Annotated in this window: 40 protein-coding genes (2 of these 40 cut by a window edge); 18 read left to right on the forward strand and 22 right to left on the reverse strand. The window is 49.0% G+C overall.

Annotated features, from left to right (window positions below):
- Window positions 1-298: the 5' portion of a transcription elongation factor GreA gene (gene greA, locus ACYVJM_RS27555; protein ID WP_461151439.1), read on the reverse strand. The gene continues 176 nt to the left of window position 1, outside the view; 298 of the gene's 474 nt are visible here — the first part of the coding sequence; the start codon lies at window positions 296-298; its stop codon lies beyond the left edge, outside the window.
- Between the two features lie 311 nt (window positions 299-609).
- Here greA and fmt point away from each other — a divergent pair, with 311 nt between their 5' ends.
- The 3 genes from fmt to ACYVJM_RS27570 all read left to right on the forward strand — a co-directional run bounded on the left by fmt (window position 610) and on the right by ACYVJM_RS27570 (window position 3,137).
- The gene (gene fmt / locus ACYVJM_RS27560; protein WP_461151440.1) at window positions 610-1,536 is read left to right on the forward strand and encodes a methionyl-tRNA formyltransferase; all 927 of its coding nucleotides are present in this window, start codon (window positions 610-612) and stop codon (window positions 1,534-1,536) included.
- Window positions 1,537-1,573: 37 nt separating this feature from the next.
- A complete protein-coding gene (locus tag ACYVJM_RS27565; RefSeq protein WP_461151441.1) occupies window positions 1,574-2,569 on the forward strand; it encodes a polysaccharide deacetylase family protein in 996 nt (331 codons plus the stop codon).
- A gap of 76 nt (window positions 2,570-2,645) precedes the next feature.
- Complete coding sequence (locus ACYVJM_RS27570) at window positions 2,646-3,137, forward strand: dihydrofolate reductase (protein ID WP_461151442.1); 492 nt, start codon at window positions 2,646-2,648, stop codon at window positions 3,135-3,137.
- A gap of 45 nt (window positions 3,138-3,182) precedes the next feature.
- Here ACYVJM_RS27570 and ACYVJM_RS27575 read toward each other — a convergent pair whose 3' ends face one another.
- Window positions 3,183-3,950 carry an MBL fold metallo-hydrolase gene (locus ACYVJM_RS27575; protein ID WP_461151443.1) on the reverse strand — a complete coding sequence of 256 codons (768 nt, stop codon included), beginning with the start codon at window positions 3,948-3,950 and terminating at the stop codon, window positions 3,183-3,185.
- 69 nt (window positions 3,951-4,019) lie between these two features.
- Between ACYVJM_RS27575 and ACYVJM_RS27580 the strand changes: the two genes are divergently transcribed.
- From ACYVJM_RS27580 to ACYVJM_RS27600, 5 genes are all read left to right on the forward strand, one after another.
- The gene (locus ACYVJM_RS27580; RefSeq protein ID WP_461151444.1) at window positions 4,020-5,510 is read left to right on the forward strand and encodes a sugar ABC transporter ATP-binding protein; all 1,491 of its coding nucleotides are present in this window, start codon (window positions 4,020-4,022) and stop codon (window positions 5,508-5,510) included.
- A gap of 21 nt (window positions 5,511-5,531) precedes the next feature.
- Window positions 5,532-6,518: an ABC transporter permease gene (locus ACYVJM_RS27585; protein WP_461151445.1), complete on the forward strand. Its 987-nt coding sequence runs from the start codon at window positions 5,532-5,534 to the stop codon at window positions 6,516-6,518.
- A gap of 48 nt (window positions 6,519-6,566) precedes the next feature.
- Window positions 6,567-7,520 carry a sugar ABC transporter substrate-binding protein gene (locus ACYVJM_RS27590; protein WP_461151446.1) on the forward strand — a complete coding sequence of 318 codons (954 nt, stop codon included), beginning with the start codon at window positions 6,567-6,569 and terminating at the stop codon, window positions 7,518-7,520.
- Window positions 7,521-7,666: 146 nt separating this feature from the next.
- Complete coding sequence (locus ACYVJM_RS27595) at window positions 7,667-10,843, forward strand: DUF1553 domain-containing protein (protein WP_461151447.1); 3,177 nt, start codon at window positions 7,667-7,669, stop codon at window positions 10,841-10,843.
- 99 nt (window positions 10,844-10,942) lie between these two features.
- Complete coding sequence (locus ACYVJM_RS27600; protein WP_461151448.1) at window positions 10,943-12,391, forward strand: DUF1501 domain-containing protein; 1,449 nt, start codon at window positions 10,943-10,945, stop codon at window positions 12,389-12,391.
- Window positions 12,392-12,512: 121 nt separating this feature from the next.
- Here the strand turns inward: ACYVJM_RS27600 and ACYVJM_RS27605 are convergent, their stop codons facing one another.
- The 5 genes from ACYVJM_RS27605 to ACYVJM_RS27625 form a co-directional block, all read right to left on the reverse strand.
- A complete protein-coding gene (locus ACYVJM_RS27605; protein ID WP_461151449.1) occupies window positions 12,513-14,309 on the reverse strand; it encodes an ABC transporter ATP-binding protein in 1,797 nt (598 codons plus the stop codon).
- 157 nt (window positions 14,310-14,466) lie between these two features.
- Complete coding sequence (locus ACYVJM_RS27610; RefSeq protein ID WP_461151450.1) at window positions 14,467-18,672, reverse strand: PAS domain S-box protein; 4,206 nt, start codon at window positions 18,670-18,672, stop codon at window positions 14,467-14,469.
- A gap of 35 nt (window positions 18,673-18,707) precedes the next feature.
- Entirely contained in the window at window positions 18,708-19,805 is a 1,098-nt protein-coding gene (locus ACYVJM_RS27615) for a hybrid sensor histidine kinase/response regulator (protein ID WP_461151451.1), read from the reverse strand.
- A gap of 18 nt (window positions 19,806-19,823) precedes the next feature.
- A complete protein-coding gene (locus ACYVJM_RS27620) occupies window positions 19,824-23,633 on the reverse strand; it encodes a sensor histidine kinase (protein ID WP_461151452.1) in 3,810 nt (1,269 codons plus the stop codon).
- A 157-nt stretch (window positions 23,634-23,790) separates the two neighbouring features.
- Complete coding sequence (locus ACYVJM_RS27625; RefSeq protein WP_461151453.1) at window positions 23,791-24,531, reverse strand: response regulator; 741 nt, start codon at window positions 24,529-24,531, stop codon at window positions 23,791-23,793.
- Between the two features lie 622 nt (window positions 24,532-25,153).
- On the opposite strand from ACYVJM_RS27625, the gene ACYVJM_RS27630 reads away from it, so the two are divergent.
- The 7 genes from ACYVJM_RS27630 (at window position 25,154) to ACYVJM_RS27660 (ending at window position 34,222) form a co-directional block, all read left to right on the forward strand.
- The gene (locus ACYVJM_RS27630; protein ID WP_461151454.1) at window positions 25,154-26,737 is read left to right on the forward strand and encodes a hybrid sensor histidine kinase/response regulator; all 1,584 of its coding nucleotides are present in this window, start codon (window positions 25,154-25,156) and stop codon (window positions 26,735-26,737) included.
- A 29-nt stretch (window positions 26,738-26,766) separates the two neighbouring features.
- Window positions 26,767-30,372, forward strand: coding sequence for a response regulator (locus tag ACYVJM_RS27635; protein ID WP_461151455.1), 3,606 nt, complete (start codon window positions 26,767-26,769; stop codon window positions 30,370-30,372).
- A gap of 120 nt (window positions 30,373-30,492) precedes the next feature.
- Window positions 30,493-30,870, forward strand: coding sequence for a response regulator (locus ACYVJM_RS27640; RefSeq protein ID WP_461151456.1), 378 nt, complete (start codon window positions 30,493-30,495; stop codon window positions 30,868-30,870).
- Complete coding sequence (locus ACYVJM_RS27645; protein WP_461151457.1) at window positions 30,867-31,676, forward strand: CheR family methyltransferase; 810 nt, start codon at window positions 30,867-30,869, stop codon at window positions 31,674-31,676. Before ACYVJM_RS27640 ends, ACYVJM_RS27645 begins: the two co-directional genes overlap by 4 nt.
- Entirely contained in the window at window positions 31,658-32,266 is a 609-nt protein-coding gene (locus tag ACYVJM_RS27650; protein ID WP_461151458.1) for a chemotaxis protein CheB, read from the forward strand. Before ACYVJM_RS27645 ends, ACYVJM_RS27650 begins: the two co-directional genes overlap by 19 nt.
- 137 nt (window positions 32,267-32,403) lie before the next feature.
- Window positions 32,404-33,867, forward strand: coding sequence for a flavin-containing monooxygenase (locus ACYVJM_RS27655; RefSeq protein ID WP_461151459.1), 1,464 nt, complete (start codon window positions 32,404-32,406; stop codon window positions 33,865-33,867).
- Window positions 33,868-34,057: 190 nt separating this feature from the next.
- On the forward strand, window positions 34,058-34,222 hold the full coding sequence (locus tag ACYVJM_RS27660) for a hypothetical protein (RefSeq protein WP_461151460.1): 165 nt from the start codon (window positions 34,058-34,060) through the stop codon (window positions 34,220-34,222).
- 287 nt (window positions 34,223-34,509) lie between these two features.
- On the opposite strand, the gene ACYVJM_RS27665 is transcribed toward ACYVJM_RS27660, so the two are convergent.
- From ACYVJM_RS27665 to ACYVJM_RS27685, 5 genes are all read right to left on the reverse strand, one after another.
- The gene (locus ACYVJM_RS27665) at window positions 34,510-36,879 is read right to left on the reverse strand and encodes a right-handed parallel beta-helix repeat-containing protein (protein ID WP_461151461.1); all 2,370 of its coding nucleotides are present in this window, start codon (window positions 36,877-36,879) and stop codon (window positions 34,510-34,512) included.
- Entirely contained in the window at window positions 36,876-38,330 is a 1,455-nt protein-coding gene (locus ACYVJM_RS27670; protein ID WP_461151462.1) for a RagB/SusD family nutrient uptake outer membrane protein, read from the reverse strand. The genes ACYVJM_RS27665 and ACYVJM_RS27670 overlap by 4 nt, the downstream gene beginning before the upstream one ends.
- Window positions 38,331-38,348: 18 nt before the next feature.
- The gene (locus ACYVJM_RS27675; protein WP_461151463.1) at window positions 38,349-41,711 is read right to left on the reverse strand and encodes a TonB-dependent receptor; all 3,363 of its coding nucleotides are present in this window, start codon (window positions 41,709-41,711) and stop codon (window positions 38,349-38,351) included.
- A gap of 358 nt (window positions 41,712-42,069) precedes the next feature.
- Window positions 42,070-43,167: a FecR family protein gene (locus ACYVJM_RS27680; RefSeq protein WP_461151464.1), complete on the reverse strand. Its 1,098-nt coding sequence runs from the start codon at window positions 43,165-43,167 to the stop codon at window positions 42,070-42,072.
- A 76-nt stretch (window positions 43,168-43,243) separates the two neighbouring features.
- Window positions 43,244-43,867 carry an RNA polymerase sigma factor gene (locus ACYVJM_RS27685; RefSeq protein WP_461151465.1) on the reverse strand — a complete coding sequence of 208 codons (624 nt, stop codon included), beginning with the start codon at window positions 43,865-43,867 and terminating at the stop codon, window positions 43,244-43,246.
- 298 nt (window positions 43,868-44,165) lie between these two features.
- On the opposite strand from ACYVJM_RS27685, the gene ACYVJM_RS27690 reads away from it, so the two are divergent.
- A complete protein-coding gene (locus ACYVJM_RS27690; protein WP_461151466.1) occupies window positions 44,166-44,498 on the forward strand; it encodes an alpha/beta fold hydrolase in 333 nt (110 codons plus the stop codon).
- A gap of 528 nt (window positions 44,499-45,026) precedes the next feature.
- Here ACYVJM_RS27690 and ACYVJM_RS27695 read toward each other — a convergent pair.
- The 4 genes from ACYVJM_RS27695 to ACYVJM_RS27710 all read right to left on the reverse strand — a co-directional run bounded on the left by ACYVJM_RS27695 (window position 45,027) and on the right by ACYVJM_RS27710 (window position 48,891).
- The gene (locus ACYVJM_RS27695; protein ID WP_461151467.1) at window positions 45,027-46,271 is read right to left on the reverse strand and encodes an RNA polymerase sigma factor; all 1,245 of its coding nucleotides are present in this window, start codon (window positions 46,269-46,271) and stop codon (window positions 45,027-45,029) included.
- Window positions 46,272-46,610: a YciI family protein gene (locus tag ACYVJM_RS27700; protein WP_461151468.1), complete on the reverse strand. Its 339-nt coding sequence runs from the start codon at window positions 46,608-46,610 to the stop codon at window positions 46,272-46,274.
- 1,164 nt (window positions 46,611-47,774) lie between these two features.
- Complete coding sequence (locus tag ACYVJM_RS27705) at window positions 47,775-48,065, reverse strand: hypothetical protein (RefSeq protein ID WP_461151469.1); 291 nt, start codon at window positions 48,063-48,065, stop codon at window positions 47,775-47,777.
- Window positions 48,066-48,564: 499 nt separating this feature from the next.
- Entirely contained in the window at window positions 48,565-48,891 is a 327-nt protein-coding gene (locus tag ACYVJM_RS27710) for a sensor histidine kinase (RefSeq protein WP_461151470.1), read from the reverse strand.
- 412 nt (window positions 48,892-49,303) lie between these two features.
- On the opposite strand from ACYVJM_RS27710, the gene ACYVJM_RS27715 reads away from it, so the two are divergent.
- The gene (locus ACYVJM_RS27715) at window positions 49,304-49,678 is read left to right on the forward strand and encodes a PAS domain-containing protein (protein ID WP_461151490.1); all 375 of its coding nucleotides are present in this window, start codon (window positions 49,304-49,306) and stop codon (window positions 49,676-49,678) included.
- A 170-nt stretch (window positions 49,679-49,848) separates the two neighbouring features.
- Complete coding sequence (locus tag ACYVJM_RS27720; protein WP_461151471.1) at window positions 49,849-50,697, forward strand: NHL repeat-containing protein; 849 nt, start codon at window positions 49,849-49,851, stop codon at window positions 50,695-50,697.
- 179 nt (window positions 50,698-50,876) lie between these two features.
- Here ACYVJM_RS27720 and ACYVJM_RS27725 read toward each other — a convergent pair whose 3' ends face one another.
- The 6 genes from ACYVJM_RS27725 to ACYVJM_RS27750 form a co-directional block, all read right to left on the reverse strand.
- Window positions 50,877-52,100, reverse strand: a complete 1,224-nt coding sequence (locus tag ACYVJM_RS27725) for a PQQ-dependent sugar dehydrogenase (protein ID WP_461151472.1) — start codon at window positions 52,098-52,100, stop codon at window positions 50,877-50,879.
- Window positions 52,101-52,338: 238 nt separating this feature from the next.
- Entirely contained in the window at window positions 52,339-54,057 is a 1,719-nt protein-coding gene (locus ACYVJM_RS27730; protein WP_461151473.1) for a GMC oxidoreductase, read from the reverse strand.
- A 41-nt stretch (window positions 54,058-54,098) separates the two neighbouring features.
- Window positions 54,099-54,638 (reverse strand): gluconate 2-dehydrogenase subunit 3 family protein, encoded by a 540-nt coding sequence (locus ACYVJM_RS27735; protein WP_461151474.1) that lies wholly within the window; start codon window positions 54,636-54,638, stop codon window positions 54,099-54,101.
- A 509-nt stretch (window positions 54,639-55,147) separates the two neighbouring features.
- Window positions 55,148-55,573 carry a response regulator gene (locus ACYVJM_RS27740; protein WP_461151475.1) on the reverse strand — a complete coding sequence of 142 codons (426 nt, stop codon included), beginning with the start codon at window positions 55,571-55,573 and terminating at the stop codon, window positions 55,148-55,150.
- Window positions 55,574-55,925: 352 nt separating this feature from the next.
- Complete coding sequence (locus ACYVJM_RS27745; RefSeq protein WP_461151476.1) at window positions 55,926-57,014, reverse strand: hypothetical protein; 1,089 nt, start codon at window positions 57,012-57,014, stop codon at window positions 55,926-55,928.
- A gap of 23 nt (window positions 57,015-57,037) precedes the next feature.
- On the reverse strand, window positions 57,038-57,671 hold the 3' portion of the coding sequence (locus tag ACYVJM_RS27750) for a hypothetical protein (protein ID WP_461151477.1). 1,667 nt of this gene lie beyond the right edge of the window; the window shows 634 of its 2,301 coding nt (coding positions 1,668-2,301); the start codon falls outside the window, past its right edge; its stop codon occupies window positions 57,038-57,040.

Raw genomic sequence — 57,671 nt, forward strand, 5'->3', positions numbered from 1 at the left:
CACTCTTTTTATTCTTGATCTTCACTTTCGACAACACCGATACCTGCGAGGCATCAATGGTAGATTCGTCCAGAACGCGGGCGTTCGACAGTACCTCTTCCAGTTTCGATATTTTCAATTCGTGTAACCCCTGTGCATCTTTTGCCGCATCGTACTCGGCGTTTTCGCTGAGGTCTCCTTTATCGCGGGCTTCGGCAATCTGATGGGCAATTGCGGCCCGACCTTTTGTTTTCAACTCAACCAATTCAGCTTTCAGCCGGTTGAGTCCTTCTTCTGTGTAATAAGAAATCTTTGCCATAATGTAGTCGTACTTACTCGTTATTCGTATTTATTGGTGTGCTCCTTAAAAACAAAAAGAACGGTACACCGACCGTTCTGCAACCAAATTGGTTTTCTTTGCAGACGCGTCAGAGTCGCCGTCGGGTTTCCGAAGCGCTCGGTTCAGGGATGTAGAAAATTATTCGTTGCATAGGCTAAGCCGGCTGCAGGCCAGTCATCTTCTGTTGAAACGTGTAAGAAGCGTTGCTTCTTGTGATACAAAAGTAAAAATACTTCCCGGCTATATCAATACATAGCCGGTTGTCTTCGTAAAAACTGATTTACCGAAACATGCCACAACCTCTTCGCATTATATTCATGGGCACACCCGATTTTGCGGTTGCCAGTCTTCAACGGCTTCTGGGTGCCGGTTTTCAGGTCGTTGCCGTCGTTACCGCTCCCGATCGACCTTCAGGGCGTGGACTCCAGTTGACGCCATCTCCGGTAAAGAAAGCCGCCGAAGCCGCCAATTTACCGGTCCTTCAACCTGAAAAACTCAGGGACCCGGCTTTCCTGGAACAACTCGCCGGCTACCGGGCCGATTTGCAAGTCGTCGTTGCCTTTCGGATGCTGCCGGAAGTGGTTTGGGCGATGCCAACCATCGGAACATTTAATCTGCATGGCTCCCTGTTGCCGCAGTATCGCGGAGCCGCCCCTATTAACTGGGCGATCATCAATGGAGAGACCGAAACCGGCGTGACGACCTTTTTTATTGAGAAAGAAATTGATACGGGGCAGATGATCTTTCAGGATTATGAACCTATCTATCCGGACGATACCGCCGGAACGGTACATGACCGGTTGATGGAGCGGGGCGCGAATCTGGTCGTAAAAACGGTTCATGCCATTGAAGCGGGTGACTATCCCCGCACGCACCAGCCCGTGGCCGATGACCTGAAACCGGCACCCAAGCTCAGCCGCGAAACCACCGAAATCAACTGGAACCAACCCGTTATTCAGATTCGCAACTTCGTGCGTGGCCTGTCGCCCTACCCTACTGCCTGGACGAAGATCAACGGGAAGGTTTTCAAAATATACGCGGTCTCCGTGGCGAATGAGTCACCATTTGCGGCCGAACAACCCGGTGATGCCTTCTCCGACAACAAGAAAATTATTCTGGTTCGGGCGGCCGATGGCTGGCTGCAAGTCGACGCGCTGCAGGCAGAAGGCAAACGGCGCATGACCGCCGAGGAGTTTTTGCGGGGGAATAAACTGTGAGTTTCGAATTATTATTAAGTACCTAAACCATCCATACATGAAACTATTCCTATACTGCCTTTTGCTAACAACCCTCAGCCACTTGACCAGCTACGCTCAAACGGAGACCTACGCCGAGAAGCTGGGCTTCCCCAAAGGAAAGAAAGTCGTCATTTTCCATGTCGATGATGCCGGAATGAGTTACGAATCGAATGTAGGAACGATAAACGCGCTCGATAAAGGCATTGCCAGTTCAACCAGCGTCATGATGCCCTGCGGCTGGGTTCCGCATTTTTTCGAGTACGTCAAAAAGCATCCGACCGCCGATGTGGGTGTTCACCTGACGTTAACATCGGAGTGGAACGGTTATCGGTGGTCGCCATTGGTGGGTCGCGACAAAGCGCCCGGCTTATACGATGAACAGGGAGCTTTCTGGCATTCGGTCGAACAGGTCGTCCAGCACGCGTCGGCGGATGAAGTTGAAGCAGAGATTCGGGCGCAGCTGGCTCGCTACCGTGCATTTGGCGTACAACCTACGCACATGGACTCACACATGGGGACGCTCTTCGACCCGAAATTCATTACGCGCTACGCCAAAGTAGCCATCGAAGAAAAAATCCCGGTTCTGTTTCCGGCGGGTCACGCTACTCTGATCTTCAAAGCCAATAATGTGCCGGCCCCTATGCAGCAACTGGCACATCAAGTTGGCAAACAGCTATGGGATGCGGGCCTGCCCGTTATGGACGACCTCGATGGCACAAGTTACGGCTGGACGCTACCCGCCGGAACACCCGTTACCGATGCGGCTATTCAGAAACATAAAACGCAGAAGTTCATTGAACTGCTCACGTCAACAAAGCCCGGCCTGACGTACATAATTATGCACTGTACGGCCCCAAGCCCTACCTTTGACCAGATAAGCGGCTCCGGGCAGTCCCGTAACGGCGATATGCTGGCTATGATGGACCCTGCTCTGAAAGCGTTCGTCGACAAAGAAGGGATTATCATTACCACCTGGCGCGAGCTACTGGAGCGACGCCAAAAAGTTCATTGAGTGTACTTGGTAATGCTGTAGTACGTTTCGTTAAACTTCCACTACACCATTTCCAAGTACACCTACTTCACCAGCTATGAAAATCAGTTTAATTGCTGCCGTTGCACAGAACGGCGTTATTGGCCGGGACAACGATTTGCCCTGGCATCTGCCCGACGACTTTGCCTTTTTCAAGCGTAAGACCAGCCACCATCCCATTATTATGGGCCGCAAATCGCTGGAAGCACTCGGCAAACCGCTGCCCAACCGCACGAATATTGTACTTACCCGCAATACGGAGTTTTCGGCTGCGGGCGTAACCGTTGTCCATACGCTGGATGCGGCTATTGCCGAAGCGAAAGCCATCAATCAAACCGAGATTTACGTTATTGGTGGCGCCGAGATTTACAAAATGGCCTTACCCATCGCGACCACCCTTTACCTGACGGAGATCCATCATGATTTTGAGGGTGACGCTCATTTCCCCCCGTTCGATAAAAGCGAATGGAAGGAGGTCAGTCGGCGTCCGCACCCCGCCGACGAACGCCACGCCGTACCATTTGACTTCGTCGAGTACGAGAGGGGTTAAGGAGTTTGGCGGTAGTTGGCACGGGCGAATGCCCGCGCCAGCCTCCTACGCGCAAACAGCGTAAACAGGGGTTTCTTCGAAACGGGAGGCTACAATCACCTCCGTTGTGTCTCGGTGCAGGGTGAACAAGTCCTTTGTGAGTTGGGGGCAGTTGTTGTCTTTTGAGAGGTGCGACAACAGCACGTGGCTCATAAAGGCGGGCTTGTGCGTTCTGAAAAGGTCCAGCGCCTGCTGGTTGGACAAATGCCCTTTACCACCCCGAATTCTATTCTTCAGAAAGTACGGGTATCGCCCTTTTTCCAGCATTTCCTCATCGTAATTCGCTTCCAGAAATGCCGCGTGGCACTGCTTAAAATGATGAATCAGGTGTTCGCAGGGGGCGCCAATATCGGTGAACACTCCCACTTTCGTATCCCGCCCGGCAATCAGAAAGCTGTGCGGATCGGAGGCATCGTGGTGCTTGGGAAACGCCGTGATGCATAGCTCACCAATCCAGACCGGCTCGTAGCCCCGCAACGGACGAAGCGGGAAACCCTTTTGTGGCAATCCGGAATTAGTAAGCGTTCCGGGGGTAATAAAAACGGGTATTTGGTGTTTTTTGGCCAGTTGGGGAATGCCCCGTATATGGTCGCTGTGTTCGTGAGAAACAAAGATGGCTTTAACGGTTTGCAGAGATAAGCCAAGCCGCTCCATTCGCCGTTCGGTTTCCCGACAGGAGATACCGGCGTCGATCAAAACAGCTTCCCGCTCATTGCCAACATAATAACAATTCCCGTTGCTGCCCGAATTCAATGAGGTGATGAACAATTGCATATTACCACAAAGTAAGGGTAAAAATTGACATAATCTGCCTTGTACGCTCAGAAGCGGCCAATGGTTATTATGTCTACCGATCAGGATTATATACTTCGCGTATCAGAACTTACGAAATCGTTTTCGGGGGTGAAGGCGCTGGATAACGTCCGACTAAACCTACGTAAAGGCGAAGTCCACGCGCTGATGGGCGAAAACGGGGCGGGGAAGTCCACCTTCATGAAGCTGCTCATTGGCTTGCTGACACCCGATTCCGGCGAAATCGTTTTTAAAGGCGAGGCCCTGAAAACCGGTAACGTTAACGATATCCTGAAGAAGGGTATCTCCATGATTCACCAGGAAATTCTTGCCGTTCCGGAGCTAACCGTTGCGCAGAACATCTTTCTGGGTCGGGAAACGAGTAACCGTTTGTTTGGCTGGCTCGACGACCGGCAGCAAATAAAACAAGCGGGTGATCTGCTGACACAACTGGGTCTCACCATCAGCCCCGGTACGCCCATGAAGCACCTCAGTGTGGCCGAAATGCAGATGGTTGAGATCGCCAAAGCCATTTCCAACGATGCCAGCGTCATCATCATGGATGAGCCCACTTCTGCCCTATCCGATAAAGAGGTCGCCACCCTCTTTAGACTCATCAATGACCTAACTCGAAAAGGAGTTGCCATTATCTACATCTCCCACAAGATGGACGAGATATTTACCATTGCCGACACCATTACGGTGTTGAGAGACGGTAAATACATCGTTACCAAACCGGCGTCGGAGCTTGACACGAATCAGCTGATCGCCCTCATGGTGGGCCGCGAGATAAATACCCTTTTCCCCGACAATATCAGTCCTATAGGCGCTGAAGTACTGTCGGTTAAGCACCTTAGCCAGCCCGGCAAATTCACTGACATCAGCTTTGCGGTTCACGCGGGCGAAGTATTGGGCCTTGCGGGACTGATGGGAGCCGGAAGAACCGAAATTGCCCGCGCTATTTTTGGACTGGACGGCTTCAGCCATGGCGCGGTGTACGTGAAAAGCGAAAAAGTCCATATACAATCGCCAGCCGACGCCATCCGACACGGCATCGGCTACGTGAGCGAAGATCGCAAAGCGCTCGGCTTTATCCCCCAACTGTCGGTAAAGGAAAACATCACCCTGTCGAGCTTACGCGGCTTTTTTACCCAGCCCAAACAGGAAACCGAAACGGCCCTGTCGCTGATGGGCGATTTGCGGATCAAGGCAAACGGCCCCAATCAGCCCGTTACTTACCTGAGTGGCGGCAATCAGCAAAAAGTCGTCATCGGCAAGGTGCTGCTGACCAAACCGGCGGTCGTTATTCTCGATGAACCAACGCGGGGCATCGACATTGGGGCTAAAGCTGAAATCTATAAGTTAATCAACCGGTTAACCGCCGATGGCATCGCCGTTGTCCTGATTTCGTCTGAACTTCCCGAAATTCTGGGTCTGTGCGACCGCATACTTGTGCTGTCGCAAGGTCGGCAAACGGCTATGCTCTCCCGATCCGACGCAACCCAGGAAACAATTATGCGGTACGCGATGCCCGCTAACTGACAAATCTTTTACCCACTATCAATGAAAAACGGCTTTATCAGTACGCTTTCCCAAACTGGACAATCCTACAAAACACGCATTCGGGGCATTGGTAAATACGGCCTTCTGCTGGCCTTCTTCGTCATCTGCCTGGCCCTTTCTCTGATAACCCCGAAGTTCCTGACGGTTCAGAATCTGATGATCATCGTAACGCAGGTATCTATCAATGCCCTGCTGGCGTTTGGCGTTACGTTTGTCATTATAGCGGGCGGCATCGACTTATCCATTGGGTCGATGGTGGCCGTTACGGGCGTCGTGGCGGCTTCCTTTGCCCATCCGGATACCTATCCGGTGGCGGTTCCTATCTTCATGGGGCTGCTGGCGGGTCTGCTCTTTGGGGCCTTTAACGGCTTCATTATCACCCGCAGTAAAGTTCCGCCGTTTATTGTTACCCTGGGTACCATGACGATTGGCCGGGGACTGGCCCTGATCGTGAGCAAAGGGCGGCCCGTTTCGAACCTGTCCGATTCGTTCAACTTCTTGGGTGGAGGCAAAATACTGGGTATTCCCACGCTCATAATCGTTCTGGTAATCCTGTTTATTACCTGCTCGATTCTGCTGAAGCGAACGGTTATTGGTCGCTACATCTACGCCGTTGGTGGCAATGAGCAGGCGGCCAAAGCCTCCGGTATCCAACTCAACAAAGTGAAAATGGTTGTCTACACAGTATGCGGTGGTCTGGCGGCATTGGCGGGTATACTGTTGACGTCACGCATCACAACAGGGCAGCCCAACGCCGGAACGGGCTTCGAACTCGACGCCATTGCTGCGGCTATCATCGGCGGCACCAGCACCTCGGGCGGCACGGGAACCATGACAGGCACGCTTATTGGTGCGCTGTTGATTGGTGTCATCAGCAATGGTCTCGATCTGCTCAATGTAACGTCCTATTACCAACAGGTGGTTATGGGCGTCATTATCATCGGCGCTGTCGTGCTTGATAGTATGAACCAGACGAGTAAGAACTGACCCTGCCCAAAGTGATTACTACCCTACATGTACAACTAAAAAATCAATATGAAACGTCTTTCGATACCTCTTATCACCGCTACCTTCTCCCTGGCTATTCTACTCACGAGCTGTACGCAATCAAGTACGACTGAAACTGGTCAGGAGGGAGAAGGCAAAAAACTGGTGGTGGGTGCCACCATGCTGAGTATGCAAAATGAGTTCATCGTCAACGTGCACGACGAGATGGACAAGGAAGCCCAAAAAGCCGGTATTGAGCTGATTACGGTCGATGCGGAACGGTCTGCGCTTAAACAGGTGGAGCAGGTAGAAAGCTTCATTGCTCAGAAAGTCGATGCCATTATCATGAATCCGTGCGAAGTAGAAGCTAGTTCGCCGGCCGTTGCTAAAGCGATAGCGGCTAAAATACCGATCATCAACGTCAACTCCGAAACAAGTTCGAAGCCCTCGGCTTTTGTGGGTTCGGATGATGTGGAATCCGCCCGAATTGCCATGAAGTTTATTGCCGATAAACTGGGTGGTAAAGGTAATGTGGTCATGATGCACGGTTACATGGGTCAGGCAGCTCAGATCAAGCGGGAGCAGGGAGCGCGTGAAATCCTGAAGCAGTACCCGAACCTGAAACTCCTGGCCCACCAGACGGGCGAATGGGACCGCGCCAAAGCGATGTCGCTGATGGAAAACTGGATTCAGTCGTACGGTTCGCAAATCAACGCTGTCTTTGCCCATAATGACGAAATGGGACTTGGTGCCGTAAAAGCCCTGACCGATGCGGGCCTGAAAGACAAGGTAATTGTGGTAAGCATCGACGCCATTCCAGACGCGCTACAGGCCGTAAAGAAAGGCACGCTGGATGCTACCGTTTTTCAGAATGCCGAGCAGCAGGGATCAAAAGCTATTGAAACGGCCATTAAAGCCGCCAAGGGACAACCATTTGACAAAGAAACACTTGTCCCTTTCCAGTTGGTCACAAAAGACAATTTGAGTAAGTTTATGAAATAAGTATGTTTGATAGGAATACAGATGAAACGGATTGAGCGAGTGTAGACTGATTTTATCATTTTTTATCCGTTGACATCCGTTAAAGCCGTTCCATCGGTGTTCCTGTAACGTGTAATTAATGTGTAGATATGATAGCATCCGGGACAATGTATCATGGCATCCGACTTCTGATCGGAATAGGTTGTTTAAGCCTGAGCATCCTGTTTCAGCGGTGCGGGGTCGATAAACCGGCGGAGATTGCTCAACTGGACGACAAGCTCCCCGAAACGATTGACTATAACCTACATGTAAAGCCCATTCTCTCCGACAAGTGTTTTTTCTGCCACGGTCCGGACAAAAACAGCCAGAATGCCGGACTGGAATTAGCTACACCGGAAGGGGCTATGGCCGCACTCAAAAAAGCAAAGGGGAAACACGCCATTGTTCCCGGCGACCTGGCTAACAGCGAAGTTTACCACCGGATTCTGAGCACCGACGAGCATGAGATGATGCCGCCCAAAGCGTCTAACCGTTCGCTGTCGGTTTACGAAAAAGCCATCCTGATCAAATGGATTGAGCAGGGAGCGGAGTATAAACCGCACTGGGCGCTCATTAAACCACAAAAGTCTACCCTCCCAACAGTAAAAAATACAGGCTGGCCCAAGAATTCAATCGACTACTTTACGCTGAGTAAGCTGGAAGAAAAAGGGCTCACCCCTTCGCCCGAAGCCGATAAAGAAACGCTCCTCCGTCGGGTCACCTTCGACCTCACCGGTCTGCCCCCTACCCTTGCTGAAATCGACGCATTTCTGGCCGATACATCACCCAATGCCTACGAAAAAGTAGTTAACCGGCTCCTGAAATCACCACATTACGGCGAAAAGATGGCGGTCGACTGGCTGGATTTATCCCGTTATGCCGATACGCACGGCTACACCGTCGATCGGTACAGACCGATGTGGCCCTGGCGCGATTGGGTCATTCAGGCGTTTAACCGCAACCGGCCGTTCAGCCAGTTTATCACCTGGCAGCTGGCGGGCGATTTGCTGCCTAACCCAACCCCCGAACAGCGTCTGGCAACGGCCTTCAACCGTAACCATTCGCAGAACATGGAAGGGGGAATTATCAACGAAGAGTTTCGGGTAGAATACGTTGCCGACCGCACCAACACGCTGGGTACGGCCCTGATGGGCATGACCGTTGAGTGTGCCCGCTGCCACGACCATAAGTTCGATCCCATCTCGCAGAAAGACTATTACAGCTTGTTCGCTTTTTTCAACAACGTGGACGAAGCCGGGCAGATTTCCTGGGACGATGCAATGCCCGTACCGACGATGCTGCTCACCCAGCCAAAAGAAGATAGCCTGCTAGCCTACATCGACACGAAGATCAGGAAGGCAGAAACCAACCTGAAACAGACTGTACAAACCCAACAGAAAGCCTTTGAGGCATGGCAATCGAAAACCGAAGCCGTTCCGTTCGATCCGCGTAAAGGGTTACAGGCTCATTTTACCTTCGATAAACTGGTGAAGGGCCGGTTCGTAAATGAGGTGAGTGTTAAAGACAGCGGCAAAGTAGCCGACCCCGTGCTCGTGCCCGGTAAGCTCGGTAACGCCTTTCAATCCAACGGCGATGATATTCTAACGCTGGGACAGGCCGGTGTTTTCAATCGCTCACAGCCATTTTCCATTGGTGTGTGGGTAAACATTCCGAAAGACGTGTCGAAAGCGGCTCTCGTCCACAAAGGCAACGGCGATATTCTGTACAATTTCCGTGGGTATTTTCTCAACCTCCGCGACGACAAAGCCGAAGTGTTGATGGCTCACACCTGGCCTTACAACAGCATTGTACGCGTCAGTCGTCAGGTGTTACCAAAGGAAAAGTGGATTCAGTTGACCATGACGTACGACGGTTCCAGCAAAGCGAACGGCTTCCGGCTGTACATCGACGGTCAGGAAATGGGGTTGGTGACGGAACGGGATAACCTGTATAAAGACATTTTATTCAACGGAAATCAGACCGGCCTCATGGTTGGGGCGGATATGCGCGGCCCCGGCTTTAAGAAGGGACTGATCGATGAACTGGTCGTCTATAATCGTACGCTGAGCCCGCCCGAAGTTCAGGCCCTGGCTCAGTCTGTGCAACAGGTAACGCCCATGAAAGGCGACCCATTGAAACAGTATTATTTTAGCCACCTTTCGCCCGTCTATCAACAGCAACAACAGGCTTTGCAGCAACTTCGGGCCGAGCGGAACAAACTGGTTGAGGCTATTCCGGAAATTATGGTGATGGACGAGATGAAAACGCCCCGCCCCACTTTCCTGCTCAAACGAGGGGTGTACGATGCTCACGGTCCACAGGTAAAGCCGGATGTCCCGGCCAGTGTATTGCCGTTTTCGCCGGAGTTTCCCCGCAATCGGCTGGGGCTGGCTAAATGGCTCCTCCACCCCGACAACCCATTGACGGCGCGTGTGGTAGTGAACCGGTACTGGCAAACGTATTTCGGCAACGCCATTCAGAAGTCGGCGAACAACTTCGGCAATCAGGGCGGGTTGCCTACGCACCCGGAATTACTCGACTGGCTGGCCGTTACCTTTCGCGAAGGAGGCTGGAACATGAAAGCCATGCAAAAGCTGATCGTGATGTCGGCCACATACCGGCAATCGTCGTTCGGCACCCGCGCTAGTTTGCAGAAAGACCCGGAAAACACCTGGCTGTCGCGCGGACCGATTTCCCGGCTAACTGCCGAGATGATTCGCGACAATGCGCTGGCCGCTAGCGGTCTTTTAGTCAAGCAACTGGGTGGACCCAGCGTAAAGCCATACCAGCCGGAGGGGCTCTGGGCAGTCAATAACACGACCTACGAGCAGGACAAAGGAGACAGCCTGTACCGCCGAAGCCTGTATACGTTCTGGCGCCGGACCAACCCACCCCCGTCCATGAACACTTTCGATGCTCCGTCTCGCAGTTACTGCGTGGTTCAACGGCAGAAAACCAGTACCCCCTTACAGGCATTGGTGTTGCTCAACGACCCACAATTTGTCGAAGCGGCCAAAGTCGTTGCCGAACGGTCGCTCACCGAATATAAAACCGTTTCGGATCGGCTAACGCACCTGTTTAGGCTCCTGACCAGCCGGAAGCCAGCCCCCAAAGAACTGGCCATTTTAACCCGACTGTATCAGCAGGAATACCAGCTTTTCTCGAAAAATCCGACCAAAATGCAGGGCTGGCTTCAGGCAGGTGACTACAAACTGAAAGCCGTAGCCGACAAGCCTGCTCTGGCCGCTGGTGCCGTTGTTGCCAGTACCGTCATGAATTCCGAAGCGTTCGTTACCAAGCATTAACATAGTGCCGGCCATCGAAGCGTCGAACCGTTCCGGTCGGAAGTCAATTAGTTTACATGTTAATCTTCCGACCAAAAGGTCGGTATTACACACTAAGCCATGAGTGAGAAATTAGCGCAACATCTGGCCGACACCTTCAACCGGCGGTCTTTCTTGACCAGAGCCACGCTAGGGCTGGGCTCGGTTGCTTTGGGCACTTTGTTGCCTCAGAATCTTTTCTCCAACCCGACTGCTCAACAGGCACTAACGGCTCCTAACCGCCCGCCCAAGGCGAAGCGGGTGGTGTACATGTGCCAGAGCGGAGGACCATCGCAATTAGAACTCTTTGACTATAAGCCATATCTGGAGAAGATGCATGGCAAAGACCTGCCCGAATCGGTTCGAAAAGGGCAGCGGCTGACCAGCATGAGCGCCCAGCAGTCGGCGTTACCGCTGGTGAGTTCGCCTTACAAATTTGCCCAGCATGGTAAGAGCGGGGCGTGGCTCAGTGAACTCATGCCCTATACCGGCAAAGTGGCCGACGACCTGTGTTTCATCAAGTCGATGTACACGGAGCAAATCAATCACGACCCGGCACTCACCTTTTTTCAGACGGGCAATCAGCTGGCCGGACGGCCGAGCATTGGTGCCTGGGTGAGTTATGGGCTAGGGAGCGCCAATGAAAACCTGCCCGCTTTCATCGTTCTGGTTTCCAATGATGCCCCTAAAGATCAGCCTTTATACGCCCGGCTCTGGGGTAATGGTTTTTTGCCCTCAAAGCATCAGGGCGTGCAGTTCCGCTCCGGGGCCGACCCCGTGCTTTATCTGAACAACCCTAACGGCTACAGCTCCACCGACCGGCGTTATATGCTCGATGCCCTAAAAGAACTCAATCAGGTACAGGAAACGATGTATGGCGACCCGGAAGTGGCGAACCACATTGCCCAGTACGAGATGGCGTTCCGGATGCAGACGTCCGTTCCTGATGTCAACGACCTCTCCAACGAGCCCGACTGGGTGTTTGACCTCTATGGTCCGGAATCAAGAAACCCCGGTACGTTTTCGGCCAACTGCCTGATGGCCCGCCGATTACTGGAGCGCGACGTTAAATTCGTCCAGCTTTATCACCAAGGTTGGGACCAGCACGGCAATTTACCTTCGGGAATAGCCAAACAGTGTAAAGCTACAGACCAGGCCTCGGCGGCTCTGGTGCAGGATCTCAAACAGCGTGGCCTGCTCGACGATACGGTCGTTGTTTGGGGTGGCGAATTTGGCCGAACGAATTACTCGCAGGGAAAGCTCACTAAAGACAATTATGGACGTGACCATCACCCGCGTTGCTTCACGATGTGGATGGCGGGCGGTGGTATTAAACCAGGCATTACCTACGGCGAAACGGACGAGTTTGGTTATAACATCATCAAAAATCCCGTCCATGTGCATGATTTTCAGGCCACGCTGCTGCATTTACTGGGCGTCGACCATGAAAAGCTCATCTACGAATTTCAGGGACGGCGCTTCCGGCTGACCGATGTGGAAGGAAAGCTGGTGAAGGGCATTCTGGCGTAATGATTCGTTTACAAATATGAGATTGAACCTGACCTATGCGGAATAAAACTATTTAACCTCAGAGGCACGGAGGTTAAATAGTTTTTGATCAATTTTTACCTCAAGTCATTAATTAGTCCTGCTAATTAACCGCCACCGCTTTTACGTTTGCCGTTGAAAGCTCTTTCCGTTCGCCAATCTGCTGGCGCCACATAGCGTAATAGAGTCCTTTCTGCTGAAGCAGTTCGGCGTGCCCCCCCTGCTCGGCAATGTGGCCCCGTTCGAGAACGAAGATTCGGTCGGCGTGTAGGATTGTACTGAGTCGGTGCGCAATCAGGATGGTGATGTGCTGCCGGGAGCCGGACAACTCACGAACGGTCTTGCCAATCTCTTCTTCGGTGAGCGAATCCAGTGCCGACGTGGCCTCGTCAAAGACCAGTAACGTCGGTTTTCGTAACAGTGCCCGTGCAATACTCAGCCGCTGCTTTTCGCCACCCGACACTTTTACTCCGCCCTCGCCAATGACCGTGTCGAGACCCTGGGGCGCCCGGTTGAGCAGCGAGTCGGCAGCCGCCTGATGCAGGGCCAGTAAGCATTCTTCGTCCGTAGCCTGGGGCGCTACAAACCGCAGATTTTCGCGGATAGTACCGGCAAAAAGCTGTGTATCCTGCGTAACGAAGCCAATCTGCTCCCGCAATTCGTCCATGTTGATGTCGGAACCGGGAATCGAGTTATACAGAATTTGTCCGGCCAATGGCGGATAGAGTCCCACGAGCAGTTTCACCAGCGTTGTTTTTCCGGAACCCGACGGCCCAACAAACGCGATGGTTTCGCCGAGTTTTGCCGTGAATGAGATACCGGCCAGCGCGGGGACATCGGCTGTGAGGTGTTTGAAACGAACGTCTTCGAAGGCCAGTGTCTCAATTTTATTGATGGCCTGCGGATAAGCAGGCCGAACATCGCGGGGGGTATCGAGAATCTGCTGGAAGTTGGCCAGCGACGCTTCCGTTTCCCGATATACGTTGATGATATTACCCAGTTCCTGCAAGGGGCCGAAGATGGCGAACGAATAAATAAAGAGCGAGAAGAACTCGCCTACCGTAATTCGTCCCTGCACTACCAGAAAGAGCATGAGCAGCATGATGGCGTTGCGCAGCAGGTTAACGAAGGTACCCTGCACAAAAGAAAGTGAGCGAATGTAGCGCACCTTCTTCAACTCCAGTTTCAGGATTTTATCCGTCGTAGCGTTCAGGCGTTCGGTTTCCTGCTGGGCCAGTCCCAAACTTTTTACCAGTTCAATATTACGCAGACTTTCGGTTGTTGAACCCGCCAGCGCCGTTGTTTCGGCCACAATGGTCTTTTGAACAACCTTAATTTTTTTACTCAGCAACGAACTTACAAAACCCAGGAGCGGGATGGTCAGGAAGTAGGCTGGCGCAATGGGCCAGTAAACGGTGGTGGCGTACCACATCACGAAAATGATGCCCACCACCGACGTAAACAGCACATTCACGAACGACTGGATAAGTTTCTCAACATCGGCTCGCACCTTCTGCAGCTTGCCTAAGGTTTCGCCGGAACGCTGATCTTCAAAGACCTGATAGGGTAACTCAAGCGAGTGACGCAGGCCATCAGTATACAGCCGGGCACCCAGCCGCTGGGTAATCACATTGACGTAATAATCCTGAAAATTCTTAGCAATCCGGCTGACCATGGCCACGCCCAACGCCTGTAAAATAAGCAAACCGGCACCATCGCCCAGAAACTGCCAGAAATTGATGTCCGATAACTTCCCACCCGGTTTAACGACATACTGGTCAATTATTTTACGGAAAATATACGGGTCAAGCAGGGAGAAAATCTGATTGATGGCCGCCAGAAAAAGTGCCAGAATTAACAGCCCCCAGTATTGACGTAAGTAAGAGTAGAGTAACCGCATAAGTGTAGTGCAAGGTTGGTATACAGTGGACAAACGGCCCCGGCAAACGCATAATAACTGCTATAATCCTGGAACTTACTCAATAACAATACTACTCCCAGATAATTCCGGGATGAGGTAATGTTAATAAAATAGTCAAAGGCAGCGATTCTTCTTCCTATAAAAACGGAAAGTGTACCTTAAATGACGTTCCGACCCCTTCCTTACTTTCACAGGTGATACGGCCCCGCTGCAACGTAACATATTCCTGGCAAATGGCCAGTCCCAGACCGGTACCCTGAAAGGCCGTAACGTTACTGGCCCTGAAGAATTTTCCAAATAAGTTTGCAATGTCTTTTTCTGGAATACCAATGCCTTCGTCCCGAATGGTCAACATGACTTCTTCCGTGCTAAAGTAGATCGTTAGACGTGGGTTCTTGGTCGAAAACTTAAACGCATTCGACAAGAGATTTGTCAGAATGTGCTCGGTTAACTTCCTGTCGAGGTTCACGGGAAGCGGACGGCCAATGCACTCAAAGTCAACAAATCGATTATCCTCACGATCGCTGAAATAGTGTTTTACTGTGCTCTCGTACAGTTCTATCAAATCAGTGGGCTCCAGATTGATCGTTATTCGTCCTTCATCTATTTTACTGATTGTCAATGTATCCGTAATCAAGTCGTTAAGAAAGAACACCTTTTGGGATATTTTTTCAATGTGCTGATTGATGATTCTGGTCATCGGCGTATCCGAACTACCTACATTAACATAGTGCTTTACCAGTTCAACACTGGAATTGATAGCCGCCAGCGGGGTTCTGAACTCGTGCGAAGCGGTTGAAATGAACTGAGATTTCAACGCATTTAACGTTCGTTCTTTTTTGAGTGATTCTTCCAGAATCAGTTCTTTCTCAATAGAGGTTGTAATGTCGGTAGCCATACCAATCCGGCGTATCAGCACGCCTTCATCATTGATCACCCTGAAGAGCCGAACATTCAGATGCCGCAGGGTACCATCTTTGTGCCAGGCTCTAAACTGGAACGTAGCGTCCTGATTGGCCTCGCTCACAAAAGTCTCCATTACTTTTGAGCGGTCTTCTTCCAGAATGAAGTTCAGAAAAACCAGCGGGTTGCTGTACAGTGTTTCGGCCCGTTCGCCGGTAAACTTTTCATAGGCTGAATTTATGTAGATGAACGTTGGCGCATAGAGGTCCCGAATCCAGAAGATTTCATCGACGTTTTCGGCAATATCCCGAAACCGCTGCTCACTCTCCAGCATTGCGTCCTCTGCTTGCTTACGCTCGGTGATGTCCGTCAGGGTACCCGCAAGACCCGTAATTTCGTCCTGTTCGTTTACGGTAAGCTGGGCAAATACGTCAATCCACCGATAGCCGCCGTCCTTGTGGATATAGCGTACAACATGTCGGCAAATTTCCTTTTGACGGGATATCAGCAATTCACACAAATACTGGTTTCGTACCCGATCATCCGGAAAGACGAATTCCAGGAAAGGCTTTCCAAGTGCTTCTTCTACGCTGAATCCCGTGATCTTTTGCCAAACAGGATTCAGGTACGTCAGGTTACCCGACAGATCGGTTTGAAAAACGATGTCTTTCAAATGATCGACCAACGAACGATATCGCTTTTCACTGACTTTGAGTGCCTGATCGGCCTGTCGTTTTTTTGTTCGATCCCGAATAACACCAATCAGCCGATTATTTATACTGTCTTCGTTCTGGACAATTAATCCATCAGCTTTTATATAATGAGTTGTTTTTGTAGTGGGAAAATACACCCGAAACTCAACATCGAACGGTTTTTGCCACTTAACTATATCCTCTACGTTTTGCTTGAAATAAGCCAGATCGTCGGGGTGAACGATTTGCTCCAGATCTTCAATCCGCTTGATTGACGCAGTTGAAGGCAGACCAAAAAGCACGAAGAAATTTTCATCCAGAACCAGTTCATTGGTTAGCAGATTCCACTCCCATACACCCAGTTTTCCAGCCATAGTGGCTAAACGGCTGCGCTGATTAGCCTGCATCAGCTTATGCTCGATGGTTTTCAAGTACGATATATCGGCCACGATATCGACAAATCCAATGAGCACGTTGTTATCGTCGTACAAACCGCTGACTGTCGACAAAACAGGTATACGCTGGCCCTGTTTGGTGAGGATGGTGTTCTCCCGCCGTAGAAAATCATTTTTTCGGATATACTCAATAATGAGTTCTTCTCCGGTACCGTCGTCAATGGCGTCAGGATCCAACTTCTGGAGTAACGTATGATGAATGACTGGGTCTCGCAGTGCTCTGGGCTTTACTCTTCCAATGAGTTCATCGGCGGTATAACCTGTCAGGCTCTCCAACGCCGGATTGACGAGTTGAATAACGCCCTCGGCATCCGTTACCGTTATTGCCAGCCCGGCATGCCTGAACACCGCTTTCTGCATGGCAAATAACTGCTGTATTTCGCTGGTCCTGGCGGCCACACGCTTTTCGAGTTCGATGTTGTCCTGCCTAAGCTTATCTTCTATCTGCTTAAGGTGCGATATGTCTTTTATGGTTAACAGAACATTTCCACCAACCCGGACCAGTGAGTATTCACCCCATAAATCTTTAGCCCGTATACTGTATCTAAGTTGAAACTGCTGCGACGTACCGGTTTCAGCCACCTCTACCGCCCGGTTGAATACGCCGTTCTCAATCGAAATCGGAAACAGACTCTTCAAAGTGCCATGCATTAACTCCTCGTGGCTATACCCCGTAACAGCCGAATTTACCGGATTCGTTAACAGGTATTTGAAATCAACGATGCGCCCATCCATGCGAATCGGCTCCCACAAGACCAGGATAGCCGGCGCATTATCAATGATGGCCTGCAGAAGCTGGTTGTTCTCGTGCAGTTTACCAGCCTGTTCCCCCAGTTGCCGATTAACGTCTTCCTGAAACAGCACAACGGACAGTTGAGCGGCTACTTCGCGGGCAATCAATACATGTTCCTGAGTAAAAAAATCAGGCGTTTTATCCAGCAATACAACAAGGCCCAGGTATTGTTGATGAGCGAAGAGCGGAATGGCCAGGAATGAGCGATGGCCCCACTGATAGGGGTTAAATTTTGGTGGAAAATCGGGCAGATCGGCTTGCAGTTGGTTAATAAGCAACTCCCGCCCCCGCACAAAGGTTGGATGGTGAAGAAACTTGGCTGAAAAACGAATTTCCGGCAAGCGCTCCTGCTTCCCGTAGCGAAGTCGGCTTTCCGTAAAAGCCGACTGGTTGTCCTGATCGATTCGAAACAAGATTCCGACCTCGCACGGAATCATTTCATAGACGTATTTCAGGGCCGTTAGACCTGGCTGCACATTAAGCAACCTACTATTTAGTAAGGCCGTACTAATTTTATTTAACCCCTCAAGGCGCTTGTTGGCGCGTTGTAAAAGCTGTTCCCGTCCAACCCGACTTGTTGCATTAACAAGAAGAGAAGCAAAGGTATTTAGTAAGTCCGTATCGTTTTTGTCCCAGTTCCGCTCCTCACGAACGGCATCAAACCCAACGTATCCAATTAGTTCATGATCTAAAAACATGGGCACAACCAGCAGCGACTGGATGCTTTGCCTTTCCAGGCTTTTTCTTTCCGGAACAGCGTGAGATGGTAAATCATCTAACGTAACCAATCGAATGGTTTCCTGATTAACCATCTTCTGATGCCACCAGGGGTAAAGTGAGATCGGGTCGTTCTGCATATGTGGCAGTTGGGGTTCAATTCCCTCAGCGCACCACTCATACGCACAACTCATGATGGTTCCATTCTTCAGATACTTGAACACATACACCCGATCAGCCCGATTGTATTCGCCAATCCGGGCTAACGATTCAACGATAAACGCATCCAGCTCAGGAGCCGTTATGGACAGCAGCCGACTGGACATGGAAGAAATGATTGCTTCCAGTTGCAGTCGACGTTGCAGACCGTTGTTTGGGTTTTCCCGGGGGGCGGCCTTCTCCAGATAGATGATGCACTGCTCCTTATGCCACTTGATCGAACAGGTTAGCCACTGAGCGCTTTTCGCCCTGTAGAGATCGGTTGTGACGGGAAGGCCCGTTTCCATTACCTGCACGGCCGACTTGTATAGCGTCGCTAACTCCGGCGTTTCATCAAGATAAATCGCTTCGTTCGTCTCCCCCTCTAACGTAAAGAGCGACGATGCGCAGGGATTGAAATATGTAATCCTTAATTTAACAATCGCACCTGTATTATCTTCTACCGGTTTGCAGGCTATAACCCCAACTGGCAGATCGGGCAGATCGTCAATCAGTATATTGGATGTAAAAAAACCAGAATGGCTTTTCTCACTTGTTCTTGGCGGTGGGCTGGATTGACTCATGGGCGACTAACGATTGGGCTAAACGTCTATAGTGATTAGTCTCCACGGGGTAACCAAACAACGGCTTTGGTCAGGCCCGGCGAAGGGCTTTCGACAGACAATCGGCCTTTGTTCAATCCCAGGATTGTGCGCACAATAGCTAAGCCTATACCAAATCCCTGCTGTTCATACTTTTTCCGGTCGAACTGCACGTAAGGGCCAATACTTGTGTCGTTCTCAGGGGTAAACGGCTGGCCTGTGTTGGTAATGGTCAAGCAATACCCGTCTTCCTCCAGTATTCCTGTTATGTGAACAGTCTGACCGGGGTACGAGAATTTAAAGGCGTTATCGATCAACTCTTCCAGGCATTTTTTCAAATTAATGGCTGAAACCTGAAGTTGAGCACTGGCAATTTCCTGCCACCACTCTACCTTTCTGTCGAGCCGTAGTTCTATTGACTCGACACAGTCCGTAACAAGTTCTGCCGAAATGGTGGAACTACCACTTGTGTAGTAAACGTATTCGGAATGGGACGGCTCCATTTTTTGCAACAGATCCATTAACTGGATATTGTCCAGAGAGCGTTTCAGGCGCAGTCCACTCACCCTAATCATGTTGAGCATCATCTGCGTATCCTCCCCATTGAAGGACTGGCTCTGATCGGTTAACATGGAGGCAAACCCAATTATTCCGGTCAGACAGGTGTTGTATTCATGAACTGATACCGAAGCCAACGAGTGGCGGAAATTTTCCATCTGCGCCTTCAAATCTGCCTTCCGCATCGCTTCCCGCTGCAACCGGCTTTCAATGGCACTTAGCAGACTCTGAAACGTAAAGGGTTTGGTCAGGTAGTCATCGGCTCCCATCACCATGCCCCGGCGCAGATCGGCGGGTTCGGTCTTAGCGGTTAAAAATATGAATGGGATGTTAGCGGTTGCCCGGTTGTTACGAACAACATCGAGCACCTGATAGCCATCCACCTCCGGCATCATAATATCACATAAAATTAAATCTGGTTGTTGCAAAAGAGCCTGACTTATACCCTCACGGCCGTTTACTGCCGTCTCTACCTGAAAGCCATGTAGAGTAAGTAATTCGGCTACGTTTTCCCGAATCTGGGCTTCGTCTTCAACAAGTAAAATTTGAGTAGTCATTTACTTCGTAAAATAAGATTAATGAGACGTTACGGTTGAACTAGTGGTAGAGACTAATGAACTGGCCAAGGCCTCGTTCATTTGACTTGTAGGCAGAGTAACGGTACAGGTGGTTCCTTTTTTCTCTTCGCTCCGAATGTCGAGGTAACCGCCATGAATTTCTACAAACTGCCGGGCAATGACCAGGCCCAGGCCTGTGCCCGGAATTCCATTTGAATTACTGGCCCGGAAAAAAGCCTGAAAGAGTGTCGACATTTCCCTTGCCGGAATGCCCATCCCCTGATCAATTATTTGAATAATAATCGCTTTTTCTTTGAAAATGAGCCGTAAGGAAGGGTTATCCGCCGAAAACTTGAACGCATTGGACAGAAGGTTGACAATAACATGGCTAATCAGCTTTTGATCGATAAAAACCATGAACGGTGTACCATCTATTGATACATTGACGGTGCGATGGTTGGCCTGCTCGCTGAAGTGCGTTTTTATAATGTCGGTACAAAGCACCACAATGTCGGTATGGTGCGGAGTGAATTTCACCTTTCCGGCATCGATGGTACCAATGGTCAATATGTTTGAGAGGAGGGTTCCGAACTGGTCGATCTCCTTACCAATTACATTTAAATGATGATGAATCGACTTACTGGCCGTGGCTGCGGGCAAGTCGAGGTAAAATTTTATCAAATCGACACTGGATTGAATGGTTGCCAGCGGTGTCCGAAACTCGTGCGAAGCCGTAGAAACGAACTGGGACTTGAGCTGATTCAGTTCCTGCTCTCGTTGCAGCGATTGATGCAGCACTAATTCTTTTTCTTTCTGACTTGTTACATCGTTGGCAATGCCAATGTGCCGGACAATTTTACCGTAGCTGTCATGCACCACGAACGTACGGATCGACAGCCAGCGGATATTTTCATCCGTAATATCCTTGATACGACAGTAAAACTGACCTTCATAACCCGCTTTATACTGGTCTATGAAATCTCTGACCAGTGGTTTATCGTCCTCAATAATGGCATCTATAAATGAACTAGGGTTGTCGTACAAACTCTGGCAACTGGCGTTCCATACCCGCTCGTAGGCCGGATTGACGTACAGCAATTCGAACGGTTCTGCCGAGTGAATCCAGAAAATCTCATCAACATTTTCGGCTATTTCCCGGAACCGGCGCTCACTTTCCCGAAGGGCATCTTCGGCTACTTTTCGCTCTGTTACATCGGCAACAACCCCAATCGCCCTAACGGGTTTACCGGCTTCATCTGTCATGACGATCCCGTTGGTTTCCATGTAGCGGATGGCCCCATCTGGCCGCACAATGCGTGCTACTTCGTTCGAGATCGAATCGGTTGGCGGCATGGCAACAAAGGCCTCCCGATCTTCAGGATGAAGCATCTTTGCAAAATCGGAAAAATGCCAGTCCTTCCGCGGACTTAACCCATGCAGTTTCCACAGGCGGTCATCCCAGATTAACGTGCCCTTTTCGAAATCTCTCTCCCAGATTCCCTGCCCGGCAGCACTTGTAGCCACCTGAAGGCGTTGGTTCAGGTTAATTAATTGCATTTCGGCCTGTTGGCGCTCCGTTACATCCCGTGCGGAAGCATAAAAAATAGCATTGACCCGTATCGCATTCCACTCCAGCAACCGGTAGGTACCGTCTTTTCTCAGAAATCGGTTCAGTTGATTGCGAACAGGACTGTAGTTGGTCAGCGCCCATACACTTTGTTGAAGAAGTTCCTGCTCATCCGGGTGCACTAACTCGGCGAATGTTAATTGATCGAGTTCTTCTTTACTATACCCCAGGGTCATATCCCACGCCCGGTTGGCGGTCAGGAATTTTCCATCAACGGTCACTATACAGTGCAGGTCAATGGCGCTTTCAAAAATTGTACTCAGCTCCTGATTCTTCGCCTGAAGCTCTAATTCAAACGCTTTTAGCCCGGAAATGTCTGTGGCGATGCCCACATAGCCAATGATTTCGTTGTTTTCATCGGTTAAAACACTCGACGCCATCAGTACCGGAATCAGAGTGCCGTCTTTGCGGCAGAGTTGGCATTCGGCTTGGAAATAGCCCTGTTCGGCCAGCATATCGAGAAAACCACCCGTAACCTCATGATTGGATTGGGTCGTCGCATACGTTATTACCGGCATTGGGTTGTCGCCCTCGCCCAAGTCAAGGTTCGCCACCCGGCCAATTAACTCGTCAACGCGGTAACCGATCAACTTTTCGCAGGCTCGATTAGCCGTTTGAATAACCCCGCCAATATCGGTCGACAGAATAGCCTGACTAGCGTGTTCAAAGATGGCCCTTTGTATTGTCGACAGTTGTGTGACTTCTCTGGTTCGCTCCTCTACCCGTTGCTCAAGCTGTTCGGTGTACTCCTCAAGCTGCTCATCCAGTTGCTGCTGATACAGGACGATCGCCAACTGGCTGGCTACTTCCTGGGTAACCTGGCGGTACTCTTCCGTGAAGAAATGCGGAGTGGCAGAAGCCAGTGTTAACGCCCCTATGCATTCCTGTCGGCTAAACAACGGAATAATAACGAGCGACTGAAAGCCTTCCTCGTACAGAGATTTACTCAGTGCAGGTGCTGGATTTGCTGCTCCCGGCCGTAAATCGGGAAGGTAGGTAATGTTTTCACTGGACAGGAACTGTTCGTAAAAGCAGGAATCTGTAATGACCTGCCTCGGGTTACTAACGGGAACACCATCCACCAGCCTGCACTTGACTACGGCCAATTGGGTAACGTCATCAATTTGAAAAACCGTTATCCGTTCGCATGGCACCATAAAGTGAATGTACTTCATGGCAATCAACAGGGGTGGCCTGTCAGCCAGGCGGGAGCTTAGTAATGCCTGGTCGATTTCACGCAGCCCCTCTAACCGCTGATTAGCCCGTATAATGGCCGTTTCCTGCTTTAGCCGGCCCAATACGTTGATAACGAATGTACCAAAAGTTTGTAGCAGAGAGACGTCACTTTGCCCCCATTTATGGTCCTGGGTGATGGCATAAAATGCGATAAATCCCTGCGTTTTTCGTTCCTCAATAAGCGGAACGGCAATCAGGGAACGAACCGCCATGGATTTGAATATACTTTGACTATTGACGGTATCCAGCAACATATCCCCGCCATCGAACCAAACCGTCTGCCCGGTTTCCAGCCGCTGGTGCAGCCAGACAAAACTGCTCACAGGAACATGCTGGTTGGCTTGTTTGCGGGGGTCAATACCCGGAGCGCACCATTCATGGGTACAACTTCCGTACTGATGATCGTCCGAGTACATAACTACAGCGGCCCGTTCTGCTCCAATATGGGTGCTAATCTGCTCCAGTGCTTCAGCCATATAGGCATCTAACTCATTGGATTCGAGAATAATCATCCGGCTCGACACGGCCGACAGGATCGACTCCATAGCCAGGCGACGCTGTAACTCCTGCTCCGATTTCTTTTGCTCGCTGATATCCTGAATGGTGACCATCAGTTGCCGGCCCATTCGGGTTACTATAACGCTGAGCCATACATCTTCACCGGCGCACTGTCCATGCTGATGGAACTGTTGTGGTTCTCCTGTTTGCAGACAGGTTAAAAGCTGACTAACGAATGCACTGTCTTTTTCATTTTGAAAAAGTCCGGTTACAGATTGTCCTGCAAACTCCTGCTGAGTTCGTCTGAGAATCGTGGCGAAAGCGCTATTAACCAGCTTATAACAGAACGTCACTATCGGCAACTTATCAGTATCGATAGGCTCAACAAATGCAACCCCCTGAAGCGAAACATCAAACCAAAACTGAGAAAACTCATCCATACCGCTCCAGTTCAACTCTTGATCCAATTACTATAATCGACTTTATTTACACTATATACATTCTAGAATAAACTAGTAATCAGCTCACATTACACTATCAGGCATTCAGGCCTGTCTTTATTCAAAAAATTAACCATAAAACTTCAGGCGTGTATAGCCAATTTTTAAGCCTGGCATAAGGCAGCTACCCCGAAAGCCAATTTTTAAATCCTTTAAACCTGGCCTTCGCTAAGGTAGTCTCGTGAGTTTCCTGACCAATCGTCAGAAACAAACAATATTTCCCTTTGTCCCAGTAAGTATACTTCTGGATAGTTTTTCGATGCAGGAGAATATTTCGATTTACCCTGAAGAAAAGCCCTGGATCCAGGCTGGCGGTTAACTTATCGAGGCTTAGATTCACTTGAAAGGTACCCGCCGGGTGATTAACGAAATACTCTCTGTTCTTTGTGAAAAAGCAAAAGCACTCGTCTACCGGCAACAACATCGTTCCACGGCTGTCACGCCCGCAAACAGTCTTCAAATAATGATCGGTAGCGGCTGCTCCGGTCTGCTGCTGAATTCTGGTTAACCGGCTTTCAATTGCCTTCAGTAGTTCGGAGGATCGGAAAGGCTTGGTCAGATAATCGTCAGCACCTAAATTCATACCATAGCGCAGATCCAGCATATCCGATTTAGCGGTCAAAAATATAAATGGCGTATGTGCCAGCCCAGGATCCCTACGCACCCGCTGCAACAGCTGATGTCCATCCATATCGGGCATCATAATGTCACTCAAAATAAGATCGGGTAAACACTTGTGGGCTAGGGAAATTCCTTTAATACCATCAGCAGCCGTTTGAACTTCATACCCGCTAAAAGTTAACAGTTCCGCTATATTTTCTCGAATCTGTGTAACGTCTTCAATAACTAGTATCCGGATTGACATATAATACGTAGACACGGTTAAATAAAGAGAGTCTTTCAGCAATATTATGCTTAGGCCTGAAGCGCACGACATGAATTATTCTTGCCGCTAACTTAAATTCCCTGTTGCTACCGAACAGAACGAATTTAAACTAAATAGACCTACCAGTATACTGTAACACGTTGAGAGTCAAGCGAGCCGAGAAAAGTCAACTCGTATAGAAACGAAATCTTCCGGCGGGCGGAATAGCGTACTAAGCTTATATCAACTATAAATATAATACAAAACATTGATTTTGCAAATCTACTAAAATCGAAATAAGTAAACAAAAAGTATAAATATAAATTAGATTTTACTAGCGGGCTTTAATTTTTACGATCTATTCGCCACAAAAAAATAAAGCTTCTTTGACTAGTAGAATGCAGGCAGGCGCGCCCGACAACGATGCTTCTACAAGTACGTATTTACTTCCCATACACTAAGTACAGCTCAGACAATCCTGCCTGAATTTGGAAACACACCTCGTCAGGTTTTATCTTCACAGCTAATTTACCTTGACGTATACCGGTGAGGTTTTTTTACTACGAAAGTGCATAAAGGTCCATTGTGTACTTTTTCTCAACGTTTTATTGATTAGTCCTCCATGATTCTGCTCGTTGATGATAGGCCCGAGAATCTTCTTCCATTGAAAAAGATCCTGGAATTACATCGGTTTTCGGTTGATACAGCCGAGTCTGGTGAAGAGGCCTTAAAAAAAGTTCTGAAGGCGGATTACTCGGTTATTGTTCTCGACGTTCAGATGCCGGGTATGGACGGGTTCGAGGTGGCAAATGCCATTGCCGGTTTCAGCCGGGCCCGCGATACCTCCATCCTTTTTCTTTCTGCCGTTAATACCGACAAGAAATTTATTACCAAAGGGTATACGTCAGGTGGTATCGACTATCTGACCAAGCCGGTTGACCCCGATATTCTGGTTTTAAAAGTCAAAACATTCCATAAACTCTACGAACAGCAGCAGGAACTCAGGGCTACACAGGCTTCGCTTCGCAAGGAAGTTGATATTCGCAAAAAAGCACAGGAAGAACTGGCCGAACGCATGCAGGAGTTACAGGCTGTCCTGTCTTCGCTCCCACAAATGGCCTTTACAGTAGCCCCAAATGGACGGATTGAATACGTGAATGAACACTGGTATCAGTATGCCAGCGACACAAGCACGTTTCCTACCTCCCACCCCGACGATCACCTTTGCCACGATTGGGAAGAGGCACTTGACAATGGTGTTGAGTTTACCCGCGAAGTACGGCTGAAAGCCCTGAATACAGACGACTACCGCTACCACCTACTCCGGATCATCCCAATTCAACAACAGGGAACCCTCATGCGGTGGATTGGCACCTTTACCGACATCCACCCGCAAAAGCAGGCTGCCGAGCTACTGGAACAGGAGGTCAAGCTACGAACCAATGAGCTGCTCACCAAAAACGAAGAACTCGAACGAATCAATCAGGAACTTCAGCAGTTTACCTGGGTCGTTTCGCACGACCTTAAAGAGCCCCTCCGAAAAATCCAGTTGCTCAATGACACGGTAAAAGTAAAGTACCTGAGCACCAACCCCGAAGCCGCAGCCTACCTCGACCGCTCTATTCAATCGTCGGCGCGAATGTCTAATTTAATTAAAGACCTCCTGGCTTACTCGCAGCTGTCCGTACACGAGCCGTTTCAGGCTACCAACCTCAATACGCTGCTAGCCGAGCTTTTACAGGATTTTGATGAGCTGATTTATCAGAAACAGGCCATCCTGACGATCGATGAATTACCTGTCATTGATATCATCCCCACCCGAATCCGGCAGGTATTTCAGAATCTGCTGAGCAATGCTCTTAAGTTTTCAAAGCCAGATGTAACGCCCGCTATTCACATCAGTGCAGAACGGGTAGCCAGCAAAACCATTGATAGCCCTCCCTCTCCCACGGGCGATTACTGCCGGATCACCGTTTGTGATAACGGAATTGGCTTCGATGAAAAATTCCTCAGCCGCATTTTTATAATCTTCCAACGGTTGCACCACCGCACCCGTTACGAAGGAACAGGAATTGGCCTGGCCATCGCCAAGAAAAACATGGATAAACACAACGGGATCATTTCCGCTCAGAGCCGCGAAAATGAAGGAGCCAGCTTTATTCTGGTCCTCCCCATCAGACAGGCCGGTGCGCTACTGCCCAATTAATCATCCGTTGCGGCTCTACTCTACTTTATATGTCACAATCGTCTACGTCGAACTCCGTTATCCGGCAGCTACAACTTGTTTTTACGCTGTCGACGCTGCTCCTCCTGATCAGCCTGACGGCTTCCTATTACAGTATCCAGAAATTAATAAGCAACTCCAAACTGGTTAACCATACCAATCAGGTGTTGATTGAGGCTGAAAATATTATTTCATACATGAAAGATGCGGAGACGGGGCAGCGCGGCTACCTTGTTACGCTCGATCCAACCTTTCTGGAACCCTATAATGGCAGTCGCTCAAAAGTAGCGGTCAGTTACGACCAGCTCCACGAGCTCACCATCGACAATCCTGTACAGCAACGGAGTCTTAGCCGGTTAAAATCGTTGTACGAGGCTAAGTTTAAGCAAATGCAGCGCGTTATTGACTTAACCAGGGGCAATAAACTAATTAGCCGGGATACCCTTACGCAGCATAGGGAAATGACCCGCGGAAAACTGCTCATGGATGATCTGCGGGTGCTTGTTAACCAATTCAAGTTAGATGAGAATCGACTGCTCGAGGCCCGCATTCAACAGCAACAGATATACATCAACTACACCCCTTTTTTACTGTTGTTTGCCGCTGTCGTCTCCATGCTCATTACGACACTTACCTACGTGCGTATAAAGCGGGATCTGGACGACCGGATTGAAAAACAGCAGCTCGACGAAGCGAAGTATATTGAAACGGCCGGCCGTATCTCGGTCATGGAGGATATAACCGGTAAAATTGCCGGGGGTGATTATTCCATCCGTAGTGAAGATACACAGGATGACGAACTGGGTCGCATTGCCAAAGCGCTGAATCAGATGGCAACTTCCCTCGAACAGACGTTTACGGATTTGAAAAGCAGAAACTGGCTGCAAACAGGAACCGTAAAAATAGGCGATGCCATGCGGGGCGAAAAAGAATTGAAAAAGCTGGGTAACCGACTGATCGATACCATTGCCGATTACCTGAACGCCCCACAAGCCACGATTTACCTGATCGACACCGATTCTGTATACAAGCTGGCTGGCAGCTACGCAGCCCATCAGCCACCCGCGAGCATCAAGCCCGGTGAGGGGCTGGCGGGCGAAGCCATTGAACGTAAGAAACTGATTGTCATTCAGAATATTCCGCCTACATACAGCCGGATCGCTTCTTCCCTGGGCGATGCCGTTCCCAGGGCGCTGGTTATTGCCCCGCTGGTGTATGCCGACGTTTGTATTGGTGTTATTGAAGTAGGTTTATTGAACAATCCCGATCCAATGGACATTGCCTTTCTGGAACACAATCTGGAAACGATGGCCATTGGGGTCAACTCCGCCCTTGATTACATTAGGTTGCAGAACTTCCTCGAAGAAACCCAGGCCCAGGCCGAGGAGTTGCAGGCGCAGCATACCGAAATGGAGAATCTGAATGCCGAGTTGGAAATGCAGGCTCAAAAGCTCCAGGCTTCGGAAGAAGAACTGCGGGTTCAGCAGGAGGAATTACAACAGACCAATACCGAACTCGAAGAACGGGGGTTGTTGCTGGAAGAAAAAAACGACGAGATTCAGAAAAAAGCCGATGAGCTGGAGCTAACCACCCGGTATAAATCGGAGTTCCTGGCCAACATGTCGCACGAGTTACGGACACCGCTCAACTCCATTCTTCTGCTGAGCCGGTTACTGGCCGAGAATAATGAAGACACCCTCACCCCCGATCAGGTCGAGTATGCGCGCGTCATTCAGTCGTCGGGCAACGGGCTGCTTGGGCTGATCGACGAAATTCTGGATTTATCGAAGATTGAAGCGGGACAGATGAAACTGGATTTCCAGGATGTGTATGTTTCCGAAATTACGGATGAACTACAGTCGCTGTTTGGGTTGGTCGCCAAAGAAAAAGGGCTGAACTTCTCGATAAACACACATCCAGACGTACCAGCGGTTATCGAAACGGACCGGATGCGTCTGGGTCAGATTATCAAAAACCTGCTCTCCAATGCCATCAAGTTTACATCGGTGGGCCGGGTATCACTGAGCATCCAGCGTAGTACATCGGCTCCGGCAACTCTTTGCTTTGTGGTTAAGGATACGGGTATTGGCATTCCCCCCGAAAAACAACCTCTCGTCTTCGAAGCCTTTCAGCAGGCCGATGGATCGACCAAGCGAAAATACGGCGGCACCGGCCTTGGGCTGTCCATCAGCCGGGAACTGGCTAAGTTACTCGGGGGCGAAATTACCCTGTCCAGCCAGGTGAATGTGGGCAGCGAATTCACCATCCACCTGCCTCTTTCCAAAGACAACGTTCAACCCGTGCCACAGGAGGTCATGAGGCCCGAACCACAACTTCCACCTGCCGCCGAACCTAAACCCAGGCGATCAACCGAGTACATTAGCCTGACTACTCCGGAGCCCATTCCGGATGACCGTCACGCCATTGCAGAAGGCGACAAAACAATTCTGATTGTTGAAGACGATCCTAATTTTGCGAAATCCCTGCTCGACTACGCCCGCAAGAAAGGCTACAAAGCTATTGTAGCCGTGCAGGGCGACGAAGGATTAAAACTGGCATCGGAGTACAAGCCGCTGGGCATTCTGCTCGACATTCAGTTGCCGGTCATGAGCGGTTGGGAGGTTATGGACGCGCTGAAAGCCAATCCGCAAACGCGGCCCATTCCAGTGCATATCATGTCGTCGCACAAACTGAAAAACGAAAGCCTGCTCAAAGGGGCCATTGACTTTGTGGATAAGCCGGTTGCCTTTGAGCAGTTGCAGGAAGTTTTCAAAAAAATCGAATATGTCCTCAACCGCAGTCCGAAAAAAGTACTGATCGTTGAAGATAACCCCAAACACGCTAAAGCGCTGGCGTATTATCTGGAGACATTTAACATTACCTCCGAGTTAAAAAGCAACATTACCGAAAGCGTCGACGCCCTAAAACGCAAAGAAGTCGACTGCGTTATTCTGGACATGGGGGTACCCGATTCCACGGCTTACGAAACCCTGGAGGTTGCCAAGAAAAACCCCGGCCTGGAGAATCTCCCGATCATTATTTTCACGGGCAAGAGCCTGTCGATGTCGGAAGAGCTGAAGATCAAGAAATATGCAGACTCCATCATTGTCAAAACCGCCCACTCCTACCAGCGTATGCTCGATGAAGTTTCGCTCTTCCTGCACCTGGTTGAAGAGAACAAGCAGAATACCACAACGAACGGTACTGCCAAGAAACTGGGCGCACTGAGTCAGATTCTGAAGAATAAGACCGTACTGGTAGCAGACGATGATGTACGGAATATTTTCTCGCTCTCCAAAGCCCTTGAGCAGTTTAACATGACCGTTATAGCCGCTCTGGATGGCAAGGAAGCCCTGCAAAAGCTGGAAGAAAACCCCGGTGTCGACATCGTGTTGCTGGATATGATGATGCCCCAGATGGATGGGTACGAAACAGCCCGCAAAATAAGGGAGCACTACCAATGGAAAAGCTTACCCGTTATTGCCGTAACGGCCAAAGCCATGACCGGCGACCGGGAAAAATGCATTCAGGCAGGTGCGTCAGACTACATCACCAAGCCAGTCGATATTGACCAGCTTGTATCTCTGCTGCGTGTCTGGTTGTACGAACGAAATTAGTGTAGCCACTGAGATGCACAGAGTAACCCAGAGATTCTCCTTTTTCATTGCGTAATCGCAGGGCAATTGATTTTTCTCTGTGTCTCACCGTGCACCTCTGTGGCATGAAAATCCAACAAAATGACTAAAAAAACGGTCTTAATCATCGACGACGATCCTCGCAACATATTTGCGTTAAAAGCTACCCTGAAGGCCAAGTCATTCGACTGCCTGGCATGTAGCAGTGCTCAGGAAGCCCTTGACCTGTTGAAGACGGATACAATTATCGACGTAATACTCATCGACATGATGATGCCTGAAATGGACGGCTACGAGGCTATTCCGCGCATTAAGAATCTGGAAAACAGACAAGCAACGCCTATTTACGCCGTTACGGCGCAGGCAATGGTTGGTGATCGGGAAAAATGCCTGCGGGCCGGTGCCACCGATTACATCGCCAAGCCAATTGATGTTGATCGATTGTTGCAATTATTGTCGGGAAGTGAACGATTGCTATGATTGAGGACGAAGAAATCGATTTGTTGCTCACCGATTTGATTGAGGTACATGGATACGACTTCACCCATTACTCCAGAGCGTCGTTAAAACGGCGCATCAATCGACTGTGGCAACTGGACAAATTTCCGAGTTTCGCAGAGCTTCGGTACCGCGTCCGGTCGGATACGGATTACCTCAAACGCTTTGTGGAAGAGGTGACCGTGAACGTTACCGAGATGTTCCGCGATCCTCAGTTTTACCGGGCGCTCCGGAATGAAGTGCTGCCTACGCTGGCGACCAAGCCGTTTATTCGTATCTGGCACGCGGGCTGTTCAACGGGCGAAGAGGTCTTTTCAATGGCAATTCTGCTCAACGAAGCCAACCTGCTTCACAAGTCGCTGCTGTACGCTACCGATTTGAACCCGGAGGTACTGGAAGCCGCCCGCACGGGTATTTTCGCCATGGCACCCATGAAACAGTACTCGGAAAACTACATACTATCGGGGGGTAAAACTGATTTCTCCGTCTACTATACGGCTCAGTACGGGTATGTTAAATTCAACAGCAGCCTGTCTGAGAAGATGGTGTTCTCGACCCATAATCTGGTGTCTGACCAGTCGTTCAACGAATTCGATTTGATCCTCTGCCGAAACGTACTCATCTACTTCGATAAGGCGCTTCAGCAGCGGGTGTTGACCCTGTTCGACGATAGCCTGGGGCCACTCGGCTATCTGGCTCTTGGGGCCAAAGAAACGCTGAAATTTTCTACGTTACAGGCATCCTACCGGCAGCTGGCCGGCGAAAAAATATGGCGGAAACAAAGCTAACCAAACCAGCAGAGGCTATTCTGATTGGCGGCTCCACCGGAAGTATAGAGGTGCTGCTGCGTGTACTGCCCACCCTGCCCGCTCCTTTGTCGTTTGCCCTGATTATCGTGCTGCATCGGAAAAACACCGCCGATTCGACACTGGCAAACCTGTTATCCCTAAAAACAGATAGCCCGCTTCGGGAAGTAGACGACAAAGACCCTATAAAGTCAGGCACTATTTACCTGGCTCCTGCCGATTATCATTTACTTATTGAACAGGATAAGAGCTTTTCGCTGGACGATTCTGAAAAGGTAAACTACAGCCGCCCGTCCATTGACGTCACCTTCGAATCGGCAGCCGATGTGTACGGTTCTTCGTTAATTGGCATTCTTCTATCGGGTGCCAACGCCGACGGCACAAACGGGATGCAGGCCATTCAGAAAAGGGGGGGCTTACTCGTTGCCCAACAGCCCGACACAGCCCTGGTTGGCTATATGCCCCAACAAGCTATCGAAAACACCTCTGTCGATCATGTGCTGGACATACCCGGCATCATTGAATTCTTGAAATCAGTAAATATGGCTCAGCGAACGCCCACATCAGCCTGAAACCTTAAACAAACACCCTTTCGTAGCTGAGCCCAAGCTTATTATCGACGAACTAATGCCGTACATACAGCCGGCAATGGATTGATAAAATCAAATCTTATCGCGATATTGTGCAATATAGTTAACTTATTTATCCGATGGCGTACGACTTTCAGGTGGGCATCATCGGCGCAGGGTTTGCCGGGCTGGTAGCGGCTCTGCGCCTGAAAAAGCAGCATGAAGAATCATTTGTGATCTTTGAGCGCGCCACCGATGTTGGTGGTACCTGGCGGGATAATATTTACCCGGGCTGCGCCTGCGATGTGGCGTCGCCCCTGTACTCATTTGCCGATGAACTGAACCCCAACTGGGTTAATCTGTACTCCAGCCAGCCCGCTATTCTGGCGTATATGCAATCGGTGGTGGAGCGAAATGACCTCCGGAAACACATCCGTTTCAATTCAGACATTGTGAAGGCTCAGTTCATTACCGATCAGGGATGCTGGCAACTCATCGATGCACAGGGGACTACGACAACAGTCCGTGTGCTACTGGCCGCGCTGGGACCGCTGAATAGACCGAATATTCCGAACTTTCCTGGCCTTGCCTCTTTTCAGGGCAAGGTGATCCATTCGGCGCGCTGGGACACAACCTGCGATCTGACGGGTAAACGTGTAGCTGTCATTGGCACCGGTGCCAGCGCCATTCAGCTCGTGCCGGCCATTGCTCCGCTGGTGGAGTCGCTAACAGTTTTTCAGCGCACCCCAGCCTGGATCAGCCACCGGCTGGACCGCCCCCTTTCGGCAGCCACCCGGCAGCGGTTCAGCCGGTTTCCGATCCTGATGAAACTACAGCGGGAATCCATTTATTGGCTCAATGAGTTTGTCGGAATGGGGTTCACAGGCAGCCAATGGCTCAATAACCTTATGAAACACATTTCACTCAAAAAGCTGGCCAATGAAGTAAAAGACCCCGAGACCCGAAAAAAACTAACACCCAATTACATCATCGGCTGCAAACGAATTTTGAAGTCCGACGATTTTTACCCCACCTTCAACCGCCCCAACGTTCACCTCGTAACCGAGCCAATCGATACCTTTAGCCAAACAGGTATAAAAACCATCGACGGGCAGGAACACGTCTTTGATGTGGTCATTCTGGGTACGGGGTTCAAGGTTGCCGATCTGAATTTTTATACTGAGTTTATTGGTAAAGCGGATACCCGTTTACAGGATGTCTGGAAGAAAACAGGCGGAGAAGCGTTTAAGGGCGTTACGACGGCCAACTTCCCTAATCTGGCTTTTATTTTAGGACCTAATACGGGCCTGGGTCATAATTCAGTCATTCATATCATGGAATCGCAGATGAACTACATTATGCAGTACATCAATCAGATTAATCAGTTGGGCGGAACCGGGTATCTGGATGTGAAAGAATCTGTTCAGCAAGCGTATAACCAACGTCTGCAACAGCAGTTTAACGGAACCGTCTGGGCATCGGGCTGCCAGAGTTGGTACATGAATGAAGCCGGTAAAAATACAACCCTGTATCCGCGCCTGAACACTCATTTTCGACGGCTTACAAAGCGGTTCTCCGTAGCCGATTATCAGGTCAACCGTTGAAAATTAATAGCGTATGCGTCTTATTTTCATGCCCGGCTTTGGGGAAGGTCCCCCTAATTTCGCTCCTATAGCCCCTATACTTTCCGGCGATAAACTCTTCATCAATAAGTTGGATTTGCTGAGCGTCGCCCCCCCCCACACGTACGGTTACCCAATACGCCGAACAGCTGATTGAACACTACAACATACTATGAATGACGTTTTACAAAATCTGATCAATAGCCCAAAAGGCTATGTTATGAATCAATTAGCCGTTGTTATTAATCCCATAACGCCCAATTCCTTACGAAAGCGGGTCTGCATATTCATGCCCGAAACGGGGTTTTCTTATTATCTGGACAAAGAATTACACTAAGTGTTTAGGACAAAGATTTATCTCACATACTCAGCCATACCATTGAAAATTTGACGTTGATTTGTGAGAAAACAAATTGAGATTGAACTAGGAATAAATCGAAACCAACGTTAAATTCTGGCTGGCCATCGCTTTGAACGGGCGTTTTATAGGCCAGCTAATTTTAATAATTGTAAACTCCTGTTCGTAGCATACGTCATCTACCGGACTGAAATCCGCTATCATCAACTGTTGAAAAGAGGACGGCTCACTACCACTTGCCGCTAGCTTCCCGCTAATTTTAAAAATTAGCGCATGGGTAACCTAAGGTCAATAAGCTGTTGATTTCGCATCACACGAACAGGCATTGTGCTCATAAAGTGATATTGCTGCTGAACTGAATAAAGCTGATCGATAGTGGCTATTTCCGTCCCATTGACGTTAAGTATTACGTCATTCTTCATCAAGCCAGCTTTAGCTAACTCATTCGATTCCGATAGACTCAGAACTATTATACCGGTTTCTCTGGGCAAGCCAAATGCCGATCGGTCTCCCAGGCCATTCACATTCCGAATTCGGATTCCAAGCCAGGTAATTTCTTTCGCTCCCTTTTCTCCCAGAATACTGTTTAGCTGGGGAATCTTGGGCCTACGGGCAATTGCCCGTAGGTTAGGCTTAAGGACACCAAATTTATCCATCGGAAAATTCAGGAAACCAATCGCCAGTGCTGGACTCTTATTATCAACCCGATAATCCCCCTGATTAGCTTGAATGAATTGAGGGTTACCAAACCGGCTGTGAGTATCCGTCCCGTTCTTCTGCGCCTTCTCCAAGGCTGAGGCATCAGGAAACAAGTTATGATCGATAAACTCTCCCCAGTTATTGATTTGAATGGGATAATACGGACGCATGACAATGTTCCGTTGAAACTTATCGCCACTTTTGGCAAACCAGACATGCGGGTGAAAGGAGTTATTGACGATCACATTATTTTCGGCAGTCCGGTAAAATCCTTCCCGGAACTTCAGCCCGCCGTTCAGCAACACGTTGTTGACAATGACGTAATTACTGCTGCCATCATCGAGATCAATGTCCCAGCCGTGGTCGCAGCGGAACCGGTTATGCCGGATAACGATTGGCTTTTGAGCGTCTAATTCGATCAATTCGGGGTGAGCGGCTACCAGACTATCCATCGTTTTTCGATTCGGGTGCCAGAAGCGATCACGCCCCCAGGAATTAAACGAACCATGATCGCCGGTTTCCAGTACGGTGTCGAACACATCATTGAATTCAATAAAATGGCCGCCCCAGGTGCCGTCGCCAATGTTGATACCTGCGCGTGGCAACTGATAGATCGTATTGTGTCGCACCACAATGTTGGAAGCCATTGAAATCTCAACGCCAGTAGACTGCTTTTCAATCTCGCCGGTGTGGTGAATGAGGTTATCGCTAGCGGTGCAGTTCGCCGGATACTGATTGTTTTTTGGACCCGGCCGAAGGTCCATGTCAACATAGGGAACAAACCACTCATACCGAAAAGAGGGCGACCGAACCGCCGATGTATCGCCCACAAACCCGATGGCCGTAGCCCCAATATGGTGAATATGACAGCCATCGATTGTTGTTTTCCGGTTATATCGGCTCACCAGAATGGCGTTTCCGCCCAGATGAGTAAGTTCACAGGCTTCGATACGGCAATTCTCGGTGTTTTCCAGATAAATCGCAGCACCCCGGTACAACATCCAGTCGCTACGCAGCAGCGGTTCATACGGTTCCATAAACGTCCGCTCGGTATTAACCAGCCGTATGCCATGAATACGTACCTGACGAAGTGGAGTTTTCGGCGTGCCAATCAACTCAACCAACGATTTCAGCCGCGACACATCAACAACGACCGTATTCGGATCTAGACCGGCAGGCGGAATAAACGAAAGGGTATGGGTGGCTTTGTCATAGAACCATTCGCCGGGGGCGTCCAACTCTTCATAGATATTTTCGACAAACCGCTGGTTCTTATGAATCCCCATTGGGCGGTTATTCTGCCACCCCCCTTCGTAGGTGAGCGTATCTCCTGTTTTCCCCGTTATGCGGTAATGAAAATCACCCCACTCATGCTGGTGCATGGCATGAACGTAGCCGCCTTCCGGATTTCTCCAGCGGCTGACTCGTGTTCGGCTGATGGCGTCGGCGGCAGTTCCGTTAAATACCCGCGCCGTTGAATCATAGTTTGGGTAGCGAGCCAGTACCTGCTTTCTGCCGTTAACGTATAGCTGCTCAAACGGTTCGCCCGCTACGTCCGCCGTCCAGATTCGGTCACCGGATTTTTTCCAGCGCAAGGCCAGTTTCCGCCCGCCGTTTAGTTCAACAGGTTCATCCTGGTACGCACTGATCAAAAGCCGCTTGTTACCGACTAGCCTTGGGGTAACACGTACCGTTTTGGGTAAGTAATAGGTGCCTTTACGTAAGTAGATATGCACCTCAGAGTGAGGTGCCATTTTTACTTTTTCCAGCGCTTTCTCCAGCGTTGCCAATGGCGATGCCAATGTGCCTGGCTGCCTATCGCTTCCCGACGGAGACACGAAGATGTGGGTCTGCGTATATCCCGGTACAGCGAAGCCCAACCAGCCAAGCAAGATGCCTCTAAGAACAGCTCGTACTACTTGTGAAGGACAGGTCATTTGCCGTAAGATGGGTTTTGGGAGATGGTATTGTTTTGAATCTCATTATCAGGTATATACCACGTATCATTATACGTACCGATTGGCCGTACCAAATCGCTGCTGCGCAGTGTTTGAATTTTGGTCAGCGTACCGGTACGTTTTAAATCGAACCAGGCGGTACCTTCCTCGTGCAGTTCCCATTTGCGTTCCATATAAACAGCCTCCCGGAACTGTTCTTTCGACAGATTGACCAAGTCTGGCACATTCGTGGCGTCGCTTTTATTGACCCGTGCCCGTTGGCGGATGCGATTAATATATGGATACGCATTGGCAGGGCCACCGATTTCATTTTCGGCTTCAGCGGCTATCAGGTAAATTTCGCCCAGGCGCAAAAAGGGTATGGTGTAATTATTGATGACACCCGAAGGTGTGGCTCCGGCGTCAATGTAGGTAGTATTCACAAACTTGTTATAGAAGGGGGCCAATGGAGTACCATCGGGTCCTTTGTAGTTCAGCTTTATGCCCCACTCTTTCCGTTGGTCGCCCTTGGCAAAACTGTTTATAAACCAGTTTGATGGAAGTAGTATCGGAACAAATCCTTTTGCCGTACTGCTCAAGGATTGTAGTCCGTTGCCGCCAACGTCAACTCGGAAAAGCTGCTCCCAGATGCTTTCGGATGTGTAGACGGTATTATGGAAAAGCTGTGCGTAGTCGGAAACGAGTTGAAATCTGCCTGAATTTATAACGGCTAATGCTTTATCCCGCGCATTCTGAAAATACTGGGTCTGCTTTAAAGGATTACCGGCCATGGTCAAATAAACTTTAGCCAGCAGGGCTGTCGCTACCAGTTTATAAACACGTCCCTGCTGGCTTGCCTGAGCCGGTAAGTTCGCTTCGGCGTAAGTCAAATCGTCAAGAATTAGCTTATACACATCGGCCTGCGGAGAACGAGGTGCCTGCGCCTGGCTATAGTCGCTGATAGGAGTGGTACGTATGGGCAGATCGCCAAAGAACTGCACAAGCTGGAAGTATGCAAAAGCGCGTAAAAACCGGGCTTCTGCTGTAAGTTCCTTCTTTTTAGTGTCTGGCAGATTGGTAGCGGGATCGAGATAACTTAAAATGAAATTCGCATTTTTGATAATCGTGTACCCATTCGCCCATTGCTCCCGCACATTGTAAAAGAAGGGTTGATGATTGTTCTGGTACGTGGGGAGCGCCTGTTCAAAGGAAGGTGAAGGTGAGCCACTGTAATCGCTGAACATTTCCCGCATCATCATGCTGTTGGCACTGAACAGACTGGGCAGGGTTGAATAAATTCCTTTTACTACTTGTTCGTAGCCATCAGCATTGGTAAAAAACGTGTTGGGACTAACAAATGTTCTGGGTTTTTCCTGTAGATCTTCCTGACAGCCGGACAACGTAAGAGCCAGTAAACAACCAAAAACCGTAGAGAATATATAATTTTTCATGGTCGTGCTTCAGTTAAATTAAAAATCAACTTTTATTCCGGCGGTGATCGATTTCATGGATGGATAGTTACCTCTGTCCCACCCATTTACAGAGGCCGCACTCCAGGCAACTTCCGGGTCATAACCGCTGTATTTGGTAATGGTGAGGTAATTCTGCGCACTCACATAAACATTGACCGATGAAACTTTAGCCAACTTCAACAGGGTTGTTGGTAAGGTGTAGCCTAAAGTAATATCACGCAGCTTTACGTAGGAACCGTTTTCGACCCACAGACTATTGGCGTAGTCACGAATGGAACTGCCGCTCTTGGTGGAGGGAATGTCAAACCCGTTCCCGGAGCCGGTCCAGCGCTGGTTAAAAGCTTCTCTGGTCGGCGTCCAGTTCCCGTTCATAGTGATATTGTATTTCCGGAATTCATTGACAATATCATTACCCAGTGAACCCACAAACAAAAGTGACAGATTGAAATTCTTGTACGCCAGGGTATTGTTAAAGCCAAAGGTCACTTTAGGCGTCAGGTGCGTGAGTGTGGTGCGGTCGTTGCCATCGACTATGCCATTGCCATCCCGGTCCCAGAACTTGTAATCACCCGCTCGCTTGGTGGGTTCACCATTTTTAACGGCTTCGTCGTTAGTCTGATAAATGCCTAATACCTTGTAGCCGTATAATTCATTGATATTCTGCCCTACCACTGTTGGGAACCAGTTACCACCCGTGCCAATTTCTTTATACAAGACGGGGTTACCCTGTGGGTCATTCTCCAACTGCAACACCTTGGTATTGTTATGCGACACCGTTACAACCGAGCTCCAGCGTAGCGCGCCGGTAGTATTGATGGATGTCAGTTGAAACTCGAACCCACGGTTTTGTACAGCACCAATGTTCTGCAGAACCGTACTGAACCCTGAAGATGTAGGCAAGCCTACGTTCAGTAACAAATCTTTGGTTTTCTTGTCGTAATAATCCAGTGTTAATTGAATTCGGTCTCGGAGGAATCCAAGATCAAGGCCAATATCCAACTGGCGGGTAGTCTCCCACTTCAGGTTGTTGTAAGCTAACGAGCCCTGTACGTACGCTATGTTATTGACATTGCCAAAGACTACGTTCGTGTTGGAAAGTCGTGCCAGGGTCTGGTAATTACCAATCGCCTGGTTGCCGGAAAAGCCGTACGTTGTTCGAAGTTTAAGGGTTGAGATACTTTGAATTTGTTTCATAAACGGCTCTTCCGATATGCGCCAGGCGAGTGCCCCTGAAGGGAAGAAGGCGAACTTCTTATCCTCCGAAAAACGTGACGAGCCATCGTAGCGCCCCGTTAAGGTGACATAATACTTATCACTGAAATTATAATTCAAACGGCCCAAATACGATACCAGTTTACTATCCGAATAGCCGGTGCCAGGCAGGCCCGGCGTTGTAGCGGCCCCAATATTATTGTTAGCAAAGGCATTGGTAATAAAACCAATACCGGTACCACTGGACAGGCTTTCAGACCGATTACTTTGATACGTAAAACCACCCAGCGCATCGATGGTGTGCTTGCTGAAGCTAGTGGAGTAGGTCAGGTAATCTTCTGTAACGAAGGTGCTGGTGTTACTGTAGCTTTTAGAGGCCCGCCCGCCCGGCTGCCCGATGCTGATTGTCGACGGGGCATAGTAATCGCTTTTGGCATAGCCGCCATCAATTCCCACACTGGTATTTAGCTTTAATCCCTTAATCAGTTCATACACGAGCGTCGTATTGCCAATAAGCCGAAGGTTGGCCGAAGGATTGTACAATTCGCTTGATATGCCTAACGGATTAGTCTCGCCCCAGGGTACACCGGTAAATTTTGTGTAATTGCCATTGGCATCGTATACAGCCTGGGTTGGGGGTATCACCATGGTTGTGAATGGTATACCGCCACCCCCATCGGCTCCGGCATAATTTGCCTGTCGGTAAATTGAATTCTGGAGCGAAAAACTGTTAATGACGGATAACCTTTTACTGATGTCGTAGCTTAAGTTTACGCGGAAGGACATCCGCTTGAAATTGGAGTTCCGAATAATGCCATCCTGATCGTAATACCCGAACGAGGTGTAATATTTCAGATTCTGCGAACCGCCACTGACCGACAGATCATGATTCTGTACAATGGCATTTCGATATACCAAATCCTGCCAGTCAGTGCCTTTACTTCCCAGCGAGTCGATTTGAGTTGCCGTCCAGGGTAATGCCTTTTGGGGGTTGTTCAGGCCCGATGCATTATCGTTGGTTATTACTTCATTCTGTAGAACGGCATAATCGCGGGCGCCAATCAGGTCGATTTTTTTACGTAGGCTCTGCACCCCGTAATAGCCATTATACGATACCTTGGGTTTACCTTCCTTTCCTTTTTTTGTAGAAATAATAATAACACCATTCGCTCCGCGCGAGCCGTAGATTGCCGTCGAAGAGGCATCTTTGAGCACTTCAATCCGGTCGATATCGTCGGGATTCAACTGGGCACTCAGTCCGTCCAGCGGTAGCCCGTCAACGACATAAAGGGGTGCATTGCCTCCGCTGATTGAGTTAGTACCTCTTATTTTAATGATCATACCCTCCCCCGGTTGGCCCGATGACTGATTGACCTGAACCCCGGCGGCATTGCCCTGCAACGCCTGCGCTACGTTGGAAATACCTTTAACCTGCGTTATTTTGTCAGACCCCACTGAGGATACCGAACCCGTCAGATCCGATTTTTTGACCGAGCCATACCCAACCACCACCACTTCGTTCAGGGATTGATTATCAGGTAAAAGGGTTAGCGTCATCTGGGTCTGATTACCCACTGTCACTTCCTGACTCTGGTAACCGACAAAACTAAAAATCAGAACGGCACTGGCATCCGGTACGTCAATTCTATACGCGCCCCTGGCATCGGTCGTCGTTCCGCGATTAGTTCCTTTCAGAACGATACTGACGCCTGGTAAACCACTTCCTTTTTCGTCCTGAACTGTTCCTGAAACAGGCAGTTCATTAATCATCAGCGGTTTACTGCCGGCGAATTGCTGGTTTGCTTCCAGCCATGACTCGGGTTCTGGTTCTTCTCTTGAAAAAATAATCTGCTTCCCTGCCACTACGTATTGAACATGGCGCGGTTTAAGCAGTCGGGTAAGCAGATCGGCCAATCGTTCGTTATGGGCAGAAATTGACACGCGTTCATCAGATCGAATCACTTTCGAATTGAAAACAAATTTTACGTTGGCAATCTGGCTAACCTGCATCAGGGCCTGTTTCAGCGTAGCCTGTGTGATGGTTATGTTTACTCGCTGGTCAAGCACCTCCTGCGCTTCTACGTCGCCAGCGTAACTGACGGCGGTAAGTATCAACGCCACAAAAAGCTGAATGGCAGTGATTTTCATTAGCGTAAGCGTTAATGATTTTTTCATTAGATTTAGCGGGTTTTTGTTGAAAACAGACAAACCAATTCCTCTCATCCATAAATCATGGATGCTCTGGCTGAGAAAGTAGAGGGAGTTTCTAAGAGCCGATAGTGCCTGGCCGCACTATCGGCTTAATTTTTAAATCAGGCGAGAAAGTTAAATTCTAGCATAGGCGATAAACGTTAGTTGTTAAGGTGAAAAACTGATGTTTGGGTATATAAAGAATGCAGCTGCCCGGTTACCGCACCCTGACCCGTGATAATACATATGGCAAGATGCTGTGTTCGTAATTGAAGTGAACCAATCTACCTTGTGGTCAGTCGTTTAAGTCATCTTACTACCGGCATCCTGTTGAGTGAATGACGATTTTGCCGTCGATAATCTCGAACGTAGCGCCTATTCCTTTACAAACAATTGCCAGTTTTTCGGTCATCGTTTCCTCGCCCAGTGAGGCTGTCAGCGCACAGTCACGCAGCAAATCAGAATCGTAAATGATATCGATACCGTAGGCTTGCTCAAATCGCTGCAGTACATCACTAACGGGCGTTTCGTCGAAATCAAAATCATTGATTTTAACGTTCCTGTCAATCACGATTGGTTTTTCAACCAGCATCTTCTGGAAAACGGCGTCCGTTTTCGAAAAATTGACCTGTTGATTGGGGGTAAGTGAAATGATGCGTTTATCGACAGAACCTTTACGCTGGTTCTCCGAGATAGCGCGGGCGTATACGGCAACTTTTCCCGTGCGTACGGCTACCGTTAATTGCTGTTGCTGCGGGTAAGCACTAACCCGAAAGCTCGTTCCCAAAACGCGCGTAATAATTTGGTCAGCATAAACCAGAAAAGGTTTGGCAGGGTTACGCTTTACCTCGAAGAACGCTTCGCCAACCAGCTCCACTTCCCGGCTCGAATCGCTGAATACAGCTGGGTAGGTTAGTACAGAGTGGGGCGACAACGTAGCAACACTACCGTCAGGAAGCTTTATCTGGATGGAATGCTGCGTGTCGTTACGTTGCCTCTGTATGCCATTTAGCTCATTGTTTAATGATAACTCTGATCCGGTTACCAACTGATTGTCTGAACTATAAAACCACCAGCCTATACCTAGCAGAAGCACGACCGTAGCTGCTATAGCCAGCCACGTAGTGTACGAGCGCGTTAGTTTATGAAACGGCTGCCCAGGGCTCTGAACGCTTATTTTTTGCAGCATCCGCTGTACATCCTGTTCAATCTGATCCGAACTTATCAGGGACTGTTCAGGGTTCAGGCTCAGCAAAAACTGACGAGCCAGTTTCACTTCGCCCATCTGTTCAGGATGCTGCTCTAACCATTCCTGCCAAAAGGCTTCATTCGTAGCCGTCGGATTCCGGACCCAGCTCTGGAAAAACGGATCGACCAGAAAATCTTCAGTGGTGAATCTGGTATAGTCAGGCATAATGTATCGCTTTCATCTTTCGATAGGGAAAATGAATAAGCAGATACTGCTTTTAGTAAAAAAAATAGTAAATATTTTATAAATCTCTCCAAAGGGTATAGGAAAGCAGCAAGCAAAGAAGGAAAAACTCGGGATTAATTTGCTGCCGTAACTGCCCAAAGGTAGTCTGAAATAAATTGGAAACGGATTGTTCAGAGATGCCCATAATCCGAGCGATGGATGGCCGGTCTAAATTCTCGTAAAAGCGCAGATAAACAGCTTCTTTAGCTCGATTCGGTAGTTTATCCAATAGTTTTCCGATTCGGTTTGCATGCTGATGCAGACTTTCATCGTCAATAAACTGATCTTCCGGCGAGAAAGAAGTGTCAAAAAATAACGTGTTGTCTTTCTCCAACGCAGACTGATAATCGTATCGCTGATAGTCCAGATGATGTTGGTGCAGTAGTCGGCGTAGCATCGTCATGAGATAAGGCCTTACTTGTGCCGTGGTAAGTGCACTTAAGCTAGTCCGTCGACTCCAGAGTTCCACGAATATATCCTGCATACAATCGCGGATGATGTCCGTATTACGACTGAACTTGGTTCCATAATGAAACAACGCGGCATAGTGTTTAGTCATCAGTTGCCCAAGCGCTGCTGAATCGCCCTGCTGGAACTGACGCCATATGAGTGCATCATCATCTTCCCTATCCCTATACATGCTTGTTAAAAGTAGAAGCTATTTCCAAATTTAAATTTTTTCTCCAAAAACAAACATTTTTATGCATGTGTTTGTTTTTGAGGGAATATTTTCGCTAATCTATTTGCTGAAAAATAACTTGCACCAATACCTGGATGTCTATTCTCATAGCATTACCATCTTTATCTTAATGAGACCACACGCAAAGTAGGCTTGTCTAAGAAAAGAACCAGGAAATAATTCGTGTCAGTAATGTCAATTACCTAAAAATGATGTTCAACTGCACTATAGCTTAGGTGGTCAGGGTAAGCCGCTCGTCTTGTTACCAGGTTGGCCTCAAACTTGGTGGAGCTATCACAAAATCATGCCCTTGCTGGCTGACGACTATCAGGTCATAGTGATTGAGCTGCGCGGCATAGGAGGCTCGGATAAACCGTTGGCAGGCTATTTTAAAAAGGGGATGGCGGGTGATGTATCCGCCTTACTCGACCAGTTGGGCATTGAGCATACCAAAATTGCCGGTCATGATGTCGGAGCTGCTGTAGCCTTCAGTTTCGCGACCCATTTTCCTGAAAAGACCGAAAAGCTGTCAGTTGGAATTAAAGGAAGTAGTAGGGTCAGGCCATTTTATACAGGAAGAGAGGCCCCTTGAAACGACTCGTTTCATCCGCGATTTTTTAGGCTAGCCAAGTCATTAAACAATCGACAACTAGCTTTTTGCGATTTGCGTATTGGTTAGTAAGAAAATTGCTAATCAATATGATCGTTAATTTTGTTCTTAGTCCAGTTTCACAAAACCCTCCCACCTGAGACGAGCTGGAGTAGACCTTATTGTTCCAACGGGACAGATTTACACGCTAAGCAACCGCAGCCGCGGACGGTGAGTTTTATAGTTGACAGGATACTAGATACTGATTACCAGACTGTTAGTAAACAGGCTGGGCCGCCCATGCGGGATGTTAAAGGGAGTCATAAAAAGGGCAATTTGTTTAATCAGAGAGAGTGATCTATTCTATCAAAAAGGATTTCCTTACTGACAATCCTTGTCTAACTCCCTGATGAACAAGATCCAACTGAGATATTAGTTCACGAACGTATACATATGCGGGCAGTTGGAGCCCAGACCCAGGCCCTACCGTCTGTTAGAAGAAGAAGTCCACTATGGGCTAGTGGCTAAAAGCTAATAGCCCATAGCTGATAACTTCTTTACAATCACCTTCTGATCTGCTTTGGAATTTGTCAGATCCAGCGAAGTTTTGAAATGATTTACCGCTTTTTCGTTGTCGATGCCCGTGTACAATTCACCTAATAATACATGGTATAAAGGGTGGGTAGTGAGATTCAGTTTCTCTGCTTCCAGGATCGCAATTTCTTTCCCGTTTGCTTTCGACAACGCGTAAGTTCGGTTTAAGGCGGCCATCGGTGAATAGTCGATGATCAACAATTGATTGTAGAGTTGCAGAATGCTTTCCCACTTTTCCTTTGTATCCTTTTTAAGGGTATGAAAATACGCAATCCCAGCTTCCAGGTGATATTTGGATAGCTTATTCCCCGATGAAGACTGGTTCAGAAAATACTCGCCCTGCCGGATCAGGTCTTCGTCCCAGAGCTTTTCATCCTGATCTTCATACAACACCGTTTCTCCTTCTGAATTGATCCGGGCTTCGAACCGGGAGGCATGGAAACACATTAAGGCAAGCAACGCATACACGGGCGGCTGACTCGTGAGCTTGCTTTCCAAAAGCAAATTTGTGAGTCGGACAGCTTCGAGGCAAACATCCTTGCGCAGTGTTACAGTGCATCCTGAAGCATAATAACCTTCATTAAAAAGCAGATAGAGTGTGGTTAGCACATTTTCCAGGCGCTTCTGAATTTCAGCAGCCTCCGGAAATTCAATTTTCACCTGATTCGAACGCAGCTTTTCCCGGGCACGAAAAAGGCGTTTGGTAATGGTTTCTTTGTTGGTTAAAAACGCAGCTGCGATTTCATGTATACCAAAACCGCAAAGGATGTTGAGTGACAGCCCAATTTGTGCCTCCGCCGGAATGGACGGGTGACAGATCGCAAACATCATCTGTAACTGGCTATCGGTGATGTTCCGGTCCGAAAGATCAACGTCGACCCCGGCACCGGAACTTTCCACACCATTTTGCTCATACATAATCTGCTGCGCAATTTTCTCATTAAACAGCGTATTGCGTTTGAGGTAATCCTTTGCCTTGTTTTTAGCGACGGCATATAGCCAGGCCGTGGGATTTTCCGGAAGTCCTTTTATCCCCCATGTTTCCGAAGCCTGCAAAAAGGTATCACTCGCAATATCCTGCGCAACTTCAATGTGCTCCAGACCGAACCGTTTCGTGAGAACGGCTGTGATTTTCCGGTATTCTATTCTGAAAAGATGAGGTATCAGGTCTGGTTCGCTCATTTAACTGGCAATTTCTCTGACTTCTACATTTCCCCCGTCGAGCAGGATGGGACAGCCACCGGCAGTGGCCGCAGCTTCTTCCAACGATTCGGCTTTTACAATAATGTAGCCGGTGATCGATTCTTTGATTTCGGTATACGGACCATCGGTGATCACCTGACCCGGGCGTACCACTTTTCCGTCCTGAACCAGCCGGTTTCCACGATTGGATAGCTTGTTTTGTGCGGCAATGCTTCCAAACCAGTCCATCCACAGTTTCAGGTTCGCCTGCATTTCTTCCGGCGATGCCGATGGTCCGTCATGTTGCGGGGATCTGAAAATTAATAAGAAATCTTTCATTGCGGGAATGTTTAGAGGTTAAAAACAAATGACGATCGGAAAGGCCGGGAGTGGACAAAATCTGAGATTTTTTTAAAAAGATTTTCACCTTCCAGTAACAACCCTTAAATCAACAGAAAAAAGCTTTTGACTACTGTGGTATGATTGGTTAGAAATTCCAGCCCCTTCAGGTTGGCTGGGCGGCTACCTGGCGTGCACCCTGCTTACAGACAAGGCCGCCCAGTAAAAAATTGCAGCAGGTCGCCAAAGAGTTGCCAGTAGTGTTTGTCTACGTGTGCACAGCCCGAGATTCGGACGAGGAAAAGTGAAAGCGAAAAGCAACTGAATTAAAATGGCCTGGCATTCACTTTTTCATTGATAATGCACTGGCTGCGAACAGGTGGCAGTCTCTCTCCTTTAGTGGTTACCCAGGTTATGCCTTCATCGATCAGAGTAGGACCTATACGTTAGGGGCCATCAGGTGGTTATCAGCCATAAAAGGCAAGGATAACCTGGCGGCATTGCTTAAGTAAACGGACGAAACCTGTGAAGTCTGTCATTGACTTACAGCTAATTGCATTCAGCGCAGGTAGAGAAGCCCAGACTGACTCGTCCTCACATAACACTCGAATAAATAGCCGGTTTTTCCTCAAGCCTTCTAGCAAACAAATGGGTTATCAACGATAGCGTAGTTTTTCTAACGAGCCAATCAGATCTGGCAGGAAATCGGTAAAGGCTGGATAGTTAGCTTGATTCTTCTACTAATAAGCCAGCCGGGCACTAAAATGATTCTGGTAGGGCCAATCTTTGTACAAGCGTCGAAGTCGATGGCTTTCTCGGGGAAGACCCCTATTTAAGGCAATCTGTATTTTACCGGCGCGCACCGTCAATTCGTTGAAAACCGTCAGCCAGTCCGTATAGTAACCCTGATTGGGTACAGCTGTAAATAAGTCTTTATACTGGTTGATCCGCTCAGCCAATTTGGGTTACATGGTATACGGATTGACAAAGGAGTGGCCGAATTCATGCATACAAAGCGTCCGTACCGCTTCTCTGTCGTTGAAGCCCGGACCCACTGAGTAATAAATAACGGCATGACCACAAGGGTATAGGCTTGCTTTCGACTTCCATCGTAGGAATAAAGCTAGCGGAAGGCTGATTTTGGCGCATCTGATCGATAGCTTTTTAATAGACATCGGCTTGTTGAATAAGAAACGATGGCATCTGAACATCGTGATAAAATTGAGCAATTTGGGCCATATAATTAGTAAGGACAGCCTGGGCCAAATCGACATTCGGGTGGAGGGCTGTCAGTAGCAAAGGGGAGACAGGCGTCAGCCAACCGGTATCGGGTAGCAGGCGGGCGTATAAGCCCAACAGATACACCCCAGTGCCTATTTTGTCGGCTAACGCTTTGGTGGCTGCCATAGCGGGATGGTCCGCGTAGGGATGGATCGCCTGGTAGTTGATCCGCATGGCTCGTGAGCGTCTGTACCCTGCCGGGTCCTTGGCCGAGTCGGGCAGCAAGTAATTCGGCCGACAACTGGTTCATTAAGGTAGCGATGGTTTCGACCGTCGGATTGATCTTAACGGTAAGCTGTCGCGGGCTTGTTTGAGCGGTGACTTTGTTAAAGCAGAACAGCAGCCAAGCATAAAACCCAGAAGGGAGTATCTCACTTGATTAGAGCAGAGCTAAAGCATGGTTAGATAAGTATTGTTGATCAGTCTAAAAAATAATCTAATCCCTATTACTATCTAAGGCATTCTTGTAAATCGCACCTAATTAAGACTGAGGGAAGTTCCTTAATCTGCTTCTTGAATGAACCCTTTGCGTGGTCAAAACGGCCAGAAGGAGGAGACGAAAAGGTAGGGTAATCAATAGGTTCGCTACCTGACAAAACGACCCCTGTCGAAAGCCGGAAATTGGTACGAGATGAGCAAACGGTCGAATAGAAGGTACTTATTTTGAGGTTGCTTATACATTATCTGGCCGGTTGAAGCGGAGTTTAACCAACGTCCCATACTGGTTTTCGTAGGTCAGCACACCATCGAGCTGGCGGGTGAGTAGCTCCACTAACTGGGTACCGAAACCCGTTTCTTTGACGGCTTCCACAGGCTGTTTACCGATGCCATTGTCGGCTACCACCAACAGCAACGAATCATCGCCCATCCGCGTCAGGCTGATGCTAATTGTGCCGCTGTCCTTACCGATAAAGGCATATTTAAGCGAGTTGGTTATTAACTCATTCGTTATGAGTCCTATGGAAACCGCCGTGTCAATATCCAGCACTAGCTCGGGCATCGTATGCGACGGATCACATTGGACAGATATTAAAAAATCTCTGTCTCAGAAAACCCTCGTGGCTGTTGCACAACTCCATTAGTAGCACAATTGGAGCTGGTTAAGTAGTCAGTCTGTTAGATTTTGTGCTTCTGAGCAGCCAAACTGGCTTGGTTAGCCAATCAAAACTTTAGAATTGCGGTATGTTTCGAGTTGTGCAACAGCCACCCTCCCTTCTGAGACGACGAAGTATTAATGCACCTGCTCCTTGAGCCGGACGTTTAATTGGGTGTTTTTTTAATCGTGTCAACCAAAATCCGTAACATACGGCCCGAGTTAGCAGCAGTCCGTCCCCCTTTTAATATTGTCTTAGACGCTTGGGACAAGCACTAGGCCTGCCAATTCAAGTTGTCCTTGGTAGCCGCCCTCCAAGATCTGGTCGCTATCCCGTCGCCAACGTCAATATTACCAACGGGCCCTTGAAAGGGGCAGTGCCTTAGTGGTAACAGATACAGCAAAATCAATTCTGTGGGCTAGTCACTGTTTTTGGGTGATGACTGGCTACCCATCCCTTGATGTCGTGGGTAAAACACCGATGTTTTTACAAGGTCCGGGTACTGATCTTGTTACTCTGGCCCGAATTCGTCAACGCTTAAATCGGCGGCTAGCCATTAGCGCTACGCTGCTGAACTATCGTAAAAATGGCGACCCTTATCAATGCCATCTGACCATAAAGCCCCTATCAAATAAACAGGGAAAGGTCACCCATTTCATCGCCGAAGAATATGAGGTTTATCCAAAGATGTGATTGCATACGGCTAGACCAGGCATTGAAGTAAACAACGCCCGATTGTCGGTAAAATCCGGGACCTCTCGCCACGAATGCTGCTTGACCCACTTGGCAAGAGAACGCTCATTAGCCGGGCATTGAAAGGCTGTCAAACTTGCTTACCTTCATGCTACTAAACGCGATAACTCATGGAAAAATCATTCTTTATCCTGCTGGCTGGTCTGCTGGTTAATCTATCGGCTATAGGGCAAGCCCAGTCGCTTAAACTACAACCCGCATGGGAATCCGATACGACGCTTCGAACACCAGAAAGTGTGCTGGTTGATCCGGTTCGACACGTCCTCTACGTAGCCTGTATCAATGGCGCTCCCAAACTGGAAAACAAAAACAGCTACATTGCTAAAGTAGGCCTGGATGGTAAAGTAATCCAGTTGAAATTTACCGACAACCTCAATTCCACCAAAGGAATGGGTATCCTGGGCGATAAAATGTATGTGACCGAAATGACCCAGGTCGCCGAGATTTCCTTGGCAACGGGAAAGATCCTCAACCGCTATTCCATCGAAGGGGCTAAGTTCTTGAATGATATTGCCGTCGATGCTCAGAAGGGCGTGATATACGTTACCGACTCGAACGACAGTAAAGTGTGGGCGATAACAAATGGGAAAGTGGGTATCGTGCTAGAGGGTGAGCCCCTAAAGGGTACCAATGGGCTCTTATTTGAAAACAATCAACTCCTGATCGGTAATGGCGATGGTTCGCTGCTGAGTCTGAATCCAACCTCTAAAAAACTCACGACGCTAGCCAAGGTTACGGGCGGTATCGATGGCATTGTGGCCCTGGGCAATAAGACCTACATGGTGACCGAATGGGCCGGAAAAGTGTGGTACATTCGGGCCGATGGAACAACGGAGCTAAAGCTGGATACGTCATCCCAGAAAATAAGCTCGGCCGACATTGGCTACAATCCAGCGACCCACATGCTGTTTGTTCCTACCTTTTTCCATAACACCGTTAAAGCCTACACATTGAAGTAATTTGGTCGACAACAAGTTAACCCCTTTGTGAGTCCGCTTGCCCTGTCACGGCCCCTTTATATCTTCATCTGCCTAATCAAGCGTTGATAGACCGTTCACGACTATCGCTTGGTTAGGCAGATAACGAACAGCAGATTGTCAGGTAAGCGCATTAATCGCTAGCCAGCAGTCAGTAAGTGTTATTTTTTATCGATGCGGTATAACCTGCCTTGGTCAGTAATGGCATATAAAACTCCATCATTCCCCTGCGTTATATCCCGAAAACGCTGATATTGATCCGCTAGCAGCCGTTCTTCACCAACTACTTTGTCATTCTGGATGATCAGTCTAAGAACGTGCATCCCACTGAGCGAGCCAATGAAGAGGTTATTCTTCCATTCCGGGATTCGATCGCTGCTATAGAAGGTCATCCCACTAGGCGAAATGACCGGGTCCCAATAATAAACCGGTTGCTCCAGACCTTCTTTTTGCTGAATGCCGTCGCCTACTTTTTTACCGCTGTATTCGATACCATACGTAATGATTGGCCAGCCATAGTTCTTACCGGGTATAATGTGGTTGAGTTCATCTCCTCCTCTAGGGCCAAATTCAGCTTCCCACAAACCGCCCGTCACCGGATCGAAAGCCAGACTTTGAACGTTCCTGTGGCCATAGGAATATAACTCGGGGCGGGCACCGGCTTGTCCGGCAAAGGGATTATCAGATGCGGGTTTACCTTCTTTGGTAATGCGAATGACTTTTCCCAGACCAGAATTGAGCGACTGGGCCTGGGGCCGGGTGACCAGATCGGAACGTTCTCCCGTGCTGATAATTAAATTGCCGTCCGGAGCGATTAGAATCCGTCCGCCATAATGCAGATTTCCTTTATAAGCCGGTGTGGCCCGGTAAATGACCTTTGCACCTTCGATGCTTTTTTCGTCAGTTGCCAACTTACCCTTAGCCACCGCCGTCAAATTTCCCTCAGGGCTTGGTTCCGAGAACACCCAGTAGACCATCCGGTTTGTCTGGAAAGCGGGGTCAACGCGAAGCCCTAGCAGACCTCCCTGACCGGATGGATTTACTTTAGGCAGTCCCGTAATCGCTTCACCAACTTTTCCTTGGGGCGTGACGATGCGCAGGCTTCCTTCCCGCTCGGTAATGAGCAGTCGACCATCGGGTAGGCTGGTAATGCCCCAGGGAAATTTAAGGGATTCGGTTAATATTTTGCCTTCGTATTTGGTAGCGGATTTCACCCCAGCAATCCGGGTTTGTCCCACAAAAGCCGATTTGTAGTCTGAGTTAGGCTCTTTGGTTTCTACAGAACCTGTCTGATTAGAGGCTGTTGGATCGGTAGCTGTCAGTTGACCACAGGCTGGCAAGGCTAATGATGCACCCGCTATGACTAGCAGAATGTGGGTCTTCATGTTCGGTTTAATTAGTTAGTGAATGTGAATTTAGGGGTTTGCAAGGACACCCTCATCAGCTATAAGAGGATAACGGATAGCGATCTTATATAGTAGTGGCCGAACTTAGTTGACCACTAAGCTAGTCATTGCTTAAAATAGCCCTAAAATACTGGTTCTGAGGCACTACATCCTTGCTACTTTCTATACTTCCGGTCGCAAACAATTAGTACAAACACCGTTCAGCCACTATTCAAAATCACAAATTTCCTTTTCTGAATTCTTTCACGGCGTGATCGGCGGCCCGGGCCGTGATAGCCATGAACGTGAGTGATGGGTTTTGGGTGGACGTTGAGGTCATGCAGGCGCCATCCGTAACAAATACGTTTTTACAAGTGTGCAGTTGATTCCACTTATTTAACAGAGATGTCCTGGGGTCTTTGCCCATACGAACCCCACCCATTTCGTGAATGTCCAAGCCCGGAGCTTTATCAGGCCGGTCGTGAGTACGTATGTTTTTGAAGCCGGATACGGTTAACATCTCACTCATCTGTTCATGGAAGTCCCGAATCATTTTCTCATCGTTTTCGTCATAGGCGACTGATATTTTCAACTGTGGAATCCCCCAAGCGTCCCTCAGGCTAGTATCCAGCTGCACATAGTTGCTCTCCTTGGGAATGGTTTCACCCATCATGTGTGAACTTACCTGCCAGTTACCGTACTTAGGCTGCATCAGACTCGCCTTCAGGTCTTCACCCAGCCCTGACGTGTCAACGGAAGTCATACGGCTAGAGCCAAATCCAGCCGCATAGCCGCGCAGAAAGTCGGTCTCCTGCTTAAATACATTACGAAAGCGGGGAATGTAGCTGCCGTTGGGTCGAATACCTTCGGTGGTCGTATCCTGGAAACCTTCGTGTTCGGCCGATATAGTCGTTCGAAAATTATGAAACGCTACATATTTACCAAGTAAGCCGTTATCATTCCCAAGACCATTCGGAAACCGGCTTGATGTTGAGTTCAACAGGACAAGATTGGTGTTCAAACAAGCCGCATTCATGAAGATAATTTTGGCGTAGTACTCGGTTATTTCTTTCGTATGGGCATCAATAACCCGAACCCCCGTCGCTTTATTCTTCTTCTCATCGAAGAGAATCGAATGGACAACCGAGTCAGGGCGCAATGTCATTTTTCCGGTTTTAGCCGCCCATGGCAACGTGGAGGAATTACTGCTGAAATAGCCGCCATACGGACACCCTCGCTGACATATTGACCGATTCTGGCACTGACCCCGGCCCTGTTGGTAGTGGATGGGTTGCGGCTTAGTCAAATGAGCGCAACGACCAATAATAATGGGGCGAGTACCACCATAGTGCTTTGCCATTTGGTCGGTGAAGTGTTTCTCTATACAGGACTGCTCATGAGGAGCCAGAAACTCACCGTCTGGTAGTTGCGCCAGACCGTCCCGGTTTCCGGAGATACCGGCAAATTTTTCAACATAGCTATACCAGGGGGCAATATCTGCGTAGCCAATGGGCCACTCAACGGCAAAGCCGTCGCGGGCGGGACCATCAAAATCGTACTGTGACCAGCGTTGGGTACCCCGCGCCCACATCAACGATTTGCCCCCAACCTGATAGCCGCGTATCCAGTCGAACGGCTTTTCCTGTACGTAAGGGTGTTCGGCATCTTTAACAAAGAAATGACTGGCATCTTCCCGGTTGGCATAGCATCGGCTGGCAATGGGGTTAGCGTCTCGGTATTCTTTGGTAAGTTGCCCCCCATGCGCAAACTCCCAAGGCTGCATCATCGTGGTCGGATAGTCGGTAATGTGCTTCACATCGCGTCCCCGCTCCAGAACGAGGGTACGTAACCCATGACCCGTCAATTCTTTGGCGGCCCAGCCCCCACTGATGCCTGAACCAACTACAATAGCATCAAACGTACGCTCCTTAACTGAGTCTATATTTAAAAAAGACATTGATTTTCAAGATAAAGGGTAAATAAGTCTAGTTAATCGAATTACTTAGACACGTTTACGGCCAACTTGGGCACTGGAACACAGCCGTGATAAAAGCCAGGAGCCATGTTAAATTTCTGAACGTTAACCAGGTAGTATTCAGAATTTGTGTAGCCCTGTATAGTAAGCTGTTTGATCATATCGACGAAGGCTTTGCCTACCGGATCGGTCGATGCTGCCAGTTTCAACAAAATGTCTCTCCGTTGGGGGGCGTTGCAGTTGGCAAATTCTTTGGCATACGTTTTTTGAGCGGTAGTTTCGGTCAAAGCAAGGCCTTGTTGTAAGGTCGTTTGTGCAGGTTCACCTAAACAGTCTTTTATCATTTGCAGGACAAACTGATGCACGTTGAGCGATTTAGCACCGGGTGAGTTTGTCTGGGGAATAAACGTTTCTACGATTTCTCCTAACAGGGTTTGCTCGTCAACCGATACCAGAGAAACACTACCTAACGAGTTGACCGTCCAACCAGATGCCCAGGTGGGCAGACTAACTAAGCCGCCAAGGCTCATTGCCAAGCCTTTCAGAGCAGAACGTCGTTGCATAGAATTAAATGATTTACAAATCGAATTACCTGATAATTAAACAGCCTGTACTACCCACCCCCTACTGGCAAAACATTGGTAGAGCGAATGCTTTCGTCCTCTCTTAACTGATCGTCCAAATTGCAGTGCCGATGTATTCCTTTAACGCTAAAGCTCTGCCTTTATTGATCCTTTGTCCCATACTGGCGTAGCGTATGCGACTAATTAGAGTTAGCAGGTATAAAATCACTGTCTCACGAAACGCGCCATCCAGACACGGTAAAATATTCAAGAATCTGCACCTTAAACCAGGCGTTTAAAGGACACCATTTCAGAAGAATTAGATTACATGAACCTTATAACTTTATTCAGCCCCCGACGAAGTACTTTTAAAATCATGCCTACAGCAGAATCTACCTTTAACAAAACAAAAATTGATCCCTGGTATTGCTTAAAAGCAGGTAGCGGTATAGCCAAAGAAATAGCTACTTACCTCAAAGTCAGCTTGTTAAACACCACGCAGAAAAACGTCAGTTCCTCCGCTCATTCCCGTTCGAAGAAGTCAGGCTGATAGGAAAGTAGTAGTCGTTGGTCATCACTTCATGCATCGCCTGAAGTAGTTCATCGGACTGGCCTTTTATCAGATAACCATGCGCTCCACTCCGTATGGCGTCAATGAGCTCTTCTTTAAGATCGGATATCGTCACAATCAGCACCCGTATGGCTGGATAGAGTTGGCGCAGTCGAGTTGTAGTTTCAAATCCATCCAGTACGGGCATGTGTAAATCAACCAACGCCAAATCAGGAATCTTGCCCACGCTTAGCATCTGATCTAGTAAATCTCTACCGTTTTCTGCCACATAGAGTACTTCAAACTCAGTTGATTGGCGGACTAAGTTGGTCAGTGCTTGTCGAAGCAGACGGTGATCCTCAACAATGGCAACAGTAGCAGGCATAAGAGGTAGTCGAAGTAATAATAAAAAAATACAAATGCTGAGCTGAATTTCTCCACTTAAGCAGGAACAGTATGGCTTTACTGGAGTCTCTTAGTAGAGAAAAAGAGGTTTAGTACGGAGAGTTGCTACAAATCAGTAATTTGCTCGACCTCTCTACCGATTTGGCCAGCTTGAATCAGTTGCTCATTATCCCTAAAATGCTACAAACAACGATATGATCTGGATTGGCTACTCTAATGTACGATCCTGGTTGACCGGGCTAATCAATCTGTTGGTCGATCGTGATGCTATTGACTCATAAGATATATCCCAAATTTTAACGCTCTCCAATTTTTTATTGAATGAGAGAAGCTCACGCAATAGCTTCGTTCCACCACTGGTTCACCATGGCATTTGTATAAACACCGTACCCCCTGCTTTCGGGGTCTTCAGGCATGTTCAGGTACGTCTTGAAAAAGTTTATGGTTTTGGTAAAATCGGTTCCGTAGACCCCGACGTGCCGTGGAACTATCATGATGGCATGAGTGATGTTATGCCCTGGATACGCCCGCTCGTAATCTGAGTAGGTACCGAGAAAAGCTGCTCGACATTCGATGCCTGTATCACCAGCCAACTTACCCGGGTAAGCCCGGCGCATCCCGCGCTTTAAGAAGTTCTTCAGTTCCAGCAGGGTGCGGGTGAAAGTACGCTCATTGTTGTCGCGCGGGAAAAAATTCCGGTCAGCGTCGTAATAGCTCGTCACAAAGGAATCATTGACGGTAATAGTGAAAGAGTCGGTGTCCTGATGGGTACCAAACGCCTTGCTTTTGAAGGAGGGCGTCTGCATGATTTTATACAACGTGTTGTAATAAGCCCTCGTGAAGACGCAGCCCCAAACCCAGCAATAGCCGTCAGAAGCGAAGGCGTTCTGAAAATTATTCCAGTCGGTGTTACTCATGTTCTCTCGGGTGAAATCTTTAGTCCGGCCGTCCTTGTCGCGCGGGTCACGTTCGGGGTAGCGGCTGCCTCCGACGGCAAATTCGCTGCGTTCAAAAGAGTTGACCAGCACCGGCCCGCCGTACCAGCCGTGGCCCATGACGCTGAACTCTCGGACGGTGCCGGGTTCGGTGGCACCGAGGCTGCTCACGTACCGGTAAGCGTCGGTGATCGACAGCACGTTCGTGTCGGCGGAGATGAAATGCTCGCTTTGGTAGTGGGCCGAGCGGCTGATGGCTGTGAAACTGCCCGAATCCGGACTCCACGAGCGGGTGGTCCCGTTGGAGGTATTCCGCTCGATCTTGCCGGCCTTCACGTCGAAGCGGACGAAAACCACATCCGGGTCGTTGGCCCACGACGGATTCTGCTGCAGGAGATACAGCCGCCGTTTGTCAGCAATGTAGGAGAAGTTGACGCCCCCGTTGGCGTAATCGTAGCCAGCGACGATAAGGATGTATGTTTTCATGGTTTTTGCAAAATCACTGTTGACTATTCGGCTTTGATAACCACTTCCCGAGCCAGTATGGCGTTGAAGTCACTTTTCTCCTTCGTACCGTCAGCGAAGCGTTTGAAGACCCGCCATTCGACCTTCTGGGTTTTCGGAAAAATCCGGACCACCGACTGCGGCACCAGGTTGCCCCGAAACTCAATTGGTTCCAGTTCTTCCGGGACCACCCCGACCGACCGCAGCTCCACCCGTAGGCTTTTCAAACCAAGGGCTTCCGGCGACCGGCCTCTCCAAACGAACCGCACCTCGTTGTTGTTCGTCCGGTTCAGGTCGATCACTAAGGCATTGGTCAGAATGGGGCCTTCGTCGATATCGATCACGGTGCCGTCGGTAGTGATGGCGCCTGCCTTGAAAAAGAGTTTGTCCTGCGCGGATTGCAGTTTGATGCCAAGGTCCGGGCTGTCGAAGCCGGGGGCTTTCAGCCGAAACAAGTTTTTGACGGGTTCTTCCAGGTCCGGCGACTCCACCCGGATTTCCAGCAGAATTTCCTTCACGGCCTCATTGTGCCCGGCCACCACCGGAATCAGCGAAAACTGCGACCGCTGGAAGGGTTTGTTCACGATCAGTTCGTCGTCCTGAAGATAAACCGGTTCGGTCTTGACCGAAGGTCGCTCG

The organism is Spirosoma pulveris, assembly GCF_054781875.1.

Excerpts from the sequence above, each read along its gene's own strand:
- ACYVJM_RS27630 (WP_461151454.1), top strand. The coding sequence starts at position 25,154 with ATGATTCTGCTCGTTGATGATAGGCCCGAGAATCTTCTTCCATTGAAA.
- ACYVJM_RS27740 (WP_461151475.1), bottom strand. The coding sequence starts at position 55,573 with ATGCCTGCTACTGTTGCCATTGTTGAGGATCACCGTCTGCTTCGACAA.
- ACYVJM_RS27600 (WP_461151448.1), top strand. The coding sequence starts at position 10,943 with ATGAGTGAGAAATTAGCGCAACATCTGGCCGACACCTTCAACCGGCGG.
- ACYVJM_RS27575 (WP_461151443.1), bottom strand. The coding sequence starts at position 3,950 with ATGCAATTGTTCATCACCTCATTGAATTCGGGCAGCAACGGGAATTGT.
- ACYVJM_RS27585 (WP_461151445.1), top strand. The coding sequence starts at position 5,532 with ATGAAAAACGGCTTTATCAGTACGCTTTCCCAAACTGGACAATCCTAC.
- ACYVJM_RS27645 (WP_461151457.1), top strand. The coding sequence starts at position 30,867 with ATGATTGAGGACGAAGAAATCGATTTGTTGCTCACCGATTTGATTGAG.
- ACYVJM_RS27745 (WP_461151476.1), bottom strand. The coding sequence starts at position 57,014 with ATGAAAACATACATCCTTATCGTCGCTGGCTACGATTACGCCAACGGG.
- ACYVJM_RS27735 (WP_461151474.1), bottom strand. The coding sequence starts at position 54,638 with ATGCAACGACGTTCTGCTCTGAAAGGCTTGGCAATGAGCCTTGGCGGC.
- ACYVJM_RS27670 (WP_461151462.1), bottom strand. The coding sequence starts at position 38,330 with ATGAAAAATTATATATTCTCTACGGTTTTTGGTTGTTTACTGGCTCTT.
- ACYVJM_RS27650 (WP_461151458.1), top strand. The coding sequence starts at position 31,658 with ATGGCGGAAACAAAGCTAACCAAACCAGCAGAGGCTATTCTGATTGGC.
- ACYVJM_RS27695 (WP_461151467.1), bottom strand. The coding sequence starts at position 46,271 with ATGAGCGAACCAGACCTGATACCTCATCTTTTCAGAATAGAATACCGG.
- ACYVJM_RS27710 (WP_461151470.1), bottom strand. The coding sequence starts at position 48,891 with ATGCCCGAGCTAGTGCTGGATATTGACACGGCGGTTTCCATAGGACTC.
- ACYVJM_RS27635 (WP_461151455.1), top strand. The coding sequence starts at position 26,767 with ATGTCACAATCGTCTACGTCGAACTCCGTTATCCGGCAGCTACAACTT.
- ACYVJM_RS27565 (WP_461151441.1), top strand. The coding sequence starts at position 1,574 with ATGAAACTATTCCTATACTGCCTTTTGCTAACAACCCTCAGCCACTTG.
- ACYVJM_RS27590 (WP_461151446.1), top strand. The coding sequence starts at position 6,567 with ATGAAACGTCTTTCGATACCTCTTATCACCGCTACCTTCTCCCTGGCT.
- ACYVJM_RS27615 (WP_461151451.1), bottom strand. The coding sequence starts at position 19,805 with ATGACTACTCAAATTTTACTTGTTGAAGACGAAGCCCAGATTCGGGAA.
- ACYVJM_RS27570 (WP_461151442.1), top strand. The coding sequence starts at position 2,646 with ATGAAAATCAGTTTAATTGCTGCCGTTGCACAGAACGGCGTTATTGGC.
- ACYVJM_RS27640 (WP_461151456.1), top strand. The coding sequence starts at position 30,493 with ATGACTAAAAAAACGGTCTTAATCATCGACGACGATCCTCGCAACATA.
- ACYVJM_RS27720 (WP_461151471.1), top strand. The coding sequence starts at position 49,849 with ATGGAAAAATCATTCTTTATCCTGCTGGCTGGTCTGCTGGTTAATCTA.
- ACYVJM_RS27605 (WP_461151449.1), bottom strand. The coding sequence starts at position 14,309 with ATGCGGTTACTCTACTCTTACTTACGTCAATACTGGGGGCTGTTAATT.
- ACYVJM_RS27700 (WP_461151468.1), bottom strand. The coding sequence starts at position 46,610 with ATGAAAGATTTCTTATTAATTTTCAGATCCCCGCAACATGACGGACCA.
- fmt (WP_461151440.1), top strand. The coding sequence starts at position 610 with ATGCCACAACCTCTTCGCATTATATTCATGGGCACACCCGATTTTGCG.
- ACYVJM_RS27725 (WP_461151472.1), bottom strand. The coding sequence starts at position 52,100 with ATGAAGACCCACATTCTGCTAGTCATAGCGGGTGCATCATTAGCCTTG.
- ACYVJM_RS27660 (WP_461151460.1), top strand. The coding sequence starts at position 34,058 with ATGAATGACGTTTTACAAAATCTGATCAATAGCCCAAAAGGCTATGTT.
- ACYVJM_RS27675 (WP_461151463.1), bottom strand. The coding sequence starts at position 41,711 with ATGAAAATCACTGCCATTCAGCTTTTTGTGGCGTTGATACTTACCGCC.
- ACYVJM_RS27680 (WP_461151464.1), bottom strand. The coding sequence starts at position 43,167 with ATGCCTGACTATACCAGATTCACCACTGAAGATTTTCTGGTCGATCCG.
- ACYVJM_RS27730 (WP_461151473.1), bottom strand. The coding sequence starts at position 54,057 with ATGTCTTTTTTAAATATAGACTCAGTTAAGGAGCGTACGTTTGATGCT.
- ACYVJM_RS27580 (WP_461151444.1), top strand. The coding sequence starts at position 4,020 with ATGTCTACCGATCAGGATTATATACTTCGCGTATCAGAACTTACGAAA.
- ACYVJM_RS27665 (WP_461151461.1), bottom strand. The coding sequence starts at position 36,879 with ATGACCTGTCCTTCACAAGTAGTACGAGCTGTTCTTAGAGGCATCTTG.
- ACYVJM_RS27655 (WP_461151459.1), top strand. The coding sequence starts at position 32,404 with ATGGCGTACGACTTTCAGGTGGGCATCATCGGCGCAGGGTTTGCCGGG.
- ACYVJM_RS27595 (WP_461151447.1), top strand. The coding sequence starts at position 7,667 with ATGTATCATGGCATCCGACTTCTGATCGGAATAGGTTGTTTAAGCCTG.
- ACYVJM_RS27625 (WP_461151453.1), bottom strand. The coding sequence starts at position 24,531 with ATGTCAATCCGGATACTAGTTATTGAAGACGTTACACAGATTCGAGAA.
- ACYVJM_RS27705 (WP_461151469.1), bottom strand. The coding sequence starts at position 48,065 with ATGCGGATCAACTACCAGGCGATCCATCCCTACGCGGACCATCCCGCT.
- ACYVJM_RS27610 (WP_461151450.1), bottom strand. The coding sequence starts at position 18,672 with ATGAGTCAATCCAGCCCACCGCCAAGAACAAGTGAGAAAAGCCATTCT.
- ACYVJM_RS27685 (WP_461151465.1), bottom strand. The coding sequence starts at position 43,867 with ATGTATAGGGATAGGGAAGATGATGATGCACTCATATGGCGTCAGTTC.